We start from the raw sequence: 57,671 nt of genomic DNA on the forward strand, positions 1-57,671 counted from the left end.
TGGGTGATTAGCTCAGCTGGGAGAGCACCTCCCTTACAAGGAGGGGGTCGGCGGTTCGATCCCGTCATCACCCACCACTTTCTCGCCAGCTGGATTTCTTACAACAAAATGAAGTACCGAAGTGGGTGATTAGCTCAGCTGGGAGAGCACCTCCCTTACAAGGAGGGGGTCGGCGGTTCGATCCCGTCATCACCCACCACTTCGGGGCGTTAGCTCAGTTGGTAGAGCAGTTGACTTTTAATCAATTGGTCGCAGGTTCGAATCCTGCACGCCCCACCAATGTAAAAAGGCGCCCTAAAGGCGCCTTTTTGCTATCTGCGATTTATAAGATTCGAACCTGCAGCAGGTTCGGGTCTCACGTAGTGAGACAACGGAGCCGTTTGCGGCGACGGCCCGGAGGGTGTGCGAAGCGAGTCATCCTGCACGCCCACCAGTGTAAAAAGGCGCCTTTTTGCTATCTGCTATTTGAAAAATCCTGATAAGCGCTTCACTCGCCATCCCTACAAAATGATATGTTTTAAGCCGGATAAGACATTCGTACTACCATCCGGCAGAAATATCACATCGTCAGTGCCCCCACCAGTTTCTCCAGCGCAGGCGTCGCTTGTTGTTGGTCATACACAATATACAAATCTGCCGGAATACGTTCTTCTAACGCCCGGAATACAACACCCGGCCAGTTCATCTGAGCGTAGCTATCTGCAATTAACGTAATACCAATTCCCATGCTAATCATCGCCAGCACCGTTTGCGGCTCACGCACTTCACGAATTATCATCGGAGAGAATCCAGCGCTCTGGCAAACACGTTGCAGAAATGCCCAGTCAGTATGAACTGAAGGCATAGTGACAAAATATTCGTTACGCAGCGCTTCCAGCGGTACTGCATCATAAGCAGTAAGTGGATGCTCTTCCGGCATAGCCACCAGAAAAGAAGATTCATGCAAACGCAGGCTGGTAAATCCGGGAGAAGGCTCAGTTGCCATCCGCCAAACACCCGCATCCAGTTCACGCCGCTCCAGCATGGTCATTTGCATTGCAGGCATGTTTTCACGGAACAGTACTTCGACGTTAGGGTTATCCTTCAAAAAACACCGCATCACCGGACGCATTTTTCCCCACATTGCGGTGCCAATAACGCCGAGCTCGATCCGCCCTGCCTCGCCACGACCAATCTGTTCAACTCTTGCCAGCGCCTGATTCGCACTGGATAACAGACGGCGTGACTCTTCCATCAAAATTTTTCCGGCATGGGTTAACGCCACACTCCGGGAATGGCGGATAAATAAAAGCGTACCAAGTTGCTGTTCCAGCTCTTTAATATGAGTACTGAGCGGAGGTTGTGACATATTCAGGCGAGCAGCAGCACGTCCAAAATGCAGTTCTTCTGCGACAGCAAGAAAATAACGCAGTAACTTCAGATCGATACGGTGCGTGCGTTCCATGTGTAATGCGCTCCTGAAGCGAAGGATAATGCGCAAAGTTACCACATTGCATCGCAGAACATGAAACGGCAGGCATGAGCGCCTGCCGTTATGATGGTCAATGTGCCAGCGATTTCTGCACTGGTTTTTCCGGCTGATGTTTATAGCGGAAGAACAACGCAAAGATAACAGCTAATAGCAGAGAATAAGCAGCAAATACCAGCCAGATAGTCTGCCAATCCTTGATACCATCAACAGAGAAATAATCCACTGCCATACCGCTCAGGATTGAGCCAACCCACGCCCCAACACCGTTCACCATGGTCATAAACAGGCCCTGCGCACTGGCACGAATATTGGAACTCACCTCCTGCTCAACGAACACTGATCCTGAGATGTTGAAGAAATCGAACGCACAGCCGTACACGATCATCGACATCAGCAGTAGAACAAAACCAAACGGTGACGGATCGCCAAAAGCAAAGAAACCAAAGCGCAGCGTCCACGCCAGCATACTCATCAACATCACCGTTTTAATGCCAAAGCGTTTCAGGAAGTACGGGATGGTGAGGATAAACCCCACTTCCGCCATCTGTGAAACCGAAAGCAAAATAGACGGATACTTAACGACAAAGCTGTCAGCAAACTCGGGGCTACGAGCAAAATCATGAAGGAATGGATTGCCAAAAACATTAGTGATTTGCAGCACAGCGCCAAGCATCATCGCAAACAAAAAGAAAATCGCCATTCGCGGATTTTTAAACAGGACGAAAGCATCCAGCCCCAATTTACTGGCGAGCGTCGTGGCGGTTTTCTTCTCTGCAACAGGAATTTTCGGTAATGTAAAAGCGTACATTGCCAGCAACAACGATGCACCAGCCGCGATATACAGTTGCGCACTACTGAGTTCCAGGCCCATCAAACTTACTGTCCACATGGCAACAATAAAACCAATAGTGCCAAATACGCGAATCGGCGGGAAAGCGGTTACTGGATCCTGACCTGACTGTGCAAGGCAGGAGTATGAAACGCTGTTCGATAACGCAATCGTCGGCATATAAGCCATCGCGTTAGCTAACATAACCCAGAACATGGTCTCAGGGTCAGTCACGGTTGTCGCGTATAACAACACACCTGCGCAAACCAGATGGCAAAGCATGTAGGCACGTTCTGCACGAAGCCATTTATCAGCGATAATCCCCATAATGCCTGGCATAATAATCGCAGCCAACCCTTTCGAACTGTAGACCATACCGACATTAGCCCCAGTGAAATCCAGGGTGTTAATCATGTAAGAACCCAGGGTCACCAGCCAGCTTCCCCAGATGAAGTATTGCAAAAACGACATGAGCTTTAAGCGAGATGCGATACCCATATTTCCGTTCCTTGCCACTCAAAGTAAGACCCCGCAAGCGGGGTCATTTTTATTATTTATTCAGGCCAGTTTGCGTAAGAAACCGCAGATCAGATTGATGAAGTTCTGCCGGGATAGCTCAGCGGCAGCCAGTGTCTGCGCGTGAGATAATTTCACATCCCCCAGTCCTTCAGCCAGATTCGTAATGGCTGCAACCGCAACCACTTTCAGGCCACAGTGACGCGCAGTGATAACTTCGGGCACGACTGACATCCCGACGACATGACCTCCAATGATTTGCATCATGCGAATTTCTGCTGCTGTTTCAAAGTTTGGTCCCGGATAGGAAACAAATACGCCTTCACTAAGCGGGAAACCCTCTTCTGTCGCGACGGTTTGCAGGATTGCACGATAGTCTGCGTCATATGCATTCGCCAGCGAGAAGAAGCGCTCTCCAAAACGCTCATCGTTAAGCCCAACCATTGGCGTACCCGGCATAGTATTGATGTGATCGCTAAGCGCAACCAGACTACCTGGTCCTACTTCGGGACGCAGAGAACCTGCGGCATTAGTGCAAAACAACAGTTCGCAACCAAGCAGTTTCAGAGTGCGAATGGCATCGGTCATCACCGTCATGCCGCGACCTTCGTAGAAGTGCCCGCGCCCTTTCATACACGCAACGGGAATCCCCGCCAGATTCCCCAGCACCAGCTCACCAGCATGGCCATGTACGGTACTAACCGGGAATCCCGGCAGCTTCTCGTAAGAGATCGCCACCGCGTCCTCAATTTGATCTGCCAGCGCGCCAAGGCCAGAACCGAGGATAAAAGCCACGCGCGGCGTGAAATCAGGTTTGTAACCACGAATGATATCGGCGCTATACCAGGGATTCTGTGAAAAAAGTGAGGCGTTCATGGGATATCCTTAAAACTGAGTAATCGAAAATATCGTAGGGTGCTGTGATGTTATAGCGAGACTACGCAATCGATTACCAATACACTTTTCCCCGACTATCGATAGCAAATCTGTATTGATAACGTGGGCTAAATCGGTGCGAACTCACATTATTTCCCCGCCAGAAATGGCAGACAGCGCTCAAGCACGAGCAACAGCAGCCCTTTTATAAGGTGAGGTTTATATCTGATAGAGCGGATCGCGGACTCGACCCGCGGTTAGTTCACTGGCCTGTGTACGTACCACGTCCCACAAAGCCTGAGCGGCGGTCGATAACGACCGATTTTTGCGTCGAGCCAGCATCAACTGTCGTTCAACCACGGGTGTCAAACGTTTGACCTGCAGATGACTCCCCTGCGGCAAGGGTAACGCCAGCGCGGGCAACACACTAATACCAATCCCCGCTTCGACCATCGGAAAGAGCGTCGCCGGATGGCCAATCTCCTGCACAATATTGGCATCTATGGAAAAATGGGCCAGCGCTGCATCAATCAATGGCCGGCTACCGGACGCATAATCCTGTAATACAAGCTTCGCGCCCTGTAACGCCTGCCAGGGCACATAATCCTGCGCTGCAAATGGATGTTCGCGATGACACAAGAGAAAGAAGGGCTCGGAGAGGATCGACTCACACTGAAGATCGCTCGCCGCACCAGGATCGATAACGATCCCAAAATCAACATCGCCCTGCCGAATGCTTTCCATCACCCATTGCTGTGGGCGATCGTGCAGAACAAACTGGATATCAGGGTAGCGCCGGTGGCTTTCAGCAATGCACTGTGGAATTAAATGCGCAGAGATGGTCTGGCTGGCGGCAACCCGAACTTTACCACTCAACTGCTGCCCCATACGTCCGGCTTCGCGCAGCGTGCTGTGCAGCTCATCCAGGATGCGCTCCAGTCGTGCCGCCAGCTGTTGCCCGGCTTCCGTCAACACAACCTCTCGTGTTGTGCGATCCAATAGCCTGACACCTGTCTGCCCTTCCAGCTCTTTAACGCTATGGCTGACCGCCGACTGACTTAAGCCAATAATTTCCCCCGCCCGACTGAAGCTTTTAGCCTGAGCGACGGTGACAAAGATGCGTAGCTGACGTAGTGAGTAATTCATTTATTCAATTCATATATGGATGCAATAAATCAATTTTATTTCTCAAACAGAAAAACGCAAAATGTTGATACCGAATCCCAGGAGCTTTTATGAAACTTTTTCGTATCCTTGATCCGTTCACCCTGACGCTTATTACGGTCGTTTTACTGGCATCCTTTTTTCCAGCCGAAGGCGGTTTTGTGCCCTTCTTTGAAGGTCTAACCACCGCCGCTATTGCCCTGCTGTTTTTTATGCACGGAGCAAAGCTTTCGCGTGAAGCCATTATTGCGGGCGGTAGCCACTGGCGTTTACATCTGTGGGTAATGTGCAGCACCTTTGTGGTCTTTCCTGTGCTGGGTGTCTTGTTCGCCTGGTGGGCACCGGTCAACGTTGATCCGATGCTATACACAGGCTTCCTGTATCTGTGCATTTTGCCGGCCACAGTGCAGTCGGCTATCGCCTTTACATCGCTGGCAGGCGGTAACGTAGCTGCCGCAGTTTGCTCCGCCTCGGCCTCCAGTCTGTTGGGTATTTTCCTCTCTCCGTTACTGGTAGGCCTGGTAATGAATATGCATGGTGCAGAAGGCAGCCTGGAGCAAGTTGGTAAGATCATGCTGCAATTGCTGTTACCTTTCGTACTGGGACATCTCTCGCGTCCATGGATTGGTGCCTGGGTGTCACGCCATAAAAAATGGATCGCTAAAACCGACCAGTCCTCCATTCTGCTGGTGGTTTACTCTGCATTCAGCGAAGCGGTCGTTAACGGTATCTGGCACAAAGTTGGAGTCGGCTCACTGCTGTTTATCGTTGTGGTCAGCATCGTATTGCTGGCAATTGTGATTGGTATCAACGTCTTTGTTGCGCGTAAATGCGGCTTCAACAAAGCCGATGAAATCACCATTGTTTTCTGCGGATCGAAAAAGAGCCTGGCGAACGGGATCCCGATGGCGAATATCCTGTTCCCGACGTCAGTGATAGGAATGATGGTGCTGCCGTTGATGATCTTCCATCAAATTCAGCTCATGGTGTGTGCCGTGCTGGCGCGTCGCTATAAACGACAAACTGACGAATTACAGGCGCAGCGGGAAAGCCGCGCAGCAAAGGCTTAAAGCGGACGTTTCAGGGGCTGCACCAACTGCGTCAGCCCCTCAGTTTTAATCAGCAGCGTGATTTGCATCAGTTCACCCAGTTTGCCCGGTGGAAACTCATCCTTACGGGCAAACCACAACAGATACTCTTCCGGCACATCAATCAATCGCCGCCCTTTGTATTTACCAAAGGGCATCACGGTATTGGCGATGTCAATCAGCTGCTCTTTTTCCATTTCAGGCACCCAGTAAACGAATCATTTCGGCTTCATCAATCACGGCAATGCCCAGTTCCTGGGCCTTCGCCAGCTTCGATCCTGCCGCTTCGCCAGCAATCACCAGGTCGGTTTTCTTCGATACGCTTCCCGCAACTTTCGCACCGAGTTCGCTCAGTCTGGCTTTAGCATCATCACGGGACATCTGGCTCAGACTTCCTGTCAGCACCACCGTCTTACCGGCGAAGGGACTGTCTATCTCCTCTGCATTGATAACAACAGGAGCGGGCCAGTGAATGCCTTGTGCCAGCAGTTGGCCAATGACCTCGCGGTTACTCTCTTCCGCAAAGAAGTTAAACACGTGCGTGGCCACCACGATGCCAACATCCGGTACTTTTTGCAGTTCGTCAATGGACGCTGCTTCCAGCGCATCCAGGGTACCGAAATAAGCAGCCAGTCCCGCAGCAGTCGCTTCACCAACCTCACGAATACCAAGCGCATAGAGGAAACGGGCAAACGTCGTTTCTTTCGCTTTCTCCAGTGCATTCACCACATTTTGCGCCGACTTTGGCCCCATACGATCCAGTCCGGTCAGCTTACCAGCAGTTAACTGGAACAGATCGGCTGGCGTATGGACATACTCTTTCTCAACCAGTTGGTCGATAATTTTATCGCCCATGCCGTCAACGTCCAGCGCCCTACGCGAAACAAAATGTTTGAGAGATTCTTTACGCTGTGCACCACAAATTAAACCACCGGTGCAGCGGGTAACAGCCTCACCTTCAACACGCTCAACGTCAGATCCACATACCGGGCATTGGGTAGGGAATTCTATTTCACGCGTCTCTTCCGGGCGCTCGGAAAGCACCACGTTCACGACCTGCGGGATCACATCACCTGCACGGCGAATCACTACTTTGTCACCGATGCGCAAACCAAGACGCTCGATTTCGTCGGCGTTATGTAGCGTGGCGTTACTGACCAGCACGCCGGCGACCTGTACTGGCTCAAGACGGGCAACGGGCGTAATCGCACCGGTACGTCCAACCTGGAATTCGACATCGCGCACAAAGGTCATCTGTTCCTGCGCAGGGAATTTAAACGCCACAGCCCAGCGCGGTGCGCGGGCAACGAAGCCCAGTTGCTCCTGCAGCGCCATTGAGTTGACCTTAATGACCACACCGTCAATGTCAAAACCAAGCGACGGACGGTCCTCCTCCACCTTGTGGTAGAACGCCAGAACAGCTTCTGGTGAATCGCATAGCGTCACTCTGTCGCTGACCGGAAGCCCCCATGCTTTAAATTGCAACAAGCGGCCCAGATGGGTATCAGGCAGTTCGCCTCCTTCAAGCACGCCGACGCCATAACAGAAGAAAGTAAGTGGTCGCTTCGCCGTAATACGTGGATCAAGCTGGCGCAACGAACCCGCCGCCGCATTACGCGGGTTAGCAAACACTTTATTGCCAGTACGACGCGCTTCTTCATTGATTTTTTCAAACCCGGCCTGTGGCAGGAACACCTCACCACGCACTTCCAGACGGGCTGGAATATTTTCGCCACGCAATTTTAGCGGGATAGCGCGAATGGTGCGCACATTAGAGGTAATATCTTCGCCAGTCGTACCATCACCGCGTGTCGCAGCACTCACCAGCACACCATTTTCATACAAGATACTTACCGCCAGACCGTCCAGCTTCAGCTCGCAGCACCAGGTCAGTTTGTCGGTACTCTTCAGCCTGTCCTGCACGCGTTTATTGAAGGCCAGAAAACTCTCTTCATCAAAGACGTTATCCAGCGACAGCATTGGGACTTCATGGCGTATCTGGCTAAACGCCGCCAGCGGGGCTGCTCCTACGCGTTGAGTTGGCGAGTCGGGCGTAACCAGCTCCGGATGCTGCGCTTCCAGTTCACGCAGTTCACGCATCAGGCGGTCATATTCCGCATCGGGAATTTCCGGCGCGTCCATCACATGGTAGAGATACTCATGATGGCGAAGCGTGGTTCGCAGTTCTGTCAGTTGTTGTTCGATTGATTCCATATCGCACCATCAATGATAAAAAACCCCCGACAGGCGGGGGTTCAGAAAGGAGATGTCACGCCAGAAGAAGATCAGGCGTGTGATTCTTTAACTTCGCGGATGCGGTCCTGATACTCGCGCAGTTTCTGCGGCGTCATCATTCGACGCTGATCATCAAGCACCACACCGCCGACTTCATCAGCAATGTGCTGTGCGGACTGCAACATCAGCTTAAAGTTTTGCAGCTCGTCCCCATAAGAAGGCACCTGCATAAAGATGGTGACGCCAGGGGTGGTAAAATCGCCGGTCATCTCAGGATCAAACGTTCCGGGGTTCACCATATTCGCAAGGCTGAACAGCGACGGACCGCTGCCGTCCGGGCTCAGATGACGATGGAAAATATTCATATCGCCAAACTTGAAGCCGGCCTGCTGAATGCTGTTGAGCAGCACTTCACCATTAAGCTCGCTGCCATGATGAGCCGCGACGTTCATAATGATGACCGCTTCTTTACGCTGCGGTTTTTCAGCAACAGGCTCTTTTTCAACAACGGGTTCAGGCTGCGGTTGATGCTCCACGGCTGGCTCCACAGGCTGGAAGGTCTGCGGTGCAGGTTGCGGGGCTTGCTGCACGGGTTGCTGAACCTGCGGGGCCACTGGCTGAGGCTGAACCGGCTGGTGTTGTACAGGCTGTTGCTGTTGTACAGGCTGCGGCGGATGCTGAACATGCGGCGGCACCGGCGCTTCAGCGGGCTGCTGCGCGGGTTGACGCGGCTGAGCAGACGCATAAGGCGGCTGGTACTGGTGTTGCGGCGACTGAGGAGGAACCCCATGTTCCTGAGCGTTGCCGGGAGCATGATTCACACGATGAACGCGAACTTCGCCCACACCTTCGTCTTCCTCGACGTTATCGTCGAACGAATCCTCATCGTCACGTTTAGACTTCATGCGTTTAAGTGGGCGATCGCGGAATATAGAAGACCGCTCTTTACGGCTAGTCCAGAAACCATGTACCAGTAAAGCGATTATGGCGATCGCGCCAACAATGATTAATATCAGACGCAAATCCTGCATCATTATATTCTCTGTTGTTCTAACACCTTGCCACCACGGCAAACATTTACTTACTAAGAGTATTTGTCGATTACGCCAAGTGCAAGTGCGCTCTCAACTTTCACAGCATAAAGATGAACAAAATCGTGCTTTTTGCTGTTTTTTCGAACATTTCCGAACTGGTCTACGCTCAACAACCGAGTAAGATAGGTAAAGTTTACCCAGGGTTTATATAATACGGAGTACGTCCTGACTATGGTTTCATCATCTGCAGTTATATCACGCAGCGGTTTTTATTACTTTTCTCAGGGATGGAAACTCATCACCCAACCGGGGATCCGTCGTTTTGTTCTCCTGCCTTTGCTGGTGAATATTCTGCTGATGGGGGGAGCATTCTGGTGGTTATTTACGCAACTGGATAGCTGGATCCCCGCACTAATGAGCCATGTCCCGCAGTGGCTACAGTGGCTCAGTTATATACTCTGGCCTATTGTGACCATTTCCGTACTGTTGGTATTTGGCTACTTTTTCTCCACGATTGCTAACTGGATCGCCGCCCCCTTTAACGGATTGCTGGCAGAACAACTGGAAGCGCGCCTGACCGGCGCAACCCCGCCAGACACCGGGGTGCTAGGCATAATGAAAGATGTGCCGCGCATTATGAAACGCGAATGGCAAAAGCTGGCATGGTATCTTCCGCGCGCCGTTGTGCTTCTGCTTCTCTATTTCATTCCTGGGATTGGCCAGACTGTCGCGCCGGTGCTGTGGTTTTTGTTCAGCGCGTGGATGCTGGCTATTCAGTACTGCGACTATCCTTTTGATAACCACAAAGTTCCTTTCAAAGAGATGCGCACCGCCCTGCGCACGCGCAAAGTCACTAATATGCAGTTTGGCGCGCTGACCAGTCTGTTCACACTGATCCCGGTACTGAATCTGGTGATCATGCCAGTCGCGGTTTGTGGAGCCACGGCGATGTGGGTAGATTGCTATCGTGATAAACACGCGTTATGGAAATAATGCAAATATGTGTAAAACACGAGTGGCTTAGATCCACTCTTATTCCATACTGGAACGCATTATTTCTCATCAGCATATAGATATGCGAATTCCTTACTTCCCCATACTTTTTCAACAGGTATGCTGAAGCGGTATCCCAATTTCATACAGTTAAGGACAGGCCATGAGTAAGATTTTTGAAGACAACTCGCTGACTATCGGTCATACGCCGCTGGTTCGACTGAACCGTATCGGTAACGGACGCATTCTGGCGAAGGTGGAATCACGTAACCCAAGCTTTAGTGTCAAATGCCGTATCGGTGCCAATATGATTTGGGATGCCGAAAAACGTGGGGTACTGAAACCGGGCGTTGAGCTGGTCGAACCAACCAGTGGTAATACCGGGATTGCGCTGGCCTATGTCGCCGCCGCTCGCGGTTACAAACTGACTCTGACGATGCCGGAGACCATGAGCATTGAGCGTCGTAAGCTGCTGAAAGCACTGGGTGCGAACCTGGTACTGACCGAAGGCGCAAAAGGTATGAAAGGCGCCATTCAGAAAGCGGAAGAAATTGTCGCCAGCGATCCGGAAAAATTCCTGTTGCTTCAGCAGTTCAGCAACCCGGCAAACCCGGAAATCCATGAAAAAACCACCGGCCCGGAAATCTGGGAAGACACCGATGGTCAGGTTGATGTGTTTATCTCTGGCGTGGGTACCGGCGGTACATTGACCGGGGTAACACGCTACATTAAAGGGACCAAGGGCAAAACGGACCTCATCACCGTTGCTGTTGAACCTACAGATTCTCCAGTTATCGCCCAGGCACTGGCAGGTGAAGAACTTAAACCTGGTCCGCACAAAATTCAGGGTATTGGCGCAGGCTTCATTCCGGGTAACCTTGACCTGAAGCTAATCGATAAAGTCGTGGCGATCACTAATGAAGAAGCCATCTCTACAGCGCGCCGCCTGATGGAAGAAGAAGGTATTCTGGCAGGTATCTCTTCGGGTGCTGCGGTTGCTGCTGCACTTAAGCTCCAGGAAGATGAAGCCTTTACCAATAAGAATATAGTGGTTATTCTACCGTCATCGGGTGAGCGTTATCTGAGCACTGCACTGTTTGCCGATCTCTTTACTGAGAAAGAACTGCAACAGTAATGCCAGCATGTTAAAAACGCGTAAAAAAGCACCCTTTTGGGTGCTTTTTTGTGGCCTGCTTCAAAGTTTCAACCCACCTGGCATTGATTCAGCCTGCCGGAACTGGTATTTAACCAAACTAATTATTTTGATGCGCGAAATTAATCGTTACAGGAAAAGCGCTAGCTGAATCGATTTTATGATTTGGTTCAACTCTTCCTTTCGCGGCATAATGTTTAATGACGAACGAAACGTCAGCGGCAAGAAGTTGCCAGCAACGGATTGCACCGAACTCCTTTTGTGTCGCGTCCTGTTTACGCCGACGCTAACAATACAGGCTAAAGTTGAACCGCCAGGCTAGACTTTAGTTCCACAACACTAAACCTATAAGTTGGGGAAATATAATGTTCCAGCAAGAAGTTACCATTACCGCTCCGAACGGTCTGCATACTCGCCCTGCTGCTCAGTTTGTTAAAGAAGCAAAAGGCTTTACTTCTGAAATTACTGTGACTTCCAACGGCAAAAGCGCCAGCGCAAAAAGCCTGTTTAAACTGCAGACTCTGGGCCTGACTCAGGGCACCGTTGTTACCCTTTCCGCAGAAGGCGAAGACGAGCAGAAAGCAGTTGAGCATCTGGTTAAACTGATGGCTGAACTCGAGTAAGTTCAACGAGTTCTTTTCAATATCAGTCACAAGTAAGGTAGGGTTATGATTTCAGGCATTTTAGCATCCCCGGGTATCGCTTTTGGCAAGGCACTGCTGCTGAAAGAAGACGAGATCGTCATTGACCGGAAAAAAATTTCTGCCGACAAGGTTGATCAGGAAGTTGAACGTTTTCTGAGCGGTCGTGCCAAGGCATCTGCGCAACTGGAAGCGATCAAAACTAAAGCTGGTGAAACGTTCGGTGAAGAAAAAGAAGCCATCTTTGAAGGGCATATCATGCTGCTCGAAGATGAGGAGCTGGAGCAGGAAATCATAGCCCTGATTAAAGATAAGCACATGACGGCTGACGCAGCTGCGCATGAAATTATCGAAGGTCAGGCCACAGCCCTGGAAGAGCTGGATGATGAATACCTGAAAGAACGTGCGGCTGACGTACGTGATATCGGTAAACGCCTGCTGCGTAACATCCTGGGTCTGGCAATTATCGACCTGAGCGCCATTCAGGAAGAAGTTATCCTGGTTGCCGCCGATCTGACTCCGTCAGAAACCGCACAGCTGAACCTGAACAAGGTGCTGGGTTTCATTACTGACGCAGGTGGCCGTACTTCCCACACCTCAATTATGGCGCGTTCCCTCGAACTGCCTGCCATCGTGGGTACCGGTAGTGTTACCTCTCAGGTTAAAAACGACGACTATCTGATTCTGGATGCCGTAAACAACCAGGTTTACGTCAATCCAACTAACGACGTTATCGAGCAACTGCGTGCCGTTCAGGAGCAGGTGGCGACCGAAAAAGCGGAACTCGCTAAGCTGAAAGATCTGCCAGCTATCACGCTGGATGGACATCAGGTGGAAGTTTGCGCCAATATCGGTACCGTTCGTGACGTTGAAGGCGCTGAGCGTAATGGCGCTGAAGGTGTTGGTCTGTATCGTACCGAATTCCTGTTCATGGACCGTGACTCGCTGCCGACTGAAGAAGAACAGTTTGCCGCGTATAAAGCCGTTGCAGAAGCATGTGGCTCTCAGGCTGTCATCGTACGTACCATGGACATTGGCGGTGATAAAGAACTGCCGTACATGAACTTCCCGAAAGAAGAGAACCCATTCCTGGGCTGGCGTGCCGTGCGTATCGCTATGGATCGTAAAGAGATCCTGCGTGACCAGGTTCGCGCTATCCTGCGTGCTTCTGCTTTCGGTAAACTGCGCATCATGTTCCCGATGATCATCTCTGTTGAAGAAGTGCGTGCACTGCGTAAAGAGATTGAAATCTATAAACAGGAACTGCGCGACGAAGGTAAAGCATTTGACGAAAGCATCGAGATTGGCGTAATGGTGGAAACACCAGCTGCGGCAACGATTGCGCGTCATTTAGCCAAAGAAGTTGATTTCTTTAGTATCGGCACCAATGATTTAACGCAGTACACCCTGGCAGTTGACCGTGGTAATGATATGATTTCACACCTTTACCAACCGATGTCGCCATCTGTTCTGACGCTGATCAAGCAAGTTATTGATGCTTCTCATGCTGAAGGCAAATGGACCGGCATGTGTGGTGAGCTTGCAGGCGACGAACGTGCTACACTTCTGTTGCTGGGGATGGGTCTGGACGAATTCTCTATGAGCGCCATTTCTATCCCGCGCATTAAGAAGATTATCCGTAACACGAACTTCGAAGATGCGAAGGTGTTAGCAGAGCAGGCTCTTGCTCAACCGACAACGGACGAGTTAATGGCTTTAGTTAACAAGTTCATTGAAGAAAAAACAATCTGCTAATCCACGAGATGCGGCCCAATTTACTGCTTAGGAGAAGATCATGGGTTTGTTCGATAAACTGAAATCTCTGGTTTCTGATGATAAGAAAGACACCGGAACTATTGAGATTGTTGCTCCGCTCTCTGGCGAGATCGTCAACATCGAAGACGTGCCGGATGTAGTTTTTGCTGAAAAAATCGTTGGTGATGGCATCGCTATCAAACCAACCGGTAATAAAATGGTTGCCCCGGTAGACGGCACCATCGGCAAAATCTTTGAAACCAACCATGCGTTCTCTATCGAATCTGATAGCGGCATTGAGCTGTTCGTTCACTTCGGTATCGATACCGTTGAACTGAAAGGCGAAGGCTTCAAGCGTATCGCTGAAGAAGGTCAACGCGTTAAAGTGGGCGACCCGGTTATTGAATTCGATCTGCCTCTGCTGGAAGAGAAAGCCAAGTCTACCCTGACTCCGGTTGTTATCTCCAACATGGACGAAATCAAAGAACTGATCAAACTGTCCGGTAGCGTAACCGTGGGTGAAACCCCGGTTATCCGCATCAAGAAGTAATTCTTACGGCAGTGAAGAATGGCGCCTGATGGCGCCATTTTTTTATACACTTCATCCGGCATTACAATACAGAGGTCACCGGTCGGTAACACGCCTCGCGCATCAGGATTTTCATCCCTTCCGGACCACTTTCCAGCATGCGTCTTTCTGAATCTGACACCAGCAATTCGCAATCATACCCACCAGCAATACCGAACATTGCACGAGCCACACAAATATTTTCCAGTGCTTCCGTCCCGCTGGTATCAAAATGTCCAATCATACGTCCATGCTGGCGAACCACCAGCCGATAACTCTTCATCGCGCCTCCCCTGCTGGTGGCAGAATTAATTCGTCACAACCGCACCGTTGCGTCCATGTCATCACTTCCAGTACGCGCTGTGCGGCATCGTGTGTCGCAGCGGTGAGGGGTTTCCCTAAAACAATACCGCTCACCAGTTCAGCGCAAAACAAATCGCCAGTTCCCTTTAGATCCGTCTTTACTCTGGGGTGGGTTAACACTTCCACCGTATCAGCCGTTACCACTGCAACATTGATAACCTCCGGGGTTTCGCCCGGTGCGCTGGTGATCACAACCCATTTTAGCGTCTCGGTGAGCAAAGATTTTGCCGCAGTTATCGCTTCATCCAGCGTACGACACGGTTTTCCACTCAACATTTGCAGCTCAAACACATTTGGCGTCAGTCCTTGCGCCAGCGGCATCAAGTGTTTGCGGTAAGCATCCGGGATTTCGGCCTTCACATACATTCCGCTATCCGTATCACCGATCACCGGATCGACTAAAATACACAGGTCCGGGTGCGTGACGCGAACAATTTCCAGCCACTGTGCCAGCAAGGCGATTTGTTCCGCGCTCCCCATATATCCCGTGGTCACCGCCTTTAGCTCACGCAAAGCATCACGCTCATTTAAGGCCCTGAGATAACCACTAAACCAGTCTGCAGGGATTATCCCACCGTAAAAGGTCTCATAATGTGGAGTATTACTGAACAACACCGTGGGGACCGCCGTCACCCGTAACCCCTGTGCTTTGATGGCTGGCACGGCGATACTGTTACCGACACTGCCATACACCACCTGTGACTGGACGGCGACGATATCGGTCTGTAACGCCCGATGCGTGTCGTCGAAGAGCACTGACTGTATTTCACTCTCCTGCTCCATAAACCTCTCCTCTCGCTGGACAGCGGGCTTTCACCTCACTATTATCGTCATATGCTAAAATTCATTTTGTCATAGGTCAATAATGATCGACGGAAAAACCGCTAACGAAATTTTTGACAGTATTCGTCAACATGTCGCTACAGGCACATTTATGCCTGGCGAAACGCTGCCGCCGGTAAGGGAGCTGGCCGCGGCATTAAACGTCAATCGCAATACTGTCGCAGCGGCATATAAACGGCTGGTCACCTCCGGGCTGGCAATCAGCCAGGGGCGAAATGGTACCGTCATCAAGGGATTATCATCGCCCGTCGCGCTGGAGGGCAGTAATCCGGATACCCCTCTGACCGACCTTTCCGGCGGCAATCCTGCAGCGCATCTCCTGCCCGATCTGAGCCGTTATTTCGCGAAGATAAATAAGACTCCGCGATTGTATGGTGATGCTGCAGTATCGCCGGGTTTGAAGACGTGGGCGACACAATGGATGCAGGATGCCATACCCTGTACGGGCGAAATTGATATCACCAGTGGCGCAATTGATGCTATCGAACGACTACTGTGCGCCCATTTACTGCCGGGCGATAGCGTCGCAGTAGAAGATCCTTGTTTTTTGAGTAGCATCAATATGTTGCGTTATGCTGGTTTTTCCGTCAGCCCAGTCAATGTGGATAGCGAAGGCATGCAAACTGAGATGCTGGAACTGGCGCTACAAAAAGGGGCCCGGGCGGTTATCCTTACCCCACGCGCGCACAATCCGACGGGGTGTAGTCTGAGCGCAGTTCGCGCTACCGAATTGCAGAATATTCTGGCTCGTTACCCGCAAACACTGGTGATTATTGACGATCACTTTGCCCTGCTTTCCGCTTCCCGCTGGCATCCAGTCATTGCGGAACAGACACATCACTGGGCGGTCGTCAGATCCATGTCTAAAACATTAGGTCCTGACCTGCGACTTGCCATCGTGGCCAGCGATCCGGCTACCTCAGCGAAACTCCGTCTACGGCTCAACTCCGGTAGCCAGTGGGTCAGCCATCTGCTACAGGATTTAGCCTGCGCCTGCCTGAGTGACAATGAGTACCAGCGCACGCTGACACTGACTCAGCAGTTTTACGCCTCTCAGCAACAAAAGCTCGTCCTGGCCCTCAAACAACATGGTATTGAGCTTCATGCTGGTGATGGTCTGAACTTCTGGCTACCGCTGGAAACTCACAGCCAGCCACTCGCCTTTGCGCTAGCTAAGTTTGGCTGGCTGGTACGTGAAGGTGAAGTTTTTGGTGTCAATGCGCCTTCACATGGTCTGCGAATTACGTTGTCAATGCTGAAAAACAGCGACATCAACAAGCTGGCGGCTGATATTCATCAGACGCTGAAGCGCTAACAGGAGAGAAAACGTGCGAGTTCATTTTGTTATTCATGAGTCATTTGAATCTGCTGGCGCTTACCTGCCATGGGCCGAAGAGCGTGGTTATACCATCACCTGGTCGTGCGTTTACGCTGGAGAGTCAATACCAGCCAGTGCTGATAGCTTCGATATGCTGGTCGTGTTTGGTGGCCCGCAGTCTCCACGAACCACGCTCGCAGAATGCCCGTACTTTGACTCTCTGGCCGAACAGCATCTGATTAACCAGGCGATTTCTGCACGTAAGATTGTGGTGGGGATCTGTCTGGGATCACAACTGATTGGCGAGGCGTTGGGCGCAAAAGTGTGTCAGAGCCCGGAAAAAGAGATTGGGCATTCCCCCATTACGCTGACTGAGGCTGGCAAACAGCATCCGTTAATTGCCCACTTTGGATCGCCGCTGATTGTCGGCCACTGGCACAACGATATGCCAGGGTTAACCGACCAGGCAACAGTCCTTGCCACAAGCGTTGGCTGCCCGCGACAAATCGTGCAATACGGTAACTTTGTCTACGGTTTCCAGTGCCATATGGAATTTACCGCCGAAGCGATTGAGGGACTGATTCAACACTCAGAGCAAGAACTTGCTGAGGCAAAAGGAAAACGCTTTATCCGTTCAGTTGCCGAAATGCGCGAGTGGGATTACCAACAGATGAATGAGAAACTCTGGCAGTTCCTCGATCTGCTGGTAGAGAAACACCGCGGATAATATACAGAGAGGCCGGATAGCGCCACGCTTGTCCGGCCTACAAGCTCATTGGCATCCCTACAACAACACCCTTAAATCCCTGCCCCCTGATTAAAGTGTTCTTCGCCAAAGACTCCGGTTGAAAGATAGCGGTCGCCACGATCGCAGATGATTGCTACCACCACCGCACCCGGTGTGGCATGCGCCACGCGTAACGCCCCTGCCACAGCCCCGCCAGAGCTTACTCCGCAGAAAATGCCTTCGCGAATCGCCAGTTCTCGCATCGTGTTTTCGGCGTCGTCCTGATGAATATCTAAGACCTCATCAACCAACGAAGCGTTAAAAATTCCTGGCATATATTCCGCAGGCCAGCGTCGAATACCGGGAATGCTGCTCCCTTCCTCCGGCTGCAGACCAACAATTGTCACCGGCTTTTCCTGCTCACGCAGAAAACGTGACACGCCGGTAATGGTGCCGGTGGTCCCCATGCTGGAGACAAAATGGGTGATACGTCCTGACGTCTGTTGCCAGATTTCCGGCCCGGTCGTTGTGTAATGCGCATACGGGTTATCGGGATTATTAAACTGATCGAGCAGTTTTCCTTCACCGCGTTCGGCCATTTCCAGCGCCAAGTCACGCGCCCCTTCCATCCCCTGTTCTTTGCTGACCAGAATAAGCTCAGCACCGTAGGCACGCATCGCCGCACGCCGCTCCTGGCTCATGTTGTCAGGCATCAGAAGCTTCATGCGATAACCTTTCAGTGCGGCAATCATCGCCAACGCAATTCCGGTATTACCACTGGTTGCCTCAATCAGCACATCACCGGATTTGATTTCCCCACGTTTTTCCGCTTCGACAATCATTGATAGCGCAGCGCGGTCTTTCACCGAACCTGCCGGGTTATTCCCTTCCAGCTTAACCCAAATTTCACTGCCGTTATCCGGCGCAAGGCGTTGCAGTTTGACCAGAGGCGTATTGCCAATCGTTTGTTCTAATGTATTCACGTTTTCTGCTCATAAAAAAGCCGGGTGGCGCTACGCTTACCCGGCCTACAAGTGACGACTAGAGACTGTAGACCCGGCAAGCAGTACGCCACCGGGTGATAAACATATAAATTAAGCTATCAGGCTGATTCTGCCAGAGCAAGCTCCGCTTCGCGTGTTTCAATGCGTTGCTCGCCGTTATACAGACGCGCATTTTGCAACCCAACAAACAGGCGTTCACCACGGACAGGGGAATCATCACCTTGCATCACAACCGTCAGCGGCTCGTTATACCACCCCAGCGGCTGCACAACTAATTGGGTGTAGTGGCCTTTCGGACTGGCCTCCAGCACCTGCACCGGTAGAGGAGAATCCAGGCTGGTACGGCGACTGACATCCACTTCCCACGGACGCAAGAACAGATCAACCGCTCCCTGATACGCAGGCGTATATCCCAGCGGCCAGCGGTGAGCTCCAACGTGGAACTGCCCGCCGCGAATAGTACCCTGCAGACGGTTAACCTCACCCATGAACTCCAGTACAAAGCGGGTTGCTGGTTCGCGCCATACCTGGTCCGGCGCATCTGCCTGCTCAATATGTCCCTGGCTCATCACTACCACGCGATCAGCAACTTCCGTCGCTTCTTCCTGATCGTGGGTGACAAATACGCTGGTGAATTTCAACTCTTCGTGAAGCTGGCGCAACCAGCGACGCAGCTCTTTACGTACCTGAGCATCGAGCGCACCAAACGGTTCATCAAGCAGCAGGATCTGCGGTTCTACCGCCAACGCACGTGCCAGCGCTACACGCTGCTTCTGCCCGCCGGAAAGCTGCGCCGGGAAACGGTCCGCCAGATGGGCAAGTTGCACCATCTCCAGCAGCTTAGTCACTTTCGCTTTGATAGTCGCCGCATTCGGACGCTCACGGCGTGGCAATACCGTCAGACCAAAGGCGATATTGTCGAATACGGTCATATGGCGGAACAGGGCATAATGCTGAAATACGAAACCGACTTTACGGTCGCGGGCGTGCAGACGACTCACATCCGTACCGTGAAAACGAATATGTCCGCTGGACTGATGCTCCAGCCCGGCAATAATGCGTAGCAATGTGGTTTTACCCGAGCCAGAAGGCCCCAGCAGCGCGACCATCTGACCTGAAGGAATATCCAGTGAGATATCATTCAGCACCTGGGTGCGACCAAAAGACTTCTTAATATTGGCAATCTCAATGCTCATGATTTTCCTCCTGCTGCGCGCGTTTTTCCTGGTTCTCCAGACGCCATTGCAACATGCTCTTCAAAAACAGGGTAACAATTGCCATCAGCGTCAATAACGCGGCGGCGGTAAAGGAGCCGACGGTGTTGTAGTCCTGCTCCAGTAATTCAATCTGTAACGGCAGCGACAGGGTTTCACCACGAATCGAACCGGAAACTACCGATACTGCTCCGAATTCCCCAATTGCACGGGCGTTGGTCAACACCACGCCGTACAACAGCGCCCAGCGAATATTCGGCAGAGTAACGCGACGGAACATCTGCCAGCCCGATGCGCCCAGCAGAATCGCCGCCTCATCTTCATGACTGCCCTGGCTCAGCATGACCGGAACCAGCTCGCGTACTACAAATGGACAGGTAACGAAAACCGTGACCAGCACCATTCCCGGCCAGGCAAACATAATTTGCAGATTATGTTCATCCAGCCAGCCACCCAATGGGCCGTTAGAACCGTAAAACAGCAGATACACCAGACCAGCCACAACAGGCGACACGGCAAACGGGATATCCAGTAACGTCAGCAGCAACTGGCGTCCAGGAAAGTTAAAGCGGGTTACCAGCCAGGCCAGCAAAACGCCAAATACCAGATTCACCGGCACGGCAATCAACGCAATCAGCACCGTCAGCCAAATGGCGTGCAGCATGTCCGGATCGGCCAGATTCTGTAATACCGGCATTAATCCCTTGCTGAACGCCTGAACGAAGATATAAATCATCGGTACCAGCAAAATAAATGCTGATACCAGCATGCCCGTGCCGATTAGAAACCATTTACCCCAGTTGATGCGGGATGCGCCATAGCGTTTCAATTGAGTAATTTCTGCCATCAGTGACCTACCACGCGTCGACCAAAACGACTTTGCAGGGTGTTAATCGAAAACAGCAGCAACAATGAAGCCCCGAGAATAACCGACGCAATCGCGCTGGCAGCGGGATAGTCAAACTCCTGCAAGCGGACAAAAATCATCAGTGAGGTCACTTCTGTTTTCCACGCGATGTTCCCGGCAATAAAGATAACTGCGCCAAACTCACCCAGGCTGCGGGTGAAAGAGAGTGCCACGCCCGCTATCAGCGCGGGAGATAACTCCGGCAGCACCACTTTACGAAAGCTCTGTAACCGTGTAGCACCGAGTGTTTCAGCGGCTTCTTCATACTCTGGCCCTAACTCTTCCAGCACCGGTTGAACGGTACGCACCACGAACGGAATGCTGGTAAACGCCATAGCGACTGCAATTCCCAGCCAGGTGTAAGTCACTTTAATATCGAACTTCGCCAGCCACTCGCCGTAGAAACCGTTGACCGAAAACAACGACGCCAGCGTCAGGCCCGCCACCGCAGTTGGCAGGGCAAAAGGCAAATCCATTAACGCATCCAGCAACGTGCGGCCTGGAAAGCGATAGCGGGTTAAGATCCACGCCATCAACAGACCAAATACACCGTTAAAAATCGAGGCCACAAACGCTGAAATCAGCGTCACTTTATAGGCCGCCACAACCTGCGGATTAGTAATCACATCCCAGTATTGTGCCCAGCTCATTTGCGCCAGTTGCATCACCAGCGCACTGAGCGGCAGCAGCAATATCAGGCACACAAACAGCAAGCTGGTGCCCAGGCTTAAGGTAAAGCCAGGCAGCACGCGTCGGGAAGAAACAGCAAACATTTACTTACGCCCCGCCGACAACAGTTTGTCCAGCTCACCACCGCTGACAAAGTGCGTTTTCATCACCTCAGGCCAGGAGCCAAAGTGGTCTTCCACGCGGAACAGTTCGGTCTGCGGGAATTTATCCTTCAGCTTGTCCATGACCTCAGGATTGTTCACACGATAGTAATAGTCGGTGATGATAGTCTGTGCTTCAGGGCTGTAGAGCCAGTTCAGATAGGCCTTAGCCGCTTTTTCTGTGCCATTGGCTTGCACGTTTTTGTCTACCCACGCCACCGGGAATTCAGCGAGAATATTGGTTTTCGGAATAACAACTTCAAATCCCTGCGCTTCATACTGCTTGCGGATGTTATTCACTTCTGATTCAAAGCTTATCAGCACATCGCCCAGGCCACGTTCAGCAAAAGTGGTGGTGGCGCCACGACCGCCGGTATCAAATACCTCAACGTTTTTCAGGAATTGCGTCATAAACTGCTCGGTTTTGGCTTTGTCGCCACCGTCAGCTTTATCTGCCGCACCCCACGCTGCAAGGTAGGTGTAACGGGCGTTACCGGACGTTTTCGGATTCGGGAAAATCAGTTTTACGTCGGAACGAACCAGGTCATTCCAGTCGTGGATATTCTTCGGATTCCCCTTACGTACCAGGAAGCCCATGGTGGAATAGAATGGCGAGCTGTTATTCGGCAGACGGCTTTGCCAGTCGGCCGGGATCAGCTTGCCTTTATCGTGCAGGATCTGCACATCGGTGACCTGGTTATAGGTCACCACGTCAGCTTTCAACCCCTGTAAAATCGCCAACGCTTGTTTTGATGACCCGGCATGGGATTGTTTAATGGTCAGCTTATCCCCGCCGTTATCCTTCGCCCATTGCTGCTCAAACGGTGGATTAAGGGCGGCAAACAGCTCGCGGGAAACATCGTAAGAACTGTTCAGTAGTTCCGTTGCCTGCGCCTGACCTATCAGTAGCAGAGACGCGACCAGCGTCAGAGAGCTTTTTTTCAGGAAATTAACGGCCATTGCGCACCCTTATAAATTTAATGACTTTCTTATGGCCATCATATTTATAACCAGTGCTAAAGGAGTAACGGTTTTATATACCGTTTGATGATTTGAAAGTTGAAAAGAGAATAAGGGGTACCTCCCCTCCATATCGCGGAGAGGAGGATGGCATCGGTCAGACGCCTACGCTGACGCTTTCAGGCAAAGTGCTACCGCCATCAATCACGTTTTGCGTGCCGGTCAGGTAACTGGACTCATCGGACGCCAGGAACGCCGCCAGTTCGCCAACCTCAAGCGGACACGCCAGACGACGCATCGGGATCGCTTTCGCCATTTCAGTTAATACAGACTCTGGATCATCCGGGTTAGACTGACGTGCAATATTTTCTGCCATCGGCGTACGTACATAGCCCGGACAAATAGCATTCACGCGAATACCAGACTGCGCGTATTCCACCGCCAGGGATTTGGTTAAGCCGATAATTGCTGCTTTCGACAGCGCATAGGCCGTTTCGCCCGGATCGGCAACCATATCACCGGTCACAGATGACATCATCACGATACGTCCGTCTTTACGAGCAATCATCTCCGGCAGAACGGCTTTCGTCACGTTCCAGACGCCTTTAATATTGATATCAATATGGAAGTCGCGATCTTCATCGCTCATATCAAGGAAGCTGCCGAGGCGACATACGCCCGCATTGTTGACCAGAATATCGATTTTTCCCTCAATCTTCTTCGCACGTGCTACCGCCGCCGTGACAGAAGCAAAATCTCTGACGTCTGCATGAACTGCCGTGCACCGGTGACCGCGTCCACTCAGCTCATCTGCCAGTTTTTCAATCTCATCGGAGATATCCAGCAAGATTAGGTTCGCGCCATGGCGGGCAAACGTTCTGGCAATACCTTCGCCAATGCCCTGAGATGCGCCCGTAATCAATGCTGTTTTGCCCGTGAGTTTTCCCATTTCAATATTCTCCTTTTGAATATGAAGCATCCGCTTCATTCACGCAGAAGATACAGCAATAACAAATTAGTGCTGAGGAATAGCTCACTAAATCAGGTTAATGTCAGGTAAAAAAAATCCCCGACGACGCGGGGATTAGCTTATTTCTCTGGATTTTGTCGGAAAGCGGCTTCGTCTCAACAAGCCTGCACGATTGCTATCTGTAGTCCAGGCACCCGGCAATAATCACAGGGCGAGCAGACGATCCAGCGACGGAGCAAAGTAATAGCCGCCGGTCACCGGTTTGGTAAAGCGCAGCATGGCGTCACGTTTACCATCAGTATCGCCAAACATACTCAGCAGTTGCTGCTCAATATTATGCAGACGCGCACAGTAAGCGCAGAAATAGAGACCGTGTGTGCCGCTGGCGGTACCGTACGGCAGGCTCTGGCGAACAATTTTCAGCCCCTTGCCATCTTCTTTCAAATCCACACGGCTCAGGTGAGAAGTCACCGGGCGATCATCACCGTCAATCTCTTCATTGGCTTCTTTGGTGCGACCAATCATCATTTCCTGATCATGAATGCTCATGCGGTTAAGCTGCTTCAGGTTATGTTCCCAACGCTGTACAAATACATAGCTGCCACCGGCATCAACGCCATCTTTGATGACCGCGACTTCACGGCGCGTTTCTTCTCCGGCCGGGTTTTCCGTACCATCCACAAAGCCGCTAAGATCGCGCTCTTCAACCCAACGGAAACCGTGGATCTCTTCTTTCACTTCGATGCAGTCGCCAAAGGCTTCCATCGCTGCCTGCGCAACGGAGAAATTCACGTCATGACGCAACGAGAGGATATGGATCAGCACGTCATACTGGGTCGCCGGTGCCAGACCTTTACCGTAAGGGATAAAGTCTTTCAGCTCTTCAGCGCCCACGCCGCCGCTCAGTGTGCGCCAGGTGTTGTTGCCGAAAGCAACGACCGCGCCAAGGTGCGCATCCGGGAATTTCGCTTCAAAGGTCGCCAGTTTATCCGCAAAGGTTTTACTGGCCGCACGCAAAGCCTCAACGTCGCCCTTAACATTGGCTTCAATCCAAATCGCCGCACGGCAATGTTCTGGCAAAATGCCACTCTGAACCTGAGACATTGTTCCTCCTGAAAAAAAGATGCCACGACATCGTGGCATTGATAGGCGTTATTCTACCTGTTTTTTTAGTCCGTCGATTTGTTCAGACGCAAATTAACGCCGCCAGATAATTTTGCTCACTTTCCAGTCTTTCAGCGTATCGTCAGACGGCATTATGCCTTCAGGCCCGCTCCACTCGCCGGAAAAAATATAGCTAATATGTTGACTTCCTTCAGCTTTACACTCAACACCCGCACTATCATCTCCGGTAGCTTTCTGGCAATTACCGAAAGCTTTAGTGTAAAGGTCGCTAAACGGTGTACCGATTTCTACACCGGATGCTGATGAAATATCGCTGTCCAGCACATCAATACGGCTGATCGTTCCCTGATCACCGTTGATAATCATCGCAACGCTGCTATCTTTCATCACCTCATAAAAACGTACAACATTGCCATTATTGGTTTTCATCCCGCTACGCAGGCGATAGTCCCCATCCAGCGCATCGGCAATTGATTTTTCATTCAGCGGTGTGGCGGCGGTGAGTTTTCCCACACCCTGCTCAGTGACCTCCGTCGAAGAACCAAACCAGTTCCACGGATTTGCAGCAGACCAGTTCACCGACGACAGCGTTGAACAACCAGTCAGTACCAGCGGCATCGCGCATAAAATCAAACGCAGTGATTTCATTTCACCTCCTCCCTTATTTATCAACGTTGCTTGGAGTTCACTTTCGAAAAAAAGTGCCGTTATTCTTTTTCAACATAAAAACAGGCACGCAGACGTTGATTAGTTAATAGCCATACCAGCGCGACGATATCAGCCACCAGCAGCGCCAGCCCGGCACCGTTGACAGGATCTCCTTCCAGCCACAGAACAGGCTGCCAGCATAGCAGCACCAGTTGGGCCAAAATCAGCAATGCGCGCAGCCAGCGCCATAACGAAGGAAACGCAAAACGTCGCCCGCTGAGCAAAAACGCCAGCACTGCCGGAACGCCGGGAAGCAATCCCAGCCAGAAAGAGTCATGATCGGGATAAAACAGATTCAGTAATGTGTTGCCCTGCTCGCGGGAAGATCCCGCAATCACAAACAGCACCCAGGTGCGCGCCTGAAGCAGCAGCACACACCAGAACAAAAAAGGCAGGCGTAAGCGACCATGACCATCATAATCGGCAGGATGGAACTCAGTACTCTTCATCTTCGATCAGACGTTTGCCCAGATTGAGTACATCAGCATGTTCATATCCCAGACGTTCATACATACCCAGCACAACGTCATTATCATCACGCACTATGATTTGAATCTTCGGGCAACCGCGGGCTATGAGTTTTTTCTCCAGACGGTTGAGCAGTGCATTGGCAATGCCGCGCCCCCGAAACTCAGGATGCACGCCAAGGTAATAGGCAGAACCACGATGACCGTCGTAACCTCCCATCACCGTGCCAACCACTTCGCCATTCACTTCCGCGACCAGAAACAAGCTGACGTCGTGATTTACTTTACGCTCGATGTCCATTTCCGGATCGTTCCATGGACGCAACAAGTCACAGCGCTCCCAGAGGGTGATCACCTCTTCGAAATCTTCCTGGCGAAATACGCGTATTTCCATGGTATTGGTTACCTTTTCAGGACGTTAAAAAGCGATTATGGCGCGAACAGCTGATTTAGCCAATATCTGACGCGAAGCAGCGGAAAAAATGGCATAATACTGAACTGTCACGTATTGAAATGAAAAGTAAAACAATTCTTATCCCGATCCGTCGCAACGGACTACGCGATACGATATAACGTCTGGAACCTTTTTTTACAACTCAGGCCGTATGAGCACTTTTAAACCACTAAAAACTCTCACATCGCGTCGCCAGGTGCTGAAAGCCGGGCTGGCCGCCCTGACGCTGTCAGGCATGTCGCAAGCCATCGCTAAAGAAGAAGCGCTAAAAACCAGCAATGGTCACAGCAAACCGAAAGCTAAAAAGGCAGGTGCTAAGCGTGTTGTGGTACTCGATCCGGGACACGGCGGTATTGATACCGGAGCGATTGGACGCAACGGTTCGAAGGAAAAACACGTCGTGCTGGCGATTGCCAAAAACGTACGATCCATCCTGCGCAGTCAGGGGATTGATGCGCGGCTGACCCGTTCCGGCGATACATTTATACCGCTGTACGATCGCGTCGAGATTGCGCACAAACACGGTGCCGATCTGTTTATGTCCATTCACGCCGACGGCTTTACCAATCCCAGTGCCGCTGGTGCATCGGTCTTTGCCCTGTCAAACCGCGGCGCCAGTAGCGCCATGGCAAAGTACCTTTCCGATCGTGAAAACCGCGCCGATGAAGTTGCCGGGAAAAAAGCCACTGATAAAGACCATTTGCTGCAGCAGGTACTGTTCGATCTGGTACAGACCGACACGATAAAAAACAGTCTGACCCTCGGTTCGCATATTCTTAAGAAGATCAAGCCAGTACACCGTCTGCACAGTCGCAGTACGGAACAGGCCGCCTTCGTGGTGCTAAAATCCCCTTCTATTCCTTCGGTGCTGGTCGAGACTTCGTTCATTACCAACCCGGAAGAAGAACGGCTGCTGGGGACAACGGCATTTCGTCAGAAAATCGCCACCGCTATCGCCAATGGCGTCATCAGCTATTTCCACTGGTTTGATAACCAGAAAGCACATTCGAAGAAGCGTTAATCATGAAGCCCGATACGCAGCGCGTAAAACAGTTCCTGCTCAGCCTGCAGGATGATATTTGCCAGCAGCTATCCGCCGTGGACGGTGCTGATTTTGTTGAAGATAGCTGGCAGCGTGAAGCGGGCGGCGGCGGACGCAGTCGGGTATTGCGCAACGGCGGTATTTTTGAACAAGCGGGAGTGAATTTTTCCCACGTTCACGGTGATGCGATGCCTGCTTCAGCTACCGCACATCGACCAGAGCTTGCCGGACGCAGCTTTGAGGCGATGGGGGTGTCGCTGGTTGTGCATCCGCTTAATCCTTACATTCCTACCAGCCATGCCAATGTGCGGTTTTTTATTGCTGAAAAACCAGGGGCAGACCCGGTCTGGTGGTTTGGCGGTGGTTTTGATTTAACGCCCTACTACGGCTACGAAGAAGATGCCGTTCACTGGCATCGCACGGCCTTTGATCTGTGCCAGCCGTTCGGTGATGACGTCTATCCGCGGTATAAAAAGTGGTGTGACGACTACTTCTTCCTGAAGCATCGTAACGAGCAGCGTGGTATTGGCGGACTGTTCTTCGACGATCTCAATACGCCCAACTTCGACCACTGTTTCGACTTTATGCAGGCGGTTGGCAAAGGCTATACCGACGCGTATCTGCCTATTGTGGCGCGTCGTAAGGCGATGAGTTGGGGCGAGCGTGAACGTAATTTCCAGCTTTATCGTCGCGGTCGCTACGTGGAGTTCAATCTGGTGTGGGATCGCGGCACGCTGTTTGGTTTGCAGACCGGTGGGCGCACCGAATCCATCTTGATGTCAATGCCACCGCTGGTGCGTTGGGAGTACGACTGGCAGCCGGAAGCGAACAGCCCGGAAGCTGCCCTTAGCGAGTTTATCCAGGTCCGCGACTGGGTGTAGTTGCCTGATGGCGTTACGCTTGTCAGACCTACAAAACGGCAAAACCCGTAGGCCGGATAAGGCGCGTTAGCGTCGCATCCGGCACGTCACAGGCTCATACCATCACGCCCACTGGCGCATGCGCTGATGCAGCGTCAGTGACGGCTTCTCCGCAAACAACTGCTGGTAATCAGTAGCGAACTGCCCTAAGTGCCAGAATCCCCACTGCATTGCGGCATCTTTTACCGTCGAGCTCTGCGACCACGGGCTGATAAGCTCCCGACGCACGGCATTCAGACGAATGCGCTTCAACCATGCATTCGGCCCGATACCAAGAATCGCGTGAAACGCGTTTTGCAACGTACGGCGGCTCACATGCAACTGATTACACAAATCGAGCACAGTCAGCGGCTCCGACATGTTTTCCAGCACATATTCGCGCGCGCGCGACAGCAGACGACGATAACTCTGATGGCTGATACTCTCGGCGGTTATTATCGGCTGAGCTTCCTCCAGCATCGTGCCCATCGCCAACAGCAGGTTATCGCCTAACACTTTGCGCACCGCGGTCTGGCGAAGATCCTCTGGATTCTCGCTGAACGTTGCCAGCGCCTGCTGCACAAATCCCCACAGTGCCGCTTTATGCTGCTCTTTTACTTCCAGCGCTGACTGGTTACGCAGCATATGCAGCACCCGTTCCGGGTTATGCAGGAAGTTAGCCTGACGAGCAATGGCCTCTTCAGATATAACCACACCAAGAATGGTGTAATCGTCTGGCGTACTCAGTTCAAACTCAGTCCCTCCCGGGCGAGTTGCAATCTCAGCACTGCCAAGGCATTGGGTGCCAATAAATCCCTGCTCACCACGCGTAGCCGGAATGCCAAACCAGAATGAATTCGGCCAGACCAGGCATGACTGGCGCAGCGCCAGACCGGTGTATTCACGGAACACCTGAATGTCATCGAGCAGGATTTCCGTGAACTCGCCATGAAATTTACCCGGATGGAGCTGATCGTATATCTGCTGCCAGGCGGTAATAGTCAGGGCGTGCTCATAGACATCTGTTGTTCGCCGCTGGTGAACGTTATCCACCTCTACTATCGGCGTAAGTTTAACGTCTTCGGGTAATGCTTCATGATAAAGATGGTGCAGGTTTGCAGTACGTTTCTTTTTCATGATCTTTTAAGCCGGAAGCTTCATTGAAGCCCCCGGCCCTCCGACAGGTTAATTTTTTAAGCGATAGCGACTACTGCGTTTACGCAACGCTCCGTCAGAAAAGAGCTGTTCCAGCGCATTTCTGGCTTTTTCAAGTGACCAGCCAAAGTGCGCAGCCACTTCCCCTGCCGTCATTCCCTGACGGACCGATGTTAACAGTGCCAGTAATTCATCAGAGGATTCAGTCGCCACAGGAGTTTCCTGTATCTGCTCTGATTTCACTTCAGATTTCACTTCAGGCTTCTGTTCTGGTTTCTTCGGTGCGCGCTTAAAACCGCCAATCAGCCACTGGGTGTCATCGTCCGGCCGCCCTATCTCCTTGCGGCTAATAACACGGCCTGTACGCTGTGCTGCGGCACTGCCAGCATCCAGCGCCGCACGACACGCCGCCAGATCGCCTTCCACCACCAGCGTCAGCCTGCCAGGATCGAGCACTTCGTGGCTTAGCAGACGCACGTTCGCGGCTTTTAGCATGGCATCTGCCGCGTCCACGGCAGCGACCATGCCATCCACTTCCAGTAATCCCAGTGCATTGATCATCACAACCTCTCTTACGCGCGCTGTACCGGATTACGGGCAATATCCAGAACGGCATCGGCAAAGGCGTTACAGGCAGCTTTACAGGCAGCCTGGCTACCGGTCAAAAACGCCGCCGAGTAGTTGGTTTCTGACGGCGGCGGAACGTAGGTCACCAGTTGTACATCGGCAGATTTCAGCGCAGCATCAATACCAAATGTCGCTTCCAGCGGCGGCGCCACCAGATAGGCCATCGGATCGCCAAGCGCGCATCCTGCCGTGGCTGAAAGATACGAACCGGTACGCGAGACCACATGCGCCAGGAACGCGGTGTTTTCTGCATCATTCGCCCACTGGAACGCTGCGCCACTTTCAATGTTAGCGACCATCGCATCCAGACCCGCGCGAACTTCCGCCGGGTTAGGGCCACCCAGCATGATCATCACTTCACCGGCAGTCGGTGACGGTCCATGCGCGGCTCCCGCATACAGCGATCGGCCATATACCACTTCTACCATCGCCTGTTTTGTCGCTTCGTCAGCGGCAATATACGCCACGTCATCAGAGTCTGCCGTGATGAGTCCGAGGCTACGTATATGTGGCGGTAATTTAAGTTCACGTGCAAACTCCGCGTTAACGGAGGCAATCACGCGCATCGCGGTGACTGAAGGTCTAATCAAATCTAATGCTGGCATGCTGCCTCCTTAACGGGTCATATTGATGCCGGACGCTTTTTGCTCCAGCATGCGCTTGGCCAAATCCACAATTACCGCAGCCGCTTCAACCGGTGGCGTGCCGCCCTGGTGAATGTTCGAAATACAGGTTCTGTCGGCCTCAACGGTGGTCGCCACACGTGGCGAATAGACGGCGTAGCAGGAAAGACTCTCCGACTGGCCTAAGCCCGGACGTTCACCCACCAGCAGAATCACCGCCTTCGCCCCCAGAAGTTCGCCAATCTGATCTTCAATTTTCACGCGGCCATAGCGTACAAAGAACGGCGTACCCACCTTCAGTCCAGCCTGTTTTAAACCAGACAACAACGGCGGCAGGATCTCTTCGTAGTTCGCAGTAATAGCATCTGTAGACAGGCCATCAGAAACGATCACCTGCACATCCGGGTTGGCCACGCACTGTGATTTCAGTGCTTCTATCGCTTCCGCACTCAGACGACGACCCAGGTCCGGGCGAGTCAGGTACAGATTTTTGTCACTGATTTCTGAACGGACTTCCAGCAACCCTTGTGCTTTCACCCACTCTTCCGGTACCTCTTTCAGCACGGTGTCTTTCGAACGAGAGTGGTCAGCCAGGAAGCGCAGCAGCGCCTGAGTGCGTGGACGTGGACCGGCACGACCGGTGCATACGCGCGCTGCAGTACTACGACGCAACTCTGTCAACACTTCAGCACGGTGCGGATTTTCAACGCCAATCCACGCTTTGGCTTCCGGTGAACCCAGGTCCATCGCACAGCTTTCCCCCGTCGGTGCGGCGCACTGTGTGGAGCTGCATTTCACTTCCGGTGACGGCGCTTGAGCCTGCGGCTGTGACTCACCCATTGACGCCATTACGCTGCGTACAATTTCTTCAATCTGTTTTTGATCCATCGTGTGTCATCCCCGCGTCATCAGAAGAACAGTGACGGATCGCCCGCCCGTTTGGTCAGGCGACCGTTTGCCATAATGCCCATGTTTTCCAGCCAACGTTCAAACTCCGGCGACGGACGCAAGTTCAGCAACTGGCGCACGGTCGCGGTGTCGTGGAACGCGGTGGTCTGATAGTTGAGCATGATGTCGTCACCGAGCGGCATGCCCATGATGTAGTTGCAGCCAGCGGTGGCGAGCAAAATCATCAGGTTTTCATTGAGGTTCTGGTCAGCGTCAGCATGGTTGGTGTAACAGCAGTCACAACCCATTGAGATGCCGCTCAGTTTGCCCATGAAGTGGTCTTCCAGACCGGCGCGAATAATCTGACGGTCGTTGTAGAGATACTCCGGCCCGATAAAGCCCACCACGGTGTTCACCAGGAACGGATCGTAGTGACGCGCCAGACCGTAGTTACGCGCTTCCATCGTCACCTGATCGGCACCGAAGTTAGCGCCTGCGGAAAGCGCAGAACCTTGCCCGGTTTCAAAGTACAGGCAGTTTTCACCGGCAATACGGTTGAACTCAGCACCCACTGCGCGTGCCTCATCCAGCATCGCCAACTCGACACCAAACTCTTTCAGCCCTTTTTCGCTACCGCAGATGCTCTGGAAAATCAGTCCGCCCGGCGCGCCGCGACGAATCGCTTCGATCTGGGTGGTGACGTGCGCGAGCACACAGCCCTGTGTAGGAATGTTGAATTTGTCGATCACGCCATACACGGTATCGAGCACGCGGCTTAAGTTCTCCACGTCATCTGTCACCGGGTTAACACCGATAACGGCATCGCCCGCACCGAAGGAAAGCCCTTCGTAGATTTGTGCGGCAATACTCTGCACGTCGTCGCGGGTATCGTTCGGCTGCAAACGGCAACTGAAGGTGCCCGGCAGACCGATAGTCGTGTTAGCCTTTTTGATCACCGGCATTTTTTTGCCGCCGTAGATCAGGTCCGCGTTGGAACAAATTTTTGCAACGCCTGCGACCACTTCGGACGTTAACCCTTTGCGCATAAACGCAATGTCATCGACAGAGGTTTCATCACTCAACACGTACTCGCGCAGCTCACTGATGCTCCAGTTTTTGATGCGGTTATAGGCCGTTTCGTTGACGTCATCCTGAATCAGACGCGTGACGCAGTCCTCTTCATAGGAAATCACCGGGTTGTTGCGGATATCCGCTACCGTCATTTCCGACAACACCTGTTTAGCAGCCACGCGCTCCTGCGAGCTTGTCGCGGCCACACCAGCCAGCACATCCCCCGAACGCAGTTCGTTGGCTTTTGCCAGCACCTCTTTTACATCCTTAAACTGATAAACATTGCCGAACAATGTGGTCTTTAGTTTCATAAGTCGTTCCCTCAGGAAGGAAATGCGAGTGATTTCACCGTCACCGGCACAACCGATCCGCCAAAAAGAGGCGTACCAATGTCGATATAGTCACCCGCCCGAACAATCACCTCATCGATGACCGCCAGCGGGTGTTGCTGTAACTGTGGGCGTAACAGCATGCCCAGTGCTTTACCAAAATCCTGCTCGGCTACCACCAGCAGGGGATGCGGATTCGGATAACGTGCGACAAAGGCCAGTAGCGCGTCGATGACCGTTAACAGCGCGGCGTAGCGCACTGGCAGCGACCCGGGCAGCGCAAGGACATAGGCGTCAGTTTTCGGGTCGAGATCGAGCTGCATCAGCGCCTGCTGCCAGGCCGCGACCAGATCAGCTTCATCAACCGGGATAGCCACTGGCAGGTTGCGCAGCGGAAGCGCAACGCCTTCCAGCCAGATGGTGCTGCCTGAAAGCGATAGCGTATGTGCTCCTGCGCCAATGACCGTGGCACGTACTGTTTGCGCCGGGAACTGCACGTTCATCTCACGCAGACGCGGATGTTCATGTAGCGCCGTTGCCAACAGCGGTCCTATGTCAGAAAAACAGAATGGATCGGCAGGCTGGTTGCGGTAGCACTCACCCACCCCACCCGAAAGCGTAATCACCTCTGGCTTAATGCCCACAGGCAATAAACCGGTTTGCATCAACGCCTGAGCCAGCGGCGAAAGTTTGCCGTCAATAACCTCGACGATAAGCGTAGCCATCCGTCGCGCCACCTGAATCAGTTGCGCCGCATTAAGCGAACGGGCATCTGTACCTGCGCCAAAAACATCATCGACAATCATTTGCCCCGGCTGGTGCGCATGAACCACACGCCCCTGGCTATCGGTCTCCAGCAGTCGCCCACCAACATTCAGGCAGGCTGAACCGCTAACTTTTCCGGCGTCAAACAGAACATAGTTAGACGTACCACCGCCGATATCGATATTCAGTACGCTGCACAGTCGCTGCTCAGACAGGGTTTGCGCACCCGCGCCGTGACCGGCAATGACCGATTCAAGATGTGGACCTGCGCTGGCAACCACGAAGTCACCCAGCGACTGGGAGAGCGCCATCACCGCCGGACGGGCATTGCGGGTTTTCGCACTTTCCCCGGTAATAATGATTGCGCCAGAATCAACGCTCTGTGGCTCAATACCTGCTGCCTGATACTGAGCCAGAATCAGCGCCTTAAGTTCGGCCTCTTTTAACCCGCCTTGCTTATCAACGGGGGTAAAGAAGACCGGGCTTTGCCAGCTAATTTCACGTTTGATGAATTCGTAACGCGGCACCTGCGACACTGCCGCACGGTTAACCAGCTCAAGGCGGGAGAAGATCACCTGAGTGGTGGTGGTGCCGATATCGATACCGACGCTCAATAGCTGGCGAGTATTCACGATTGCGCCTCCGCTTTCGTTTCTGTTTCGGCTTCCACTTCTGCCGGAACGTTTTCGTCTTTTGGTACCAGCAGCATAGCCACACCAATCGCCGTTACACCGCCGATCAGCTTGCCGACAATCATTGGGAAGATCATGGCGTTCATGTTTGCGGCAGCGAAACCTAAGTGGTCACCCAGAGCGAAGGCAGCAGAGACGGCGAACGCACAGTTAATCACTTTGCCGCGGGTATCCATGTGCTTCATCATGCCGAACATCGGAATATTGTTCGCCAACGTTGCGACCATGCCACCAGCTGCCATATTGTTGATTTTCAGAAGATTACCAACTCGCATCAGCGGTTTTTCAAACCAACGGGTCAGTAACAGAACCATTGGATAAGCGCCGAGCAGTACGCAGGAGATAGAACCGATAACTTCGATGGCGCGCATCACTTCACCAGGGTTATCGCCAGGCGCCATGAAGATAGGATCGAGACCCGGGATCAGATCCCAGCCGAGCAGGAATTTGATAACCGCAGCGGCCAGCCCGATTGTGATCAATGCCACCAGGAACTTAGCGAAGATCTGGAAGCCGTTGATCATTTTTTCCGGGATGAATTTCAGCCCCAGCGCCACCAGCACGGCAACGATCAGCACCGGAATCATGTTCATCAGGATCAGCGCGAAGGTAAATTCCACCGGCTGTCCGTTGATTTCAACGCCGGAATACATCGCTACCAAACCACCCGCGATACAGCCAATTGGGATCGTGACAATACCAGCCAGCACGCCCAGTGCCAGATAACGACGGTCAGAGGGTTCAATAATCCCCAGTGCTACCGGGATGGAGAAGACCAGCGTCGGCCCCATCATCGCACCCAGAATCAAGCCAGAGTACAACCATGCCGCAACATCACCGCCCGCCAGTTCTTTCGCCAGGAAGAAGCCGCCCATATCACACGCCAGCAGCGTTCCGGCAAACATCGACGGGTTCGCGCCCAACATTTCATACAGCGGAATAATCACCGGCCCGAGCACTTTTGCTAATACCGGCGCCAGCGCAGTCATACCGACCATTGCCAGACCGAGCGCGCCCATCGCCATAAAACCTTCTTCAAACTGACCACCCGATCCCTCGATGCTTTTACCAAACTTACCGAGGTAGCGCGCTGAACCACCGAACTGCGACAGGATCCTGTCCACGGCGGCAATCAGCATAAAGAACATCATGATGTACATGATGATTTCGTTAATTCCCATACCCTTCACTCCCTGTCATTTGTGTATTTATTGTGCCGCCGCATACAACGCGATAATTTCTGCCTGCGTGGCGGTTCGTGGATTGCTGCGAATACAAATATCGTCCATCGCAGCTTGCGCCCATGTGCTGTATTGCTCAGGCTTCGCCCCCACGTCAGCGAGTCGTTTTGTCTGGCCCACTTCGGTAATCAGCTCGATGACAGCGTTGATTGCGTCACGATCGTCTGATTTCTTGTTGGTTAACGCCCTGCCGATATGGCTAAAGCGTTCACGGCAAACCATGCGGTTAAACCCCATTACTGTCGGTAGCAGCATGGCGTTAGCCTGTCCGTGCGGAATGTGCAGCGCCGCGCCCGGCTGGTGAGCCATCGCATGACACAAGCCCAGCCCCGCGCTGGAGAAAGCCATCCCCGCCATACAGGAAGCCAGCAGCATGCTTTCCCGCGCAGCCAGGTCGTGACCGTAGCCCACCGCTTTCGGTAACGATTTGCCAATCATCGCAATCGCGCCAATCGCCAGGCTGTCGGTAAATGGCGTTGCGTTCAGGGCGCTATAAGCCTCAACGGCGTGGGTCAACGCATCGATTCCGGTCATCGCCGTAACATGCGCAGGCACCCCTTCCGTCAATGCGGCATCAAGAATGGCCACATCCGGCATCAGCGTGGCGTGAGCCAGCACTTTTTTCAGTCCAGTCGCGGCGTCAATAATCACCGTGACGTTGGTAGTTTCCGAACCTGTTCCGGCGGTGGTTGGTACGGCAATCAGCGGCAGACGCGGGCGTAACGTGCTGTGTTCCGTCATATCGGCCAGCGTCTGCGTCGGATTAGTCACCAGCAATGCCACCGCTTTGGCGGCATCCAGTACAGAACCGCCACCAAAGGCCACAACGCCATCACACTTTGATTCACGCAGTTGCGCTACCGCCGCGCAAACGTCCGTGATACACGGCTCACCAACCGGGCACGGCCACAACGTCATCGCCACGCCTTTCATCGCCAGGCTACGTTCAAGTCCGGCGGTCATTCCGGCCTGATGCAGGAAGCTATCGACCATCACGAACATATGCGTCAGTCCGCGCATTTGCGCTTCCTGTCCACAGGTGCTGAGCGCCCCAAGTCCACATAACGTGACTGGTGGAACGCTAAATGTTTTTACGCGTTGCAGATTCAGGGTATCGAATGCCTGAAAGAGCGCCGTTTGCAATTCAGCTTGCATAGATTCCCTCCGCTTTTTCTCTCCCACTGTTCGCGATTGCCAGCGGGGTCATAAACAGACTGTGCTGTGGTAAATGCACCTGCAGTTCCGGGAAACGCTTACGGAACAGCTCATCGACACCCGGTTGCATACAGGAACCACCGGCCAGCCATAAATCTGTTACTCCATGCCCTGCAATATGATGAGCGACGATTTCCGCCATCTTTTCGTAGACCGGCTTGACCACCGGCCAGATTTCTTTTCCATTGCTGCGCTTGTACTGCTCGGCTTCTTCAAGCTGAATACGACGATTCCCCGCAAGGGTCAGAGAAATGTGGTGCCCGCCAGTAGCTTCATCGGCGGAATAGGTCACTAAACCCCGCTTCACAATAGCGATACCGGTCGTGCCCCCGCCGATATCCACTACGCCTGCGTTATCCAGTTTCAGCAGATCTGCCACAGCGGTTGGTTCGTCCAGCACATGGCTCACTTCAAGTCCTGCTGATTCCAGCACATTGATGGAAATACGCGGGTCCGTTCCCGGCGGGAACGAGGTTGCCGCATGGGTAAAGCGGCAACCCAGCTGTTGCTCAAGCGTATCGAGATGGCGACGGACAATGGTCACCGCACCGAAGAAATCCCAGACGATGCCGTCACGCACGACATCGGCCCAGTCCAGGCAGACCGCAACCGGCTGTCCGTCACTGTCGACAACCATCGACACCACATCACACGTCCCCAAATCAACACCCAGCCACAGCGGTGAGTCGCTGGCTGTGGGCGTCTGGTTACATAGCGTTGCCGCTTTTTGCAGTCTGGGTGTGAGCCAAAGTTGTTCGTCGTGCGCCATCTCTTTATCTCCTTAGAGCGCTCTTAAACGATGCGGAACGCATCCACCAACACACAGCGACGCAGACGCACAAACGTGCGCGCACTGGTCACCCCTTCCCCGGTCGGCGTAGTAATGGTCATGGTGGTCCAGCCCTCACCGCCAAGTCCGAGACCCGCAATGCACGGCCCATTTTTGACGAAGATGCTGGTATCAATGGCGTTAGCCATACGGTTCATATTGTCGATATTGCGTGAGTGCATCGCCGCCGTATGGTGACAACCACCTTCAAGCGTTACCGCCAGTTCAATGGCCTCATCGACGTTGGCAACCCGCACCACCGGCAGCACCGGCATCATCAGTTCAGTTACGGCAAACGGATGGGTGGCGGAGGTTTCGACGAATAACAAGCGGGTCTGGTCTGGTACATTCAGACCAATTGACGCTGCGATTTTTCCCGCATCACGTCCAACCCAGTCACGGCTAACCGTGCCTTTGCCGCGCTCGTCGACATTTTTCAGCAGCACTGGCTGAAGTTGCTCGGCCTGGGCCGCAGTGAGTTTTACCGCATGCTGGCTTTCCATCAGACGCATCAGTTCGTCGGCAACGCTATCCACCACGATCAGCACTTTTTCGTCGGCGCAGATAATGTTGTTATCAAACGATGCACCTTTGACGATGGACTGCGCGGCGCGTACCAGATCGGCGGTTTCATCAACCACCACCGGCGGGTTACCCGCACCAGCCGCAATCAGGCGTTTATTGGTGTGTTTACGCGCAGCGTCAACCACCGCTTCGCCACCGGTAACGACCAGCAGGCCAATGCCTGGGTACTTGAACAGACGCTGAGCGGTTTCGATATCCGGATTGGCAACGGTAACCAGCAGGTTTGCCGGGCCACCAGCGGCAACAACCGCCTGGTTAAGCAGAGTTATCGCGCGCTGAGAAACGCCTTTTGCCGCCGGATGTGGCGCAAATACCACGCTGTTGCCTGCGGCAATCAGGCTGATGGCATTATTAATTACGGTTGCTGCCGGGTTGGTGGACGGTGTTACCGAAGCCACCACGCCCCACGGCGCGTTTTCAATCAGCGTTAAACCATTATCGCCGGTCAATACCTGTGGAGAGAGGCATTCCACGCCCGGCGTGCCGCGTGCCTGCGCTACGTTTTTGGCAAATTTATCTTCAACGCGTCCCATGCCGGTTTCAGTGACGGCAAGTTCCGCTAATTCTCTGGCGTGTTTTTCGCCTGCTTCACGAATGGCGTGAATAGCTAACTGGCGCATAGCGACGCTTTTTAACCCCTGCTGGGCCAGTTTTGCTGCCGCCACTGCGTCATCCAGGGAGGCAAAGACGCCCATTTCTTGAACCGCGCTGACGGGCTGACTGCTGTCTTTCATTTTCAGCAGTACCGCTTTCACGACCTGTTCAATATCCTGTTGATTCATGATTTTCTGCCTTATTTATGGAAGATCACCTGACCACCGGCCACCACTTCATCGACAATGCCAATAACACACAGATCGACAGGCGATGATTCGTTGCGGTGCGCCTGACGGGCTGAGCTTCCGCTGACCAACAGCACCCACTCTCCGGTTCCCGCCCCGATGCTGTCGATAGCAACAGCACACTGCCCGTCGGGATTTCCGCAGGCGTCAATCATTTCCACCATCAGCAATTTGTCGTGCGCTAGCCCCTGATGGCGTACGGTACAAACAATTTGTCCTGTGACGATTGCCAGTTTCATACCCGCCTCCGTGGCATATTTCAGGTAAAACCTCCCCCTACCCTCCGCAGAAGGTAATGTGAAAAGGAGAGAGGGTGACGCCAGCTTTTATCAATCATGCAGTGGCGTCACATGGGCTACTTACATGTCGTTGCTGTCGCCTTTAAAGCTGATCGGAAACACTTCTTCCAGATCGCCATGCGGACGCGGGATAACATGTACAGAAACCAGTTCACCAATGCGCTGGGCAGCGGCAGCACCGGCATCCGTTGCGGCTTTACAGGCCGCCACATCGCCACGTACCATTGCGGTAACCAGGCCACCGCCAATCTGCTTCACGCCAACCAGTTTCACGCGTGCCGCTTTAACCATTGCGTCAGAAGCCTCAATCAGTGCAACCAGGCCCCGGGTTTCAATCATTCCTAATGCTTCCATTGTGCTTTCCTCTTAGTAGAAGGGGTCCAGAACGGGACCTAAACAACCAGTGTTTGTGAGGCGCGTTCACGACTCACGTCAGTCTGGCGCGGCACTGCTGCCACCAACGCCAGTTCGATAATTTCCTGTACGCTGCAGCCGCGGGAGAGATCATGGAGCGGTGCGGCAAGCCCTTGAATCAGTGGCCCTACTGCTCGATACCCTCCCAGACGCTGGGCGATTTTGTAACCAATATTGCCTGCCTCAAGCGATGGAAAAACCATCACATTGGCATTGCCCTGCAACGGGCTGGCCGGTGCTTTTTGCGCCGCAACATCCGGTACAAAAGCGGCATCAAACTGCAATTCACCATCAACGGTAAGCTCTGGTGCACGTTCACGAACAATGTCCGTAGCCTGCTGCACGTTAGCAACGTTGGGGTGACGGGCACTGCCATTACTTGAAAACGAGAGCATTGCGACGCGCGGCTCTTCGCCGGTAATCGCTTGCCAGGTCTGCGCGCTGGCGATGGCAATATCTGCCAACTGGGCTGCAGTGGGTTGCGGCACGACACTGCAATCAGCAAATCCTAATGACGGTCCGAGATACTGCGGCAGCATCAGGAAAATTGACGACAGCGTTTTACAACCCGGCTGTAATCCGATAATGCGTAACCCCGCACGCAGCACGTTCGCTGTTGACGAGAGGTTGCCCGCAATACAGACGTCGGCTTTACCCGCGCTAACCATTGCGGCAGCGAACATCAGCGGATCGTTGAGTTTCTCAAGCGCATCCGGCGGCGTTTTTTCACCAGCACGCGCCAGCCAGCGCAGCGCAAATTCTTCACGCATTTGCAGGTTGCTTTGCGGGTCGATTACCTGAATGCCATCCATTGCCACGCGGTGGCTGAGAGCAAACTGGCGCAACGCAAACGGACTGGCGACGAGAATGGGATGTGCCAGACCGTGCTGATGCAGGTAATTCGCAGCTTTCAGCACCCGAACATCCAGCGCATCCGGGAACACCACCCGCGCAGGTGAGCGCAAGGCGAGCTGGCGAGCACGTTCAATGATCATTGCTTCTCCCCCAGTCGCTGTTGGATTTGGCTGATACTCAGCGGATGCTTCGCCACGCTCAGGATCATCATCACGTAGACCGTGCTCGACAGGCGGTTCAACGCTTGCAGAATGTCCGGTCGCTGTACTTCAAAACTGCGGGTGATAAATACCTGGGCCGCCACTGTTTCTGTTTCACGGACTTTGGTTCGCAGCAAATTGAGCAGCGCAGCATCACGACCGTGGCTGGCTTCAGGCACCAGATGGTCGTGGTCGAGATAGCGTAGCGGCTGATGCGAAAGCCGGTGCAAATCTTCATCGCTTAAACCAACAATGGCTTGTGCTGCCAGCGGCTCATCCATGGCGTCTGCGCGCATAATGTTGCCCAGACGCGAGCGAATATCCGCCAGCCACGGCTGCCACTGTTCAGGCAGTTCAATCTGTAACCACACCGCCAGGCCGATGGTGCTGTCCAGCGCCGCGCGAAATCCCAGGCGCGGGTCACTTTTGGCGACCATCTTGTCCGCCGTCAGATGCGTCAGCGTGTCAGGTTTCTTCGCCACCGGTTGATGACACAGTTCACAACTCGCCAGTGAGTGCGTATCACTGCTGGTTAAACCATGCACCGGTTGCAGTTGCTGTTCTTCGCCATCAATAAACAGGCTTCCCTGCTCGTCGATAAACTTAATCCGCAGATGTCGGCCTTCCAGCAATTCCCGGGCAGATGGCGTCAGGCGAGCGTCAGCGGGGAGATGAATTTCTGCCCCTTCGCTGAGCGTATGATTCGCTCTGAGCCATGCTTCGGTAATGAAATCCTTCATACATCCGCCTTAGCAGGACTGCCAGTTCGCAGGCCATGCCACATACAGGAATTTCACCGTTGATGGCGTACCGAACTCAATGCTGGAGCCTTTCGGAATAAACATCACATCCCCAGCCCTGGCAATCATGGTTTCGCCTTCATGACGAACGTGCAGTTCGCCTTCCAGAATCATGTCGATTTCGTCGTAGTTCAGCGTCCATGGGAAAAAAGCGTTATCCCACTGCATGAAGCCAGCGGCCATGCTGCTTCCGTCCTTGTCGGTCACTAAGTCGGTTAAGCCGACGCAATGCGGCTGTGCGCCATCAAAACGACCAAACTTCACGCTGCTGCCATCAATGACTTTTACGCCACCTTTGCCAGTAACCGAGGTAAAGCTTGGCTGCATTCCGCCCTGCTCCAGCGACTGTTTTTCCTTCATGACTTTGTCCATCAACTGCGCGACCAGGCTTTCGGTAAACTGCCCTTCCGGCAGTTGCGCAATGATGGTCTCGCGAATGCGCTGGCTTTCCGTTTTGCCATCATCCACCGAAGCGGGTGCAGGCGAGGCTGCCGGAGCGGATTCGTCGCATTCAGTGATTGTGACGCCCAGCAGCTCCGCGACTTCGCGAGCCTCTGGGGTGATGATGCTGGCGCGCAGAACAACCGACATTTCCTGTTCGCCGCGTGCGTGGGCCGCACGAATATCATTAGCTGTGATGAGTTTTTTCACCTGCCCTTTCCTCCTTTTGGCTGAGCTCAGTCAGATAATCCACCAGGTGCTGCACGCTGCGCGGGTCATGGCTATTGAGTTCGAAAATCGGCTCCTGGAACCCTATCCCGCGAAGTAGCTGTCGCGTTGCGGCGACGTCGGCATCCGGCATGTCCGTTTTACTGATAACGGCGATTTGTCGTTTACTGGCGCCGATATCCAACAGCCCGGCAGGTAAGCGACTTTCTTGATCATTTGCCGCGTGTATATAAATCAACGTATCAACATCCTGCAGCGTGGTAATTAAGGCGTGATACCAGCGCGGATGGCTAAAATATTCTCCCGGCGTATCGATATCGCCGTTTTCATTAAACTCAACGGCCTGCGTTTTCCTGGCGAGAGAATAATTTCCCTGTAGCGCATTGAAGAGCGTTGTTTTCCCCGCCCCAACCGTACCGACAAAAGCAATACGTTTCATTGCCGCCTCTGATTAACTTTTTGTCAGGTTGCACAAAGTGAAATTTAATAACCGGCCCAGACCACTCACTGTCTGCAATAATGCCTCTTCCACCGCGCCTACCGAGCCGTAGATCACCAGTGCGCCGCTAAATCTATCGAGAAAACCGATGTGTACATCTGCGGCCTTCATGGCTAAATCACCGGCAATCATTGCCGTTTCGCCTGGCGTTAAGGTCATAATGCCGATAGCGCCCGCTTCGGGAACGCCGATCTTTTTCGCCAGTTCTTCGCCTGGGTGCGCAATCAGATGCGCCAGCGTGACCTGTTTCCCCGGCACAAATTCCTGAATGATGCGTTCTTTTTCCATTGCTCACCGCCTCTGCTGAAACTGTCCTCATCGTGGCAATTTTTCGTCAGAGTAAATAACAAAATTCGGCAAGGTGGTTTAAAAGGTGAAGTAGATCACTAAGAGAAGAGAAATAAAAATACCCGTCACACTTCAAATTACAGGTTCGTTGGCTTTCTTACTCATACCAGCCACTTACTTTAGTAAGTTCATGGTATTCGCTGCATCGTCGCCTTTCTGGAATTCGAATTATTTAGAGTATGAAGGCGCGGGAGAAACCCGCGCCGAAAATAATTAAAGTGAAATTACAACGGTTGTGTTTGAGCTTCGACTACTGCCAGCGCCACCATATTAACGATACGACGAACAGAGGCGATTGGAGTTAAAACATGTACCGGTTTGGCTACACCCATCAGCACCGGTCCTACCGTCACGCCTTCAGAGCTGGAAACACGCAGTAAGTTGTAACTAATACGCGCGGCTTCCATATTCGGCATCACCAGAATATTAGCGGAGCCTTTCAGCGGGCTGTCCGGCATCCGGTCATTACGAATACTTTCCACCAGTGCAGCATCGCCGTGCATTTCACCGTCAATCATCAGATCGGGTGCGCGCGTTTTAATAAGCTCGAGCGCTTCACGCATTTTGTTGGCCGACGGACAGTTTGACGAACCAAAGTTGGAGTGCGACAGCAGCGCCACTTTCGGTTCAATGCCAAACCGACGCACTGTTTCTGCCGCCATAACTGCAATTTCCGCCAGTTGCTCCGGCGTCGGGTCATCGTTGACGTACGTATCAGCGATAAAGGTGTTACCGCTTGGCAATAGCAGCGCGTTCATTGCACCTGCCGTATGAACGCCATCACGGTGACCAAACACCGCTTTCACCACGCTGAAATGCTCGTGATAGTCGCCGATTGTTCCGCAAATCATCGCATCCGCTTCACCGCGTTGCACCATGATCGCGCCGATCACCGTGGTGTTGGCGATCACCGCACGTTGCGCCTGCTCCTGAGTAATTCCACGACGCTTCATGATCTGGTAATACTCACTCCAGTACTCTTTAAAGCGCGGATCGGATTCATTATTGACGATCTCAAAATCGACACCCGCTTTGATCTGAAGTCCTAACTTCTGGATACGCATTTCGATCACGCTCGGACGACCGATCAGGATCGGCTTCGCCAGACCTAAAGTGATAAGTTCTTGCGTTGCATGCAGAACACGAGCCTCTTCCCCTTCGGTCAGCACAACACGCTTAGGCGCTTTGCGTGCCAGAGAGAAAATCGGCTTCATAAACAGGTTGGTTTTGTAGACAAACTCGGTCAGCTTGTCGATATAAGCGTCAAAGTCGGCAATCGGGCGCGTTGCGACACCAGAATCCATCGCCGCCTTCGCCACCGCCGGTGCGATCTTGACGATCAAACGCGGGTCGAACGGTTTAGGAATAATGTATTCCGGGCCAAAGCTCAAATCCTGATCGCCATAGGCGGAGGCCACCACTTCGCTCTGCTCGGCATGCGCCAGTTCAGCTATGGCATGTACAGCGGCCAACTTCATCTCTTCGTTGATGGCGGTAGCCCCAACGTCCAGCGCACCGCGGAAGATGAACGGGAAGCACAGTACGTTGTTGACCTGGTTCGGGTAGTCGGAGCGACCGGTGCAAATGATGGCGTCAGAACGTACCTCTTTTGCCAGTGGTGGCAGAATTTCCGGTTCCGGGTTTGCCAGCGCAAGGATCATTGGCGCACGCGCCATCTTCTTGACCATCTCCTGCGTCAGCACTTTCGGGCCGGAGCATCCGAGGAAAATGTCTGCGCCGTCGATCACATCATCAAGAGTACGCTTACCGTCATCCACCACCGCGTAAGCTGCTTTGGTTTCCGCCATATTCGGTTCGCGATCTTTATAAATCACACCTTTGGAGTCGCAGACCACGATGTTGTGCTTCTGCATACCCAGCGCAACCAACAGGTTCATACAGGCAATCGCCGCTGCACCTGCGCCAGACACCACCATGCGCACATCAGAGATATTCTTTTCCACCACCCGCAGGCCGTTCAGGATGGCTGCAGTGCTGATGATCGCCGTTCCGTGCTGATCGTCATGGAACACCGGAATATTCATGCGTTCACGCAACTTTTGCTCAATGTAAAAACACTCTGGCGCTTTGATGTCTTCGAGGTTGATGCCGCCAAACGTCGGTTCAAGGGCTGCCACCACGTTGATAAATTTGTCCGGGTCGAGTTCATCGACTTCAATGTCGAACACGTCAATTCCGGCAAATTTCTTAAAGAGAACGCCTTTACCTTCCATCACTGGTTTGCCAGCCAGCGCACCAATATTGCCCAGCCCCAGTACCGCAGTACCGTTGGAGATAACCGCGACCAGGTTGCCGCGCGCGGTATATTTGTAGGCCGCTAGCGGATCCTTTTCAATCTCCAGACACGGAGCTGCAACACCTGGCGAGTAGGCCAGCGCAAGATCACGTTGGGTGGCAAGAGGTTTGGTCGGAGAAACCTGAATTTTACCTGGTACTGGAAATTGGTGGAAATCGAGGGCGCTTTGTTTTAACTGGTCATCCATCTTGTTGTTCCTTTCACGTATCGATCAAAAAAGTGGCGCAGGTAACCCTTCTATACCCTAAATAATTCGAGTTGCATGAAGGCTGCAAGGGAGTGAATCCCCAGGAGCATAGCGAACTATGTGACTGGGGTGAGCGAGCGTAGCCAACGCACATGCAACTTGAAGTATGACGGGTATATTGAGCCGCACATTATCGCCTCAGTCAGCGGCATAAACTTTGAAGGTCGCCAAACTCTCACTACTCAAAGAAAGAATTTGTTATCAATTTATAACAACCATGTTACCTGCTTAAACCAGCAATACCATGCTTGTCTGCTATGCTTTTTGCGTATTCGCCCGCAATTTTCCCAAAAGTGTGAATTAACACACGCATCTAACGCTTTACTTTTCAAGGAGTATTTCCTATGACCCGTAAAGAGCTTGCCAATGCCATTCGTGCGCTGAGTATGGATGCCGTCCAAAAAGCTAACTCTGGCCATCCCGGCGCGCCGATGGGTATGGCCGATATTGCCGAAGTACTGTGGAACGATTTTCTCCGACATAACCCAACCGATCCCACCTGGTACGATCGTGACCGATTTATCCTGTCGAATGGCCACGCCTCAATGCTGCTTTACAGCCTGCTGCATCTTTCCGGCTATGACCTGCCGTTAGAGGAGTTAAAAAACTTCCGACAACTGCACTCAAAGACACCAGGGCACCCGGAAATTGGCTACACGCCGGGCGTGGAAACGACCACCGGACCGTTGGGTCAGGGATTAGCAAACGCGGTCGGGATGGCGATAGCCGAGCGTACGCTGGCGGCACAGTTTAATCAGCCGGATCATGAGATTGTCAGCCACTTCACCTGGGTTTTTATGGGTGACGGTTGCCTGATGGAGGGGATTTCTCATGAGGCGTGTTCACTGGCGGGAACGCTGGGACTTGGCAAGCTGATTGGCTTTTACGATCACAACGGTATTTCTATTGATGGTGAAACCAAAGGTTGGTTTACCGATGATACTGCGAAGCGCTTCGAAGCATATCACTGGCATGTCATACACGAGATAGACGGTCACGATCCTGAGGCGGTGAAGAAAGCCATTCAGGAAGCACAAAGCGTAACCGATAAGCCGTCACTAATAATCTGTCGGACTATCATTGGCTTTGGCTCACCGAATAAGGCCGGAAAAGAAGAAGCACACGGCGCAGCACTGGGGGAAGAAGAAGTTGCGCTGACCCGTCAGAAGCTGGGCTGGCATCATCCTGCTTTTGAGATCCCTAAAGAGATTTACCGGTCCTGGGACGCGCGCGAAAAAGGTGAAAAAGCACAGCAGAGCTGGAACGAGAAATTCGCCGCCTATCAACAAGCCCACCCGGAACTGGCCGCAGAGTTTACCCGCCGGATGAGTGGCGGGCTGCCAAAAGAGTGGGAAAAAACCACTCAGAAATACATCGCGGAATTGCAGGCTAACCCGGCCAAAATCGCAACCCGGAAGGCGTCGCAAAATACCCTGAATACTTACGGCCCGATGTTGCCTGAACTGCTTGGCGGTTCAGCAGATCTGGCCCCCAGCAATTTGACCATCTGGAAAGGTTCGACATCCCTGAAAGACGATCCAGCCGGGAACTACATTCACTACGGCGTGCGCGAATTTGGTATGACCGCCATTGCCAACGGTATTGCCCACCACGGTGGTTTTGTCCCATATACCGCGACCTTCCTGATGTTCGTTGAATATGCCCGTAATGCGGCACGAATGGCTGCGCTGATGAAAGCGCGGCAAATCATGGTCTATACCCATGACTCCATTGGGCTGGGGGAAGATGGTCCCACCCATCAGGCCGTCGAGCAGCTTGCCAGCCTGCGCCTGACGCCTAATTTCAGCACCTGGCGTCCATGCGATCAGGTTGAGGCGGCAGTCGGCTGGAAACTGGCGGTAGAGCGCCATGATGGCCCAACGGCGCTAATCCTCTCCAGGCAGAATCTGGCACAGGTTGAACGTACCCCGGAACAGGTAAAAGAAATTGCCCGCGGTGGCTACATACTGAAAGACAGCGGCGGTAAACCGGATGTGATCCTGATTGCCACCGGTTCAGAAATGGAAATTACGCTACTGGCAGCAGAAAAACTGACGGGAGAAGGCCGTAACGTTCGTGTCGTCTCCCTTCCCTCAACAGATATTTTCGACGCCCAGGATGAGGCGTACCGGGAATCAGTCCTGCCTGCAAGCGTGAGCGCGCGCGTGGCGGTGGAAGCAGGAATTGCGGATTACTGGTACAAGTATGTCGGTCTGAAAGGTGCGATTGTCGGCATGAGCGGCTACGGAGAATCCGCGCCGGCGGACAAGTTATTCCCCTTCTTCGGCTTTACGGTCGATAACATTGTCGAAAAGGCGCACCGCGTACTTAACGTGTGATCCACAGCGTGGGCCAGGCATCAGGTCCATGCCAGTTATCACAGCTGGGCTCCTGCGCATAGCGCACCAGACGAAAACGCTGGCCGTCAAAACGCCAGCGCGTCTGGATCCCACAGTCCGACATTCCACGTCCCTTAGCGAGAGTGACCAGTTCGCGCGATTTTTCATCAAAAACAGCGTTCGTCAGCTCCATATCGTTACTTTCAGCGTCCGTCCTGAAAGGCAAATTCAGACGTACCGCGCGCGAACTCAGCGGCTTTGTACGCGAAACAATCCATGCCAGATCGATAGTGTTATATGCACCCGCTTCACAGCCGATCATCAGCAGAGCTTTGTCATCGGTTAATGCCGAAACCCGCACTTCACGGCGCATAGGGTCGAGCGAACAGCGGATGCCGTTTATCCTCCAGTTCCCGTAATCCAGCAGTTCACTGCGCTCTTGTTGAGAAAGCGGTGTTGGTGTTGGGTTGACGACTGCTACCCCTTTCAGGGCCGGAGCCGGAGGTACGCTAAGCGGCGGCTCGTTACCCTTTTCGATCCAGGCAGTTTCACTTCCAACGCGTTTTTGCTGGGCGTCAATAAACAACAGCGCGGCTTTCAGCCCTGCCAGCGAAATGGTTTGCACGCCTTTTTGCAGAGTAATCGCCTGGGCGTTCTGAACTGTCTGTAAAAAGGCGCTAATGGTGGCAGGATCATCGGTCATGAGTTGCCAGGGGGAAATGCGCCAGTGTTCGCCAGTCAGCGGTAGCGGTTGGCCGTCCATCAGCAGGCGCGGCGCAATATCAGCTTCTTTGGCATCAGGGGTATCCAGACCGCCCAGCTCAATACGCAAAACCGCATCGGTATGCGCTCCGGCACTCCGACTGAGGGTCATCACCAGGCCATGATGTTCACCGGTGTTTCGCGCCACGCAAAAATTCTGGTTATTGCAGGTTACCAGCCAGTCGGAAAATACCTGCTGTGCAGGTGCCGCCCACAGAAAGTGGGCCGGTAGCAGACCAAGCAGAAAGATGAAAATAACGCGATAGCGCATGGACGGTACAACCCCGAAATCAAAACAGACAGCCTAATCGGTATCTTCCTTGCGCTACTGATGAGGCTCAATAAGAATCGTCGGATTGGACTGTTATTTTGTAAAGAAATATAAACCCCGTAACCTAATCCATCAGATGCGACGATTGCAGATAGTTAAGCAATAGCACCGTTTTGCCGTCACGGATCTCCCCGGTTGTGATCATCTCTAGCGCTCGGGTGAATGGTAGTTCCAGGACTTCGATATCCTCGTCTTCAACGCCCCCGCCCGCATTGGCACGCTGGTTGTCACTGTACTGCGCGATAAAAAAGTGGATCAATTCCGTCAAGCCGCCTGGCGACATGTAGAGCTCAAAGAGTTTACGCACCTCACCAACTTCATATCCGGTCTCTTCGATCGCTTCTTTGCGAATACAGGCTTCAGGTTCATCGTTATCCAGCAGCCCGGCGCAGGTTTCGATCAGTTGTCCGCTTTCGTTACCGTTCACCCAGGTGGCGACGCGAAACTGACGAATCAGCACGACGGTTTTTTTCTCCGGGTTATACAGCAGAATAGTGGCGCCATTACCGCGATCATAAACCTCGCGTTTGTGACGAATCACCTCGCCATTGCTGCGGGTCAGATCGTAAGTAATATTGCGCAGGATGAAGTAGTTATCAGAAAGGACTTTATCTTTGATGAGGGTAATTTGTTGCGACATACCGGCTCCACGGCGAGAAGTGAGAAATAATACTACGCCGTGAAAACGGGTTTGTCTTGACCCCAGGCTAGTGAGATTTGACTGATTTTATATCCGTCATACTTCAAGCGACGGGTTTGTTGGCTGTACTCAGAAACCCCGGTCACATAGCTCTCTATGCATCTGGGGATTTCTTCTTTTGCCGCCTTCCTGCAACTCGAATTATTTAGGGTATATGCCCAGCCAGTCGACGATCCCCTGCGCTGCATGTCGCCCTTCTGCCATTGCAGTGACCACCAGGTCCGCACCACGTACCGCATCACCACCAGCAAAGATCTTCGGATGAGTCGTTTGATAACGATAAGCGCTCTCGACATCAGCAGCAATCCGGCCCCAGTCATCAACCTTCACACCATGAGCCTCCAGCCACGGCATACCATGCGGATGGAAACCAAACGCCATAATGACTGCATCAGCGGGCATCACAAATTCACTTCCCGCGATCGGTACCGGGCGACGACGTCCCTGCGCATCAGGCTCGCCGAGCTGTGTGCGTAAGAAACGTACGCCACTGACGCCCCCATCGGCATTCAGCATCAGCTCAACGGGCTGGACGTTAAATTCAAAGTTAGCCCCCTCTTCGCGTGCGTTTTTTACCTCTTTTTTCGAGCCAGGCATGTTGGCTTCATCACGACGATAAGCACAAGTCACCTGGCTTGCACCGTGGCGTAGCGCGGTACGTACGCAATCCATCGCCGTATCACCGCCTCCCAGCACCACAACGTTCAGCCCGGCGGTATCAATAAACGGCTCCTCCGGTAGTTCATCCAGCCCCATCACCTGCTTGGTATTAGCAATCAGAAACGGCAACGCATCATAAACGCCCGGCGCGTCTTCGTTCGGCAGATCCGCTTTCATAGAACGATAGGTCCCTACGCCCACAAACACGGCGTCATAATCGTCCAGTAGTGATGCCAGCGTTACGTCCTTACCCACTTCACAGTTAAGCTGGAAATTAATCCCCATAGCGCTGAAAATTTCACGACGACGCACCAGTAACGATTTATCCAGTTTGAAGGCCGGAATACCAAACGTCAGTAAGCCACCAATTTCAGGATGGCGATCGTACACGGTGACGCTGACGCCGTTGCGCACTAACACATCCGCACAAGCCAGACCGGCAGGCCCTGCGCCAATAATAGCGACACGCTTATCCACTTTTTGCACATCGCCTAAATCAGGCCGCCATCCTTTACTCAGCGCCCGGTCAGAGATGTAACGTTCAATATTGCCGATAGTGACCGCACCATGCTCGTTACGCACCGTACATGCCCCTTCACAGAGCCGGTCCTGAGGACATACCCGCCCGGTAATTTCCGGCAGACAGTTGGTCTGGTGAGAAAGCTCCACTGCTGCATCAATATTTCCTGCTTTCACCAGCTCAATCCACTGGGGAATATGATTGTGCAGTGGACATGTCCATTCGCAGATGCTGTGTTCACCACACTTCAGGCAGCGGGAGGCTTCCCGCTCGGCCTGTGCCGTACGAAATGGCAAATAGATTTCATCAAAACTGGTTTTACGTGCCTCAATCGCCAGCTTATCTGGCTCGCCGCGCGGCGGAGTAGCCTGCATCTGCTCGCGTTTGGTGATCATGTGGGAGGTTAAATCGGTCGCCCTGGCATGCCAGGGCTGGCTCTCCAGACTGGCCGTGCGCAGTCGACGTGCTTTTGACAGACCGGTGAGCGAAGTTTGCGTCACCAACTGTAGCGCCTGCGCCGGACAGTTTTCCACGCAGGCCGGTCCCTCTTCACGTCCCTGACACAGATCGCATTTATGCGCTGTCGCTTTCACCTTTCCTTTCGCAACGGGAGTAAGTACGATCTGCATCGTGCCAAAGGGACAGGCAACGACGCAGGATTTACAGCCGATACACTTTTGCGAATTTACCTGAATGCTGTCATTGTCATGGCTGATTGCACCGTTTGGACAGCTTCTGGCGCAAGGTGCATCCTCACAGTGGTGGCAGGTCACCGCGCTGCGTTGATGCTGATGTTTAATGACCGTAATTCGGGGCTGAAAATGCCGTTGGCTCAGGACATGCTGCTCACCATTATGGGCCATGACACAGGCGACTTCGCAGGCATAGCATCCCAGGCACTGTTGGCTATTGACCATAATAAAACGATTCATGGCTTCCTTCTTTTTTGGTTGCAAAAACCTTATTCTTTATATGACTGTTGTTATTAACCGACCCTGAAGAGGGCGGCAATGTTCATTTGCCCAGGAAGCACAACTATTTATCCAGAACCTGTGGCAGATCAATTTATTTCATCGCATATGAAATTGCGTTTCAGTTACCATCCTGTTTCAGGCGATTTTATTAACATTTATCAAATACATTGAATCGTTTTAGCTGTATCAAAGCGCTACATGTATTGGGTGAGGATGCGCAAGTGACGGTAAAACGTCCGGTATCGGCCAGCCTGGCCAAGGCTTTTTTCTACATTGTGCTGCTGTCAATTCTCTCAACGGGCATTGCACTGCTCACACTGACCAGCAGCTTGCGAGATGCGGAAGCCATCAATATTGCCGGTTCATTACGCATGCAAAGCTATCGGCTGGGTTACGATCTACAAAGCAACAGCCCGCAACTCAGTTCACACCGTGAGTTGTTCCAGCAGGCGCTAAACTCTCCAGCATTACAAAATCTGAACGCCTGGTATGTGCCGCAAACGGTAAAAAGCCGCTATGGACATCTGCATGCAAACTGGCTGGAAATGAACTCCCGACTGATAAGTGGCGATTTGAAATGGTATCAAACCAATATCAACAACTATGTTGATCAAATTGACCTCTTCGTGTTGGCGTTACAGCATTATGCTGAGCGTAAAGTGAAACTGGTTTTTGGGATTTCACTGGCGGGCGGGATCGGAATATTTACTCTGGTGTTCTTTACCCTACGGCGTATTCGCCAGCAGGTGGTTCGTCCACTCAATAAGCTGGTGATGGCCAGCCAGCACATTGAACACGGTCAGTTTGATATCCCGTCGCTGGACACTGATTTGCCTAACGAACTGGGATTGCTGGCTAAGACCTTTAGCCAGATGTCGAGTGAGTTGCATAAGCTGTATCGTTCGCTGGAAGCCTCTGTGGCTGAGAAAACGCACGATCTCCACGAAGCAAACCGCCGCCTGGAAGTGTTGTACCAGTGTTCTCAGGCGCTGAATACCAGCCAAATCGATGTACACTGCTTCCGGCATATTTTACAAATTGTCCGCGAACACGACGCTGCGTATTTCCTGGAACTCACCGTCGGTGATAACTGGCGTATCAGCGAGGGGACGGAAAGCCACGACCTGCCAATGCAGATCCTGCCGGTCATGATGCAGGATACCGTTTACGGTGAACTTCACTGGCAAAGCCCCAATGTGCATGCCTCCACACCGCTGTTGAACAGCGTTTCGACCATGCTGGGGCGCGGGCTGTACTTTAATCAGGCGCAGAAACATTTTCAGCAGTTATTGTTAATGGAAGAGCGAGCGACCATCGCGCGCGAACTCCACGACTCGCTGGCGCAGGTACTCTCCTATTTACGCATTCAGCTCACGCTGCTGAAACGCTCGATCCCGGAAGATAACGCCCCGGCGCAGAGTATCATGGCGGACTTTTCTCAGGCGTTGAACGATGCTTACCGCCAACTGCGCGAGCTGCTCACGACCTTCCGTCTGACCTTGCAGCAGGCCGATCTGCCCTCCGCCCTGCATGAAATGCTGGAAACCCTGCAAAATCAGACTTCGGCTAAACTGACACTCGATTGTCGATTACCAACGCTGGCGCTGGATGCGCAAATGCAGGTGCATCTGTTGCAGATCGTGCGTGAAGCTGTGCTTAACGCCATTAAACATGCCAGTGCGACCGAAATTGCCGTCAGTTGCGTGACTGCACCGGATGATAACCACACTGTTTATATCCGGGATAACGGCATCGGAATTGGTGAGCCTCATGAGCCTACAGGACACTACGGTTTGAATATTATGCGTGAGCGGGCAGAAAGACTTGGCGGCACGTTGACCTTCTCCCAGCCCTCCGGAGGCGGAACGCTGGTGAGCATCAGCTTTCGATCGGCATAAAGGGAAAGACAACTCATGTAAACAACGATAAAACGCCGGATAGTCCAGGTGCAGGCCAGACGGCGTTGGCACAAAAGGTACGCTGTAAACGCGCATGATAATTTACATTATCTTCTTTTTTTCTCCACGTTTGGCCCGTACCTTGCCGCTACAGTGAAGCAAGTCATACCCATTATTATATGCAGAAACACGAGGTCCCCTTTTAATGGCGAATTTTTTTATCGATCGCCCCATTTTTGCCTGGGTGTTAGCTATCCTGTTGTGCCTGACAGGAACCCTGGCTATTTTTTCGCTGCCCGTTGAGCAATATCCCGATCTCGCTCCGCCAAACGTGCGCGTGACTGCGAATTATCCTGGTGCATCAGCACAAACTCTGGAAAACACCGTGACCCAGGTTATCGAGCAGAACATGACCGGCCTCGATAATCTGATGTATATGTCATCACAAAGCAGCGGGACGGGTCAGGCGACGGTAATGCTTAGCTTTGTAGCAGGAACCGATCCTGATGAAGCCGTGCAGCAGGTACAAAACCAGCTGCAATCGGCAATGCGTAAGTTGCCGCAGGCGGTACAGGATCAGGGGGTAACCGTGCGTAAAACCGGGGATACCAATATTCTGACCATCGCTTTTGTCTCTACTGACGGCTCAATGGACAAGCAGGACATTGCAGACTACGTCGCCAGTAATATTCAGGATCCGCTCAGCCGAATTAACGGCGTGGGAGATATTGACGCCTACGGGTCACAATACTCCATGCGTATCTGGCTCGACCCAGCCAAACTTAACAGCTTCCAGATGACCGCCAAAGATGTGACCGATGCTATTGAGTCACAGAATGCTCAAATTGCCGTTGGCCAACTTGGTGGTACACCTTCAGTGGACAAGCAGGCGCTGAATGCGACGATTAATGCTCAGTCATTGCTACAAACGCCACAACAATTCCGCGATATTACGCTGCGCGTCAATCAGAACGGTTCAGAGGTTAAACTGAGTGATGTGGCAACGGTCGAAATGGGGGCCGAGAAGTATGACTACCTCAGCCGGTTTAACGGAAATCCCGCATCTGGTCTTGGTGTTAAACTCGCCTCTGGCGCCAATGAAATGGCAACGGCCGATCTGGTTATCAATCGCCTCAATGAGCTGTCTCAGTACTTCCCTCATGGTCTGGAATACAAGGTGGCATATGAAACCACCTCTTTTGTAAAAGCTTCGATTATTGACGTGGTGAAAACGCTGCTGGAAGCCATTGCGCTGGTATTCCTGGTGATGTACCTGTTTTTGCAAAACTTCCGTGCGACGCTTATTCCCACGATTGCTGTCCCCGTCGTCTTAATGGGCACCTTCTCTGTGCTCTATGCCTTTGGCTACAGTGTTAACACATTAACGATGTTTGCAATGGTGCTGGCAATTGGCCTGCTGGTTGATGACGCCATTGTGGTAGTGGAAAACGTCGAGCGAATCATGAGCGAGGAAGGTCTCTCGCCGCGTGAAGCAACACGAAAATCGATGGGGCAGATTCAGGGGGCGTTGGTTGGTATCGCCATGGTGTTGTCGGCAGTGTTTATCCCGATGGCCTTCTTCGGCGGCACGACCGGGGCCATTTACCGTCAGTTCTCGATTACGATTGTCTCAGCGATGGTGCTCTCGGTACTGGTGGCGATGATCCTGACTCCTGCTCTGTGCGCCACGCTACTCAAGCCGCTGCATAAGGGCGAACACCACGGACAAACCGGATTCTTCGGCTGGTTTAACCGCATGTTTAACCACAACGCCGAACGCTACGAGAAAGGTGTCGCCAGAATCTTACATCGCAGCCTGCGCTGGATACTGATCTACGTGTTGCTGCTCGGCGGAATGGTGTTCCTGTTCCTGCGGCTGCCAACCTCTTTCCTGCCGCTGGAAGACAGGGGTATGTTCACCACTTCAGTACAGTTGCCCAGCGGCTCCACCCAGCAGCAGACGTTAAAAGTGGTGGAAGAAGTGGAGAAGTATTACTTCACCCATGAAAAAGACAACATTATGTCAGTCTTCTCCACGGTCGGTTCCGGCCCTGGCGGAAATGGACAAAACGTAGCGCGAATGTTCGTCCGCTTAAAAGACTGGGATGAGCGTGGTACCACTACCGGAACCTCATTTGCCATTATCGAGCGCGCCACAAAAGCCTTTAACCAGATTAAAGAGGCTCGCGTCTTCGCCAGTAGCCCTCCGGCTATTAGCGGCCTCGGTAGCTCTGCCGGTTTCGATATGGAATTACAGGATCATGCCGGTGCGGGTCATGATGCGTTAATGGCGGCGCGTGACAAGCTGATTGAGCTTGCAGCTAAAGACACCTCCCTGACCCGCGTACGCCATAATGGTCTGGACGACAGCCCGCAGTTGCAAATTGATATCGACCAGCGTAAAGCCCAGGCGCTGGGGGTTTCGATTGATGATATCAACGATACATTGCAGACGGCCTGGGGCTCCAGTTACGTCAATGACTTTATGGACAGGGGGCGCGTGAAGAAGGTTTATGTACAGGCGGCAGCAAAATATCGCATGCTTCCTGATGACATCAATCTCTGGTACGTGCGCAATAATAGCGGCGGCATGGTGCCCTTCTCAGCATTTGCCACCTCGCGCTGGGAGACAGGTTCGCCGCGCCTGGAACGCTATAACGGTTACTCTGCCGTCGAGATCGTAGGGGAAGCCGCGCCCGGCGTCAGTACCGGTACAGCAATGGACGTAATGGAATCCCTGGTCCATCAGTTGCCGACTGGATTCGGCCTCGAATGGACGGCAATGTCATATCAGGAACGACTTTCTGGTTCCCAGGCCCCTGCTCTGTATGCCATTTCACTGCTGGTGGTATTCCTGTGCCTCGCCGCGCTGTATGAAAGCTGGTCTGTTCCATTCTCCGTCATGCTGGTCGTACCGTTGGGGGTGATTGGCGCCCTGCTGGCAACCTGGGCGCGGGGTCTGGAAAACGATGTGTATTTCCAGGTCGGGTTATTAACAGTTATCGGGCTTTCGGCCAAAAACGCGATCTTGATTGTTGAATTCGCCAATGAGATGAATGAAAAAGGGCACGACTTGCTCGACGCCACGCTGCATGCGTGCCGCCAGCGCCTGCGTCCGATTTTGATGACCTCTCTGGCATTTATATTCGGGGTGTTACCGATGACCATCAGCAGCGGTGCAGGCTCCGGCGGTCAACATGCGGTTGGTACCGGCGTGATGGGCGGGATGATTTCAGCCACGATTCTGGCTATTTACTTCGTCCCACTGTTCTTTGTACTGGTGCGCAGGCGCTTCCCTCTGAAGCCAAAACCGGAATAACACACAAAAAAGGCGACTTACAATAAGTCGCCTTTTTTTATCCTTTTCAGGATTGTCTGCCAGAAATTTATTTACGAAGCATCACTTCGATAAAGTCTTTCCAGTTCCCCAGTTCACGTTCAATCATAACAACCTCTCTTATTATTATGGATATTCTACAAAATCATTCTCTTTCAAAGAAGATAATTTAATCGATAGTTGTGATTACATTCTCCAGTGCTGGGGGTCATGTCATCACTATGCGCCATACCCATAAATTTTATGTGACTTACTGCAATATTTTGAAATATTCATACATCATCTACTACTCTGGCAATTCTGATGGAAAAACAGTCTGATGCAAAGAGGTAAAATCTGAATTCCAGTTCAGTGAGAGTTTCGGAACTTTCAGGAATCATTATTCACTGTTGTTCAACAATGTTATATTTTTCTATAACGATTGAATGACAATATGTATTATCAGGGATCACAAAGCACAAGAATAAATATTCAAATTACGTTAAT

The 57,671-nt window shown here is 52.7% G+C and carries 54 protein-coding genes and 3 tRNA genes; 16 read left to right on the forward strand and 41 right to left on the reverse strand.

The annotated features are described in order from the left end of the window. The first annotated feature begins 1 nt into the window (after position 1). From OGX98_RS17485 to OGX98_RS17495, 3 genes are all read left to right on the forward strand, one after another. Positions 2–77, forward strand: a tRNA-Val gene (locus tag OGX98_RS17485). A 46-nt stretch (positions 78–123) separates the two neighbouring features. Further along, positions 124–199: transfer RNA gene (locus OGX98_RS17490), tRNA-Val, on the forward strand. Between the two features lie 4 nt (positions 200–203). After that, positions 204–279: transfer RNA gene (locus tag OGX98_RS17495), tRNA-Lys, on the forward strand. A gap of 280 nt (positions 280–559) precedes the next feature. Here OGX98_RS17495 and OGX98_RS17500 read toward each other — a convergent pair. The 4 genes from OGX98_RS17500 to OGX98_RS17515 all read right to left on the reverse strand — a co-directional run bounded on the left by OGX98_RS17500 (position 560) and on the right by OGX98_RS17515 (position 4,838). Next, entirely contained in the window at positions 560–1,444 is an 885-nt protein-coding gene (locus OGX98_RS17500) for a LysR family transcriptional regulator (RefSeq protein ID WP_045445875.1), read from the reverse strand. Between the two features lie 97 nt (positions 1,445–1,541). Further along, positions 1,542–2,798, reverse strand: coding sequence for a nucleoside permease (locus tag OGX98_RS17505; RefSeq protein ID WP_284096361.1), 1,257 nt, complete (start codon positions 2,796–2,798; stop codon positions 1,542–1,544). A 60-nt stretch (positions 2,799–2,858) separates the two neighbouring features. Further along, positions 2,859–3,692 carry a xanthosine phosphorylase gene (xapA, locus tag OGX98_RS17510; protein WP_045445882.1) on the reverse strand — a complete coding sequence of 278 codons (834 nt, stop codon included), beginning with the start codon at positions 3,690–3,692 and terminating at the stop codon, positions 2,859–2,861. A 219-nt stretch (positions 3,693–3,911) separates the two neighbouring features. Beyond that, positions 3,912–4,838 (reverse strand): LysR family transcriptional regulator, encoded by a 927-nt coding sequence (locus tag OGX98_RS17515; protein WP_045445885.1) that lies wholly within the window; start codon positions 4,836–4,838, stop codon positions 3,912–3,914. 89 nt (positions 4,839–4,927) lie between these two features. Here OGX98_RS17515 and OGX98_RS17520 point away from each other — a divergent pair, with 89 nt between their 5' ends. Next, positions 4,928–5,926: a bile acid:sodium symporter family protein gene (locus tag OGX98_RS17520; RefSeq protein ID WP_045445888.1), complete on the forward strand. Its 999-nt coding sequence runs from the start codon at positions 4,928–4,930 to the stop codon at positions 5,924–5,926. On the opposite strand, the gene OGX98_RS17525 is transcribed toward OGX98_RS17520, so the two are convergent. From OGX98_RS17525 to zipA, 3 genes are all read right to left on the reverse strand, one after another. Continuing rightward, positions 5,923–6,141, reverse strand: a complete 219-nt coding sequence (locus OGX98_RS17525; protein ID WP_045445890.1) for a DUF3820 family protein — start codon at positions 6,139–6,141, stop codon at positions 5,923–5,925. The two genes, OGX98_RS17520 and OGX98_RS17525, sit on opposite strands and share 4 nt — an antisense overlap. Before the next feature lies 1 nt (position 6,142). Next, complete coding sequence (gene ligA, locus OGX98_RS17530) at positions 6,143–8,158, reverse strand: NAD-dependent DNA ligase LigA (protein ID WP_048220859.1); 2,016 nt, start codon at positions 8,156–8,158, stop codon at positions 6,143–6,145. Between the two features lie 71 nt (positions 8,159–8,229). Next, positions 8,230–9,213 (reverse strand): cell division protein ZipA, encoded by a 984-nt coding sequence (zipA, locus tag OGX98_RS17535; protein WP_286595659.1) that lies wholly within the window; start codon positions 9,211–9,213, stop codon positions 8,230–8,232. Between the two features lie 231 nt (positions 9,214–9,444). Here zipA and cysZ point away from each other — a divergent pair, with 231 nt between their 5' ends. The 5 genes from cysZ (at position 9,445) to crr (ending at position 14,305) form a co-directional block, all read left to right on the forward strand. Beyond that, positions 9,445–10,206, forward strand: a complete 762-nt coding sequence (gene cysZ, locus OGX98_RS17540; RefSeq protein WP_286595660.1) for a sulfate transporter CysZ — start codon at positions 9,445–9,447, stop codon at positions 10,204–10,206. Between the two features lie 163 nt (positions 10,207–10,369). Further along, on the forward strand, positions 10,370–11,341 hold the full coding sequence (gene cysK / locus OGX98_RS17545; protein WP_045445901.1) for a cysteine synthase A: 972 nt from the start codon (positions 10,370–10,372) through the stop codon (positions 11,339–11,341). A 383-nt stretch (positions 11,342–11,724) separates the two neighbouring features. Further along, on the forward strand, positions 11,725–11,982 hold the full coding sequence (ptsH, locus tag OGX98_RS17550) for a phosphocarrier protein Hpr (RefSeq protein ID WP_002913505.1): 258 nt from the start codon (positions 11,725–11,727) through the stop codon (positions 11,980–11,982). Positions 11,983–12,027: 45 nt separating this feature from the next. Then, positions 12,028–13,755 (forward strand): phosphoenolpyruvate-protein phosphotransferase PtsI, encoded by a 1,728-nt coding sequence (gene ptsI, locus OGX98_RS17555; protein WP_045445911.1) that lies wholly within the window; start codon positions 12,028–12,030, stop codon positions 13,753–13,755. A 40-nt stretch (positions 13,756–13,795) separates the two neighbouring features. Next, entirely contained in the window at positions 13,796–14,305 is a 510-nt protein-coding gene (gene crr / locus OGX98_RS17560) for a PTS glucose transporter subunit IIA (protein WP_000522253.1), read from the forward strand. 61 nt (positions 14,306–14,366) lie between these two features. Here crr and OGX98_RS17565 read toward each other — a convergent pair whose 3' ends face one another. Together OGX98_RS17565 and pdxK are read right to left on the reverse strand one after the other, a co-directional pair. Continuing rightward, positions 14,367–14,606 (reverse strand): hypothetical protein, encoded by a 240-nt coding sequence (locus OGX98_RS17565; protein WP_048220856.1) that lies wholly within the window; start codon positions 14,604–14,606, stop codon positions 14,367–14,369. Next, positions 14,603–15,469, reverse strand: a complete 867-nt coding sequence (gene pdxK / locus OGX98_RS17570; RefSeq protein ID WP_048220855.1) for a pyridoxine/pyridoxal/pyridoxamine kinase — start codon at positions 15,467–15,469, stop codon at positions 14,603–14,605. Before pdxK ends, OGX98_RS17565 begins: the two co-directional genes overlap by 4 nt. 82 nt (positions 15,470–15,551) lie before the next feature. Between pdxK and ptsJ the strand changes: the two genes are divergently transcribed. Further along, entirely contained in the window at positions 15,552–16,844 is a 1,293-nt protein-coding gene (gene ptsJ, locus OGX98_RS17575) for a MocR-like B6 salvage transcription factor PtsJ (RefSeq protein ID WP_286595661.1), read from the forward strand. A gap of 13 nt (positions 16,845–16,857) precedes the next feature. Further along, a complete protein-coding gene (locus OGX98_RS17580; RefSeq protein WP_048220854.1) occupies positions 16,858–17,574 on the forward strand; it encodes a type 1 glutamine amidotransferase in 717 nt (238 codons plus the stop codon). 71 nt (positions 17,575–17,645) lie between these two features. Here OGX98_RS17580 and cysM read toward each other — a convergent pair whose 3' ends face one another. The 10 genes from cysM to OGX98_RS17630 form a co-directional block, all read right to left on the reverse strand. Further along, positions 17,646–18,557 (reverse strand): cysteine synthase CysM, encoded by a 912-nt coding sequence (gene cysM / locus OGX98_RS17585; protein ID WP_045445927.1) that lies wholly within the window; start codon positions 18,555–18,557, stop codon positions 17,646–17,648. 119 nt (positions 18,558–18,676) lie between these two features. Continuing rightward, positions 18,677–19,774, reverse strand: coding sequence for a sulfate/thiosulfate ABC transporter ATP-binding protein CysA (gene cysA / locus OGX98_RS17590; RefSeq protein WP_045445930.1), 1,098 nt, complete (start codon positions 19,772–19,774; stop codon positions 18,677–18,679). Beyond that, on the reverse strand, positions 19,764–20,639 hold the full coding sequence (cysW, locus tag OGX98_RS17595) for a sulfate/thiosulfate ABC transporter permease CysW (RefSeq protein ID WP_045445933.1): 876 nt from the start codon (positions 20,637–20,639) through the stop codon (positions 19,764–19,766). Before cysW ends, cysA begins: the two co-directional genes overlap by 11 nt. Next, entirely contained in the window at positions 20,639–21,472 is an 834-nt protein-coding gene (cysT, locus tag OGX98_RS17600; protein WP_045445935.1) for a sulfate/thiosulfate ABC transporter permease CysT, read from the reverse strand. The genes cysW and cysT overlap by 1 nt, the downstream gene beginning before the upstream one ends. After that, positions 21,473–22,489 (reverse strand): thiosulfate/sulfate ABC transporter substrate-binding protein CysP, encoded by a 1,017-nt coding sequence (cysP, locus tag OGX98_RS17605; protein WP_200010283.1) that lies wholly within the window; start codon positions 22,487–22,489, stop codon positions 21,473–21,475. It abuts the gene before it with no gap. Between the two features lie 157 nt (positions 22,490–22,646). Further along, positions 22,647–23,438 (reverse strand): SDR family oxidoreductase UcpA, encoded by a 792-nt coding sequence (gene ucpA, locus OGX98_RS17610; protein ID WP_045445939.1) that lies wholly within the window; start codon positions 23,436–23,438, stop codon positions 22,647–22,649. Positions 23,439–23,663: 225 nt separating this feature from the next. Continuing rightward, positions 23,664–24,563 (reverse strand): porphyrinogen peroxidase, encoded by a 900-nt coding sequence (gene yfeX, locus OGX98_RS17615; protein WP_045445941.1) that lies wholly within the window; start codon positions 24,561–24,563, stop codon positions 23,664–23,666. 93 nt (positions 24,564–24,656) lie between these two features. After that, complete coding sequence (locus tag OGX98_RS17620) at positions 24,657–25,232, reverse strand: RpoE-regulated lipoprotein (protein ID WP_048220852.1); 576 nt, start codon at positions 25,230–25,232, stop codon at positions 24,657–24,659. 59 nt (positions 25,233–25,291) lie between these two features. Beyond that, positions 25,292–25,741, reverse strand: a complete 450-nt coding sequence (locus OGX98_RS17625; RefSeq protein ID WP_045445948.1) for a DUF2919 domain-containing protein — start codon at positions 25,739–25,741, stop codon at positions 25,292–25,294. After that, on the reverse strand, positions 25,728–26,153 hold the full coding sequence (locus OGX98_RS17630) for a GNAT family acetyltransferase (RefSeq protein WP_286595663.1): 426 nt from the start codon (positions 26,151–26,153) through the stop codon (positions 25,728–25,730). The genes OGX98_RS17625 and OGX98_RS17630 overlap by 14 nt, the downstream gene beginning before the upstream one ends. A gap of 211 nt (positions 26,154–26,364) precedes the next feature. Here OGX98_RS17630 and amiA point away from each other — a divergent pair, with 211 nt between their 5' ends. Both amiA and hemF read left to right on the forward strand, forming a co-directional pair. Further along, positions 26,365–27,234 (forward strand): N-acetylmuramoyl-L-alanine amidase AmiA, encoded by an 870-nt coding sequence (amiA, locus tag OGX98_RS17635; protein WP_045445954.1) that lies wholly within the window; start codon positions 26,365–26,367, stop codon positions 27,232–27,234. 2 nt (positions 27,235–27,236) lie between these two features. Further along, the gene (gene hemF / locus OGX98_RS17640; protein ID WP_045445957.1) at positions 27,237–28,136 is read left to right on the forward strand and encodes an oxygen-dependent coproporphyrinogen oxidase; all 900 of its coding nucleotides are present in this window, start codon (positions 27,237–27,239) and stop codon (positions 28,134–28,136) included. Positions 28,137–28,238: 102 nt separating this feature from the next. On the opposite strand, the gene eutR is transcribed toward hemF, so the two are convergent. The 18 genes from eutR to maeB form a co-directional block, all read right to left on the reverse strand. Further along, positions 28,239–29,291 carry an HTH-type transcriptional regulator EutR gene (eutR, locus tag OGX98_RS17645; protein ID WP_045445960.1) on the reverse strand — a complete coding sequence of 351 codons (1,053 nt, stop codon included), beginning with the start codon at positions 29,289–29,291 and terminating at the stop codon, positions 28,239–28,241. Positions 29,292–29,339: 48 nt separating this feature from the next. Next, a complete protein-coding gene (eutK, locus tag OGX98_RS17650; RefSeq protein WP_045445965.1) occupies positions 29,340–29,870 on the reverse strand; it encodes an ethanolamine utilization microcompartment protein EutK in 531 nt (176 codons plus the stop codon). 11 nt (positions 29,871–29,881) lie between these two features. Then, positions 29,882–30,541: an ethanolamine utilization microcompartment protein EutL gene (eutL, locus tag OGX98_RS17655; RefSeq protein WP_045445968.1), complete on the reverse strand. Its 660-nt coding sequence runs from the start codon at positions 30,539–30,541 to the stop codon at positions 29,882–29,884. 9 nt (positions 30,542–30,550) lie between these two features. After that, positions 30,551–31,447, reverse strand: a complete 897-nt coding sequence (gene eutC / locus OGX98_RS17660) for an ethanolamine ammonia-lyase subunit EutC (protein WP_286595664.1) — start codon at positions 31,445–31,447, stop codon at positions 30,551–30,553. Positions 31,448–31,467: 20 nt separating this feature from the next. Then, positions 31,468–32,829, reverse strand: a complete 1,362-nt coding sequence (gene eutB, locus OGX98_RS17665; protein WP_045445975.1) for an ethanolamine ammonia-lyase subunit alpha — start codon at positions 32,827–32,829, stop codon at positions 31,468–31,470. 11 nt (positions 32,830–32,840) lie between these two features. Next, on the reverse strand, positions 32,841–34,244 hold the full coding sequence (gene eutA / locus OGX98_RS17670; RefSeq protein WP_045445978.1) for an ethanolamine ammonia-lyase reactivating factor EutA: 1,404 nt from the start codon (positions 34,242–34,244) through the stop codon (positions 32,841–32,843). Next, positions 34,241–35,485 carry an ethanolamine utilization protein EutH gene (gene eutH / locus OGX98_RS17675; RefSeq protein ID WP_045445981.1) on the reverse strand — a complete coding sequence of 415 codons (1,245 nt, stop codon included), beginning with the start codon at positions 35,483–35,485 and terminating at the stop codon, positions 34,241–34,243. Before eutH ends, eutA begins: the two co-directional genes overlap by 4 nt. A gap of 27 nt (positions 35,486–35,512) precedes the next feature. Then, positions 35,513–36,700 (reverse strand): ethanolamine utilization ethanol dehydrogenase EutG, encoded by a 1,188-nt coding sequence (eutG, locus tag OGX98_RS17680; protein ID WP_200010287.1) that lies wholly within the window; start codon positions 36,698–36,700, stop codon positions 35,513–35,515. Continuing rightward, complete coding sequence (eutJ, locus tag OGX98_RS17685) at positions 36,690–37,529, reverse strand: ethanolamine utilization protein EutJ (RefSeq protein WP_045445987.1); 840 nt, start codon at positions 37,527–37,529, stop codon at positions 36,690–36,692. Before eutJ ends, eutG begins: the two co-directional genes overlap by 11 nt. Before the next feature lie 23 nt (positions 37,530–37,552). Beyond that, the gene (locus OGX98_RS17690) at positions 37,553–38,956 is read right to left on the reverse strand and encodes an aldehyde dehydrogenase family protein (protein WP_045445990.1); all 1,404 of its coding nucleotides are present in this window, start codon (positions 38,954–38,956) and stop codon (positions 37,553–37,555) included. A gap of 11 nt (positions 38,957–38,967) precedes the next feature. Further along, a complete protein-coding gene (gene eutN / locus OGX98_RS17695) occupies positions 38,968–39,255 on the reverse strand; it encodes an ethanolamine utilization microcompartment protein EutN (RefSeq protein ID WP_016153954.1) in 288 nt (95 codons plus the stop codon). A 120-nt stretch (positions 39,256–39,375) separates the two neighbouring features. Next, positions 39,376–39,669 (reverse strand): ethanolamine utilization microcompartment protein EutM, encoded by a 294-nt coding sequence (gene eutM, locus OGX98_RS17700; protein WP_003835054.1) that lies wholly within the window; start codon positions 39,667–39,669, stop codon positions 39,376–39,378. 38 nt (positions 39,670–39,707) lie between these two features. Continuing rightward, a complete protein-coding gene (pta, locus tag OGX98_RS17705) occupies positions 39,708–40,724 on the reverse strand; it encodes a phosphate acetyltransferase (protein WP_045445998.1) in 1,017 nt (338 codons plus the stop codon). Further along, a complete protein-coding gene (gene eutT, locus OGX98_RS17710) occupies positions 40,721–41,524 on the reverse strand; it encodes an ethanolamine utilization cob(I)yrinic acid a,c-diamide adenosyltransferase EutT (RefSeq protein ID WP_048220850.1) in 804 nt (267 codons plus the stop codon). Before eutT ends, pta begins: the two co-directional genes overlap by 4 nt. Before the next feature lie 9 nt (positions 41,525–41,533). Further along, a complete protein-coding gene (gene eutQ / locus OGX98_RS17715) occupies positions 41,534–42,235 on the reverse strand; it encodes an ethanolamine utilization acetate kinase EutQ (RefSeq protein ID WP_045446004.1) in 702 nt (233 codons plus the stop codon). Next, positions 42,213–42,692, reverse strand: a complete 480-nt coding sequence (gene eutP, locus OGX98_RS17720) for an ethanolamine utilization acetate kinase EutP (protein WP_045446006.1) — start codon at positions 42,690–42,692, stop codon at positions 42,213–42,215. The genes eutQ and eutP overlap by 23 nt, the downstream gene beginning before the upstream one ends. A gap of 12 nt (positions 42,693–42,704) precedes the next feature. Further along, positions 42,705–43,040 (reverse strand): ethanolamine utilization microcompartment protein EutS, encoded by a 336-nt coding sequence (gene eutS / locus OGX98_RS17725; RefSeq protein WP_003037995.1) that lies wholly within the window; start codon positions 43,038–43,040, stop codon positions 42,705–42,707. A gap of 284 nt (positions 43,041–43,324) precedes the next feature. Then, complete coding sequence (gene maeB / locus OGX98_RS17730) at positions 43,325–45,604, reverse strand: NADP-dependent oxaloacetate-decarboxylating malate dehydrogenase (protein WP_286595667.1); 2,280 nt, start codon at positions 45,602–45,604, stop codon at positions 43,325–43,327. Between the two features lie 404 nt (positions 45,605–46,008). Between maeB and tkt the strand changes: the two genes are divergently transcribed. Next, positions 46,009–48,003 (forward strand): transketolase, encoded by a 1,995-nt coding sequence (tkt, locus tag OGX98_RS17735; protein WP_048220846.1) that lies wholly within the window; start codon positions 46,009–46,011, stop codon positions 48,001–48,003. On the opposite strand, the gene OGX98_RS17740 is transcribed toward tkt, so the two are convergent. The 3 genes from OGX98_RS17740 to aegA all read right to left on the reverse strand — a co-directional run bounded on the left by OGX98_RS17740 (position 47,993) and on the right by aegA (position 51,908). Then, complete coding sequence (locus tag OGX98_RS17740) at positions 47,993–49,036, reverse strand: DUF1176 domain-containing protein (protein WP_286595669.1); 1,044 nt, start codon at positions 49,034–49,036, stop codon at positions 47,993–47,995. The two genes, tkt and OGX98_RS17740, sit on opposite strands and share 11 nt — an antisense overlap. Before the next feature lie 124 nt (positions 49,037–49,160). After that, the gene (gene nudK, locus OGX98_RS17745) at positions 49,161–49,736 is read right to left on the reverse strand and encodes a GDP-mannose pyrophosphatase NudK (protein WP_045446016.1); all 576 of its coding nucleotides are present in this window, start codon (positions 49,734–49,736) and stop codon (positions 49,161–49,163) included. Between the two features lie 201 nt (positions 49,737–49,937). Continuing rightward, on the reverse strand, positions 49,938–51,908 hold the full coding sequence (gene aegA / locus OGX98_RS17750) for a formate-dependent uric acid utilization protein AegA (RefSeq protein ID WP_048220844.1): 1,971 nt from the start codon (positions 51,906–51,908) through the stop codon (positions 49,938–49,940). Positions 51,909–52,171: 263 nt separating this feature from the next. Here aegA and narQ point away from each other — a divergent pair, with 263 nt between their 5' ends. Together narQ and acrD are read left to right on the forward strand one after the other, a co-directional pair. Then, positions 52,172–53,848 (forward strand): nitrate/nitrite two-component system sensor histidine kinase NarQ, encoded by a 1,677-nt coding sequence (narQ, locus tag OGX98_RS17755; protein ID WP_045446024.1) that lies wholly within the window; start codon positions 52,172–52,174, stop codon positions 53,846–53,848. Positions 53,849–54,053: 205 nt separating this feature from the next. Beyond that, positions 54,054–57,167 (forward strand): multidrug efflux RND transporter permease AcrD, encoded by a 3,114-nt coding sequence (acrD, locus tag OGX98_RS17760; protein ID WP_045446027.1) that lies wholly within the window; start codon positions 54,054–54,056, stop codon positions 57,165–57,167. Positions 57,168–57,234: 67 nt separating this feature from the next. On the opposite strand, the gene ypfM is transcribed toward acrD, so the two are convergent. Next, positions 57,235–57,294: a protein YpfM gene (gene ypfM / locus OGX98_RS17765; protein WP_001386977.1), complete on the reverse strand. Its 60-nt coding sequence runs from the start codon at positions 57,292–57,294 to the stop codon at positions 57,235–57,237. Between the last annotated feature and the right edge of the window lie 377 nt (positions 57,295–57,671).

Source organism: Citrobacter sp. Cm046 (assembly GCF_030333065.1).
In the GTDB taxonomy this organism is placed as follows: Bacteria; Pseudomonadota; Gammaproteobacteria; order Enterobacterales; family Enterobacteriaceae; genus Citrobacter; species Citrobacter murliniae.

What these genes read in the sequence shown, in the direction of transcription:
- OGX98_RS17500 (WP_045445875.1), bottom strand. Translation starts at nt 1,444, where the DNA reads ATGGAACGCACGCACCGTATCGATCTGAAGTTACTGCGTTATTTTCTT.
- OGX98_RS17505 (WP_284096361.1), bottom strand. Translation starts at nt 2,798, where the DNA reads ATGGGTATCGCATCTCGCTTAAAGCTCATGTCGTTTTTGCAATACTTC.
- xapA (WP_045445882.1), bottom strand. Translation starts at nt 3,692, where the DNA reads ATGAACGCCTCACTTTTTTCACAGAATCCCTGGTATAGCGCCGATATC.
- OGX98_RS17515 (WP_045445885.1), bottom strand. Translation starts at nt 4,838, where the DNA reads ATGAATTACTCACTACGTCAGCTACGCATCTTTGTCACCGTCGCTCAG.
- OGX98_RS17520 (WP_045445888.1), top strand. Translation starts at nt 4,928, where the DNA reads ATGAAACTTTTTCGTATCCTTGATCCGTTCACCCTGACGCTTATTACG.
- OGX98_RS17525 (WP_045445890.1), bottom strand. Translation starts at nt 6,141, where the DNA reads ATGGAAAAAGAGCAGCTGATTGACATCGCCAATACCGTGATGCCCTTT.
- ligA (WP_048220859.1), bottom strand. Translation starts at nt 8,158, where the DNA reads ATGGAATCAATCGAACAACAACTGACAGAACTGCGAACCACGCTTCGC.
- zipA (WP_286595659.1), bottom strand. Translation starts at nt 9,213, where the DNA reads ATGATGCAGGATTTGCGTCTGATATTAATCATTGTTGGCGCGATCGCC.
- cysZ (WP_286595660.1), top strand. Translation starts at nt 9,445, where the DNA reads ATGGTTTCATCATCTGCAGTTATATCACGCAGCGGTTTTTATTACTTT.
- cysK (WP_045445901.1), top strand. Translation starts at nt 10,370, where the DNA reads ATGAGTAAGATTTTTGAAGACAACTCGCTGACTATCGGTCATACGCCG.
- ptsH (WP_002913505.1), top strand. Translation starts at nt 11,725, where the DNA reads ATGTTCCAGCAAGAAGTTACCATTACCGCTCCGAACGGTCTGCATACT.
- ptsI (WP_045445911.1), top strand. Translation starts at nt 12,028, where the DNA reads ATGATTTCAGGCATTTTAGCATCCCCGGGTATCGCTTTTGGCAAGGCA.
- crr (WP_000522253.1), top strand. Translation starts at nt 13,796, where the DNA reads ATGGGTTTGTTCGATAAACTGAAATCTCTGGTTTCTGATGATAAGAAA.
- OGX98_RS17565 (WP_048220856.1), bottom strand. Translation starts at nt 14,606, where the DNA reads ATGAAGAGTTATCGGCTGGTGGTTCGCCAGCATGGACGTATGATTGGA.
- pdxK (WP_048220855.1), bottom strand. Translation starts at nt 15,469, where the DNA reads ATGGAGCAGGAGAGTGAAATACAGTCAGTGCTCTTCGACGACACGCAT.
- ptsJ (WP_286595661.1), top strand. Translation starts at nt 15,552, where the DNA reads ATGATCGACGGAAAAACCGCTAACGAAATTTTTGACAGTATTCGTCAA.
- cysA (WP_045445930.1), bottom strand. Translation starts at nt 19,774, where the DNA reads ATGAGCATTGAGATTGCCAATATTAAGAAGTCTTTTGGTCGCACCCAG.
- cysW (WP_045445933.1), bottom strand. Translation starts at nt 20,639, where the DNA reads ATGGCAGAAATTACTCAATTGAAACGCTATGGCGCATCCCGCATCAAC.
- cysT (WP_045445935.1), bottom strand. Translation starts at nt 21,472, where the DNA reads ATGTTTGCTGTTTCTTCCCGACGCGTGCTGCCTGGCTTTACCTTAAGC.
- cysP (WP_200010283.1), bottom strand. Translation starts at nt 22,489, where the DNA reads ATGGCCGTTAATTTCCTGAAAAAAAGCTCTCTGACGCTGGTCGCGTCT.
- ucpA (WP_045445939.1), bottom strand. Translation starts at nt 23,438, where the DNA reads ATGGGAAAACTCACGGGCAAAACAGCATTGATTACGGGCGCATCTCAG.
- yfeX (WP_045445941.1), bottom strand. Translation starts at nt 24,563, where the DNA reads ATGTCTCAGGTTCAGAGTGGCATTTTGCCAGAACATTGCCGTGCGGCG.
- OGX98_RS17620 (WP_048220852.1), bottom strand. Translation starts at nt 25,232, where the DNA reads ATGAAATCACTGCGTTTGATTTTATGCGCGATGCCGCTGGTACTGACT.
- OGX98_RS17625 (WP_045445948.1), bottom strand. Translation starts at nt 25,741, where the DNA reads ATGAAGAGTACTGAGTTCCATCCTGCCGATTATGATGGTCATGGTCGC.
- OGX98_RS17630 (WP_286595663.1), bottom strand. Translation starts at nt 26,153, where the DNA reads ATGGAAATACGCGTATTTCGCCAGGAAGATTTCGAAGAGGTGATCACC.
- amiA (WP_045445954.1), top strand. Translation starts at nt 26,365, where the DNA reads ATGAGCACTTTTAAACCACTAAAAACTCTCACATCGCGTCGCCAGGTG.
- hemF (WP_045445957.1), top strand. Translation starts at nt 27,237, where the DNA reads ATGAAGCCCGATACGCAGCGCGTAAAACAGTTCCTGCTCAGCCTGCAG.
- eutR (WP_045445960.1), bottom strand. Translation starts at nt 29,291, where the DNA reads ATGAAAAAGAAACGTACTGCAAACCTGCACCATCTTTATCATGAAGCA.
- eutK (WP_045445965.1), bottom strand. Translation starts at nt 29,870, where the DNA reads ATGATCAATGCACTGGGATTACTGGAAGTGGATGGCATGGTCGCTGCC.
- eutL (WP_045445968.1), bottom strand. Translation starts at nt 30,541, where the DNA reads ATGCCAGCATTAGATTTGATTAGACCTTCAGTCACCGCGATGCGCGTG.
- eutC (WP_286595664.1), bottom strand. Translation starts at nt 31,447, where the DNA reads ATGGATCAAAAACAGATTGAAGAAATTGTACGCAGCGTAATGGCGTCA.
- eutB (WP_045445975.1), bottom strand. Translation starts at nt 32,829, where the DNA reads ATGAAACTAAAGACCACATTGTTCGGCAATGTTTATCAGTTTAAGGAT.
- eutH (WP_045445981.1), bottom strand. Translation starts at nt 35,485, where the DNA reads ATGGGAATTAACGAAATCATCATGTACATCATGATGTTCTTTATGCTG.
- eutG (WP_200010287.1), bottom strand. Translation starts at nt 36,700, where the DNA reads ATGCAAGCTGAATTGCAAACGGCGCTCTTTCAGGCATTCGATACCCTG.
- eutJ (WP_045445987.1), bottom strand. Translation starts at nt 37,529, where the DNA reads ATGGCGCACGACGAACAACTTTGGCTCACACCCAGACTGCAAAAAGCG.
- OGX98_RS17690 (WP_045445990.1), bottom strand. Translation starts at nt 38,956, where the DNA reads ATGAATCAACAGGATATTGAACAGGTCGTGAAAGCGGTACTGCTGAAA.
- eutN (WP_016153954.1), bottom strand. Translation starts at nt 39,255, where the DNA reads ATGAAACTGGCAATCGTCACAGGACAAATTGTTTGTACCGTACGCCAT.
- eutM (WP_003835054.1), bottom strand. Translation starts at nt 39,669, where the DNA reads ATGGAAGCATTAGGAATGATTGAAACCCGGGGCCTGGTTGCACTGATT.
- pta (WP_045445998.1), bottom strand. Translation starts at nt 40,724, where the DNA reads ATGATCATTGAACGTGCTCGCCAGCTCGCCTTGCGCTCACCTGCGCGG.
- eutT (WP_048220850.1), bottom strand. Translation starts at nt 41,524, where the DNA reads ATGAAGGATTTCATTACCGAAGCATGGCTCAGAGCGAATCATACGCTC.
- eutP (WP_045446006.1), bottom strand. Translation starts at nt 42,692, where the DNA reads ATGAAACGTATTGCTTTTGTCGGTACGGTTGGGGCGGGGAAAACAACG.
- eutS (WP_003037995.1), bottom strand. Translation starts at nt 43,040, where the DNA reads ATGGAAAAAGAACGCATCATTCAGGAATTTGTGCCGGGGAAACAGGTC.
- maeB (WP_286595667.1), bottom strand. Translation starts at nt 45,604, where the DNA reads ATGGATGACCAGTTAAAACAAAGCGCCCTCGATTTCCACCAATTTCCA.
- tkt (WP_048220846.1), top strand. Translation starts at nt 46,009, where the DNA reads ATGACCCGTAAAGAGCTTGCCAATGCCATTCGTGCGCTGAGTATGGAT.
- OGX98_RS17740 (WP_286595669.1), bottom strand. Translation starts at nt 49,036, where the DNA reads ATGCGCTATCGCGTTATTTTCATCTTTCTGCTTGGTCTGCTACCGGCC.
- nudK (WP_045446016.1), bottom strand. Translation starts at nt 49,736, where the DNA reads ATGTCGCAACAAATTACCCTCATCAAAGATAAAGTCCTTTCTGATAAC.
- aegA (WP_048220844.1), bottom strand. Translation starts at nt 51,908, where the DNA reads ATGAATCGTTTTATTATGGTCAATAGCCAACAGTGCCTGGGATGCTAT.
- acrD (WP_045446027.1), top strand. Translation starts at nt 54,054, where the DNA reads ATGGCGAATTTTTTTATCGATCGCCCCATTTTTGCCTGGGTGTTAGCT.